This window comes from Thermobacillus xylanilyticus, assembly GCF_907165215.1.
Taxonomy (GTDB): domain Bacteria; phylum Bacillota; class Bacilli; order Paenibacillales; family Paenibacillaceae; genus Thermobacillus; species Thermobacillus xylanilyticus.
In genome coordinates this window covers 806-42,793 of record NZ_CAJRAY010000005.1, presented here as the reverse complement: position 1 = coordinate 42,793, position 41,988 = coordinate 806, and the positions used below count along the sequence as shown (strand labels likewise).

The 41,988-nt window shown below is 62.8% G+C and carries 41 protein-coding genes; 5 read left to right on the top strand and 36 right to left on the bottom strand.

Annotated features, from left to right (window positions below; translation table 11 throughout):
- Positions 1–327 precede the first annotated feature (327 nt).
- The 12 genes from KJQ12_RS01145 to KJQ12_RS01090 form a co-directional block, all read right to left on the bottom strand.
- Complete coding sequence (locus KJQ12_RS01145) at positions 328–1,155, bottom strand: uroporphyrinogen-III synthase (RefSeq protein ID WP_213483133.1); 828 nt, start codon at positions 1,153–1,155, stop codon at positions 328–330.
- A gap of 19 nt (positions 1,156–1,174) precedes the next feature.
- The gene (locus KJQ12_RS01140; RefSeq protein WP_213483132.1) at positions 1,175–2,095 is read right to left on the bottom strand and encodes a LysR family transcriptional regulator; all 921 of its coding nucleotides are present in this window, start codon (positions 2,093–2,095) and stop codon (positions 1,175–1,177) included.
- A 31-nt stretch (positions 2,096–2,126) separates the two neighbouring features.
- Entirely contained in the window at positions 2,127–3,035 is a 909-nt protein-coding gene (locus KJQ12_RS01135; protein ID WP_015255767.1) for a LysR family transcriptional regulator, read from the bottom strand.
- 9 nt (positions 3,036–3,044) lie between these two features.
- On the bottom strand, positions 3,045–3,377 hold the full coding sequence (gene nirD / locus KJQ12_RS01130) for a nitrite reductase small subunit NirD (RefSeq protein WP_015255768.1): 333 nt from the start codon (positions 3,375–3,377) through the stop codon (positions 3,045–3,047).
- Between the two features lie 24 nt (positions 3,378–3,401).
- On the bottom strand, positions 3,402–5,819 hold the full coding sequence (gene nirB / locus KJQ12_RS01125; protein WP_213483131.1) for a nitrite reductase large subunit NirB: 2,418 nt from the start codon (positions 5,817–5,819) through the stop codon (positions 3,402–3,404).
- Positions 5,820–5,851: 32 nt separating this feature from the next.
- Positions 5,852–6,664, bottom strand: a complete 813-nt coding sequence (gene cobA / locus KJQ12_RS01120) for a uroporphyrinogen-III C-methyltransferase (protein WP_213483130.1) — start codon at positions 6,662–6,664, stop codon at positions 5,852–5,854.
- Entirely contained in the window at positions 6,661–7,518 is an 858-nt protein-coding gene (locus KJQ12_RS01115) for a formate/nitrite transporter family protein (protein ID WP_213483129.1), read from the bottom strand. Before KJQ12_RS01115 ends, cobA begins: the two co-directional genes overlap by 4 nt.
- Before the next feature lie 518 nt (positions 7,519–8,036).
- Entirely contained in the window at positions 8,037–8,594 is a 558-nt protein-coding gene (locus KJQ12_RS01110; RefSeq protein ID WP_213483128.1) for an HXXEE domain-containing protein, read from the bottom strand.
- Entirely contained in the window at positions 8,591–9,199 is a 609-nt protein-coding gene (locus KJQ12_RS01105) for a TetR/AcrR family transcriptional regulator (RefSeq protein ID WP_213483127.1), read from the bottom strand. Before KJQ12_RS01105 ends, KJQ12_RS01110 begins: the two co-directional genes overlap by 4 nt.
- 121 nt (positions 9,200–9,320) lie before the next feature.
- A complete protein-coding gene (locus KJQ12_RS01100; protein WP_244860340.1) occupies positions 9,321–9,860 on the bottom strand; it encodes a DinB family protein in 540 nt (179 codons plus the stop codon).
- A 30-nt stretch (positions 9,861–9,890) separates the two neighbouring features.
- The gene (locus KJQ12_RS01095; protein ID WP_213483126.1) at positions 9,891–10,895 is read right to left on the bottom strand and encodes a helix-turn-helix transcriptional regulator; all 1,005 of its coding nucleotides are present in this window, start codon (positions 10,893–10,895) and stop codon (positions 9,891–9,893) included.
- Positions 10,896–10,915: 20 nt separating this feature from the next.
- Positions 10,916–11,386 carry a DUF3995 domain-containing protein gene (locus KJQ12_RS01090; RefSeq protein ID WP_213483125.1) on the bottom strand — a complete coding sequence of 157 codons (471 nt, stop codon included), beginning with the start codon at positions 11,384–11,386 and terminating at the stop codon, positions 10,916–10,918.
- A gap of 198 nt (positions 11,387–11,584) precedes the next feature.
- Here KJQ12_RS01090 and KJQ12_RS01085 point away from each other — a divergent pair, with 198 nt between their 5' ends.
- Entirely contained in the window at positions 11,585–12,196 is a 612-nt protein-coding gene (locus KJQ12_RS01085) for a GNAT family N-acetyltransferase (protein ID WP_213483124.1), read from the top strand.
- Between the two features lie 59 nt (positions 12,197–12,255).
- Positions 12,256–13,524, top strand: coding sequence for an MFS transporter (locus tag KJQ12_RS01080; RefSeq protein WP_213483123.1), 1,269 nt, complete (start codon positions 12,256–12,258; stop codon positions 13,522–13,524).
- 77 nt (positions 13,525–13,601) lie between these two features.
- On the opposite strand, the gene speE is transcribed toward KJQ12_RS01080, so the two are convergent.
- The 11 genes from speE to KJQ12_RS01025 form a co-directional block, all read right to left on the bottom strand.
- Positions 13,602–14,438 (bottom strand): polyamine aminopropyltransferase, encoded by an 837-nt coding sequence (gene speE, locus KJQ12_RS01075; RefSeq protein WP_213483177.1) that lies wholly within the window; start codon positions 14,436–14,438, stop codon positions 13,602–13,604.
- Positions 14,439–14,625: 187 nt separating this feature from the next.
- Positions 14,626–15,513, bottom strand: a complete 888-nt coding sequence (locus KJQ12_RS01070; protein WP_213483122.1) for a metal ABC transporter permease — start codon at positions 15,511–15,513, stop codon at positions 14,626–14,628.
- A complete protein-coding gene (locus KJQ12_RS01065) occupies positions 15,510–16,433 on the bottom strand; it encodes a metal ABC transporter permease (RefSeq protein WP_213483121.1) in 924 nt (307 codons plus the stop codon). Before KJQ12_RS01065 ends, KJQ12_RS01070 begins: the two co-directional genes overlap by 4 nt.
- On the bottom strand, positions 16,430–17,167 hold the full coding sequence (locus KJQ12_RS01060) for a metal ABC transporter ATP-binding protein (RefSeq protein ID WP_213483120.1): 738 nt from the start codon (positions 17,165–17,167) through the stop codon (positions 16,430–16,432). The genes KJQ12_RS01065 and KJQ12_RS01060 overlap by 4 nt, the downstream gene beginning before the upstream one ends.
- A 6-nt stretch (positions 17,168–17,173) precedes the next feature.
- The gene (locus tag KJQ12_RS01055) at positions 17,174–18,160 is read right to left on the bottom strand and encodes a metal ABC transporter solute-binding protein, Zn/Mn family (RefSeq protein ID WP_213483119.1); all 987 of its coding nucleotides are present in this window, start codon (positions 18,158–18,160) and stop codon (positions 17,174–17,176) included.
- 226 nt (positions 18,161–18,386) lie between these two features.
- Positions 18,387–19,196: an ammonia-dependent NAD(+) synthetase gene (nadE, locus tag KJQ12_RS01050; protein ID WP_015255785.1), complete on the bottom strand. Its 810-nt coding sequence runs from the start codon at positions 19,194–19,196 to the stop codon at positions 18,387–18,389.
- A gap of 22 nt (positions 19,197–19,218) precedes the next feature.
- Complete coding sequence (locus KJQ12_RS01045; RefSeq protein WP_015255786.1) at positions 19,219–19,653, bottom strand: BrxA/BrxB family bacilliredoxin; 435 nt, start codon at positions 19,651–19,653, stop codon at positions 19,219–19,221.
- A 103-nt stretch (positions 19,654–19,756) separates the two neighbouring features.
- Positions 19,757–20,209, bottom strand: a complete 453-nt coding sequence (locus tag KJQ12_RS01040) for a DUF3905 domain-containing protein (protein WP_015255787.1) — start codon at positions 20,207–20,209, stop codon at positions 19,757–19,759.
- Positions 20,210–20,224: 15 nt separating this feature from the next.
- The gene (locus tag KJQ12_RS01035; protein ID WP_015255788.1) at positions 20,225–20,377 is read right to left on the bottom strand and encodes a hypothetical protein; all 153 of its coding nucleotides are present in this window, start codon (positions 20,375–20,377) and stop codon (positions 20,225–20,227) included.
- 46 nt (positions 20,378–20,423) lie between these two features.
- Positions 20,424–21,113 carry a hypothetical protein gene (locus KJQ12_RS01030; RefSeq protein ID WP_213483118.1) on the bottom strand — a complete coding sequence of 230 codons (690 nt, stop codon included), beginning with the start codon at positions 21,111–21,113 and terminating at the stop codon, positions 20,424–20,426.
- A 300-nt stretch (positions 21,114–21,413) separates the two neighbouring features.
- Positions 21,414–22,268, bottom strand: a complete 855-nt coding sequence (locus KJQ12_RS01025) for an alpha/beta hydrolase (RefSeq protein WP_213483117.1) — start codon at positions 22,266–22,268, stop codon at positions 21,414–21,416.
- A gap of 142 nt (positions 22,269–22,410) precedes the next feature.
- Here KJQ12_RS01025 and KJQ12_RS01020 point away from each other — a divergent pair, with 142 nt between their 5' ends.
- A complete protein-coding gene (locus tag KJQ12_RS01020; RefSeq protein WP_213483116.1) occupies positions 22,411–23,691 on the top strand; it encodes a BaiN/RdsA family NAD(P)/FAD-dependent oxidoreductase in 1,281 nt (426 codons plus the stop codon).
- A gap of 47 nt (positions 23,692–23,738) precedes the next feature.
- Here KJQ12_RS01020 and rhaS read toward each other — a convergent pair whose 3' ends face one another.
- From rhaS to KJQ12_RS00970, 10 genes are all read right to left on the bottom strand, one after another.
- Positions 23,739–24,830: a rhamnose ABC transporter substrate-binding protein gene (gene rhaS, locus KJQ12_RS01015; protein WP_213483115.1), complete on the bottom strand. Its 1,092-nt coding sequence runs from the start codon at positions 24,828–24,830 to the stop codon at positions 23,739–23,741.
- Positions 24,831–24,932: 102 nt separating this feature from the next.
- Positions 24,933–25,910 (bottom strand): ABC transporter permease, encoded by a 978-nt coding sequence (locus tag KJQ12_RS01010; RefSeq protein WP_015255793.1) that lies wholly within the window; start codon positions 25,908–25,910, stop codon positions 24,933–24,935.
- Positions 25,911–26,960 carry an ABC transporter permease gene (locus tag KJQ12_RS01005; RefSeq protein WP_015255794.1) on the bottom strand — a complete coding sequence of 350 codons (1,050 nt, stop codon included), beginning with the start codon at positions 26,958–26,960 and terminating at the stop codon, positions 25,911–25,913.
- A gap of 22 nt (positions 26,961–26,982) precedes the next feature.
- Entirely contained in the window at positions 26,983–28,500 is a 1,518-nt protein-coding gene (locus KJQ12_RS01000; protein WP_213483114.1) for a sugar ABC transporter ATP-binding protein, read from the bottom strand.
- 176 nt (positions 28,501–28,676) lie between these two features.
- Positions 28,677–30,317, bottom strand: a complete 1,641-nt coding sequence (locus tag KJQ12_RS00995; protein ID WP_213483113.1) for a helix-turn-helix domain-containing protein — start codon at positions 30,315–30,317, stop codon at positions 28,677–28,679.
- On the bottom strand, positions 30,286–32,157 hold the full coding sequence (locus KJQ12_RS00990; RefSeq protein WP_213483112.1) for a sensor histidine kinase: 1,872 nt from the start codon (positions 32,155–32,157) through the stop codon (positions 30,286–30,288). The genes KJQ12_RS00995 and KJQ12_RS00990 overlap by 32 nt, the downstream gene beginning before the upstream one ends.
- Complete coding sequence (locus tag KJQ12_RS00985) at positions 32,147–33,181, bottom strand: autoinducer 2 ABC transporter substrate-binding protein (RefSeq protein ID WP_015255798.1); 1,035 nt, start codon at positions 33,179–33,181, stop codon at positions 32,147–32,149. The genes KJQ12_RS00990 and KJQ12_RS00985 overlap by 11 nt, the downstream gene beginning before the upstream one ends.
- Positions 33,182–33,436: 255 nt before the next feature.
- Complete coding sequence (locus tag KJQ12_RS00980) at positions 33,437–33,727, bottom strand: hypothetical protein (protein ID WP_213483111.1); 291 nt, start codon at positions 33,725–33,727, stop codon at positions 33,437–33,439.
- Between the two features lie 127 nt (positions 33,728–33,854).
- Positions 33,855–35,147, bottom strand: a complete 1,293-nt coding sequence (locus tag KJQ12_RS00975) for an ABC transporter permease (protein ID WP_157373582.1) — start codon at positions 35,145–35,147, stop codon at positions 33,855–33,857.
- Between the two features lie 8 nt (positions 35,148–35,155).
- Complete coding sequence (locus tag KJQ12_RS00970) at positions 35,156–35,992, bottom strand: ABC transporter ATP-binding protein (protein WP_213483110.1); 837 nt, start codon at positions 35,990–35,992, stop codon at positions 35,156–35,158.
- Positions 35,993–36,147: 155 nt separating this feature from the next.
- On the opposite strand from KJQ12_RS00970, the gene KJQ12_RS00965 reads away from it, so the two are divergent.
- Positions 36,148–37,017, top strand: a complete 870-nt coding sequence (locus KJQ12_RS00965) for an SPFH domain-containing protein (protein WP_015255802.1) — start codon at positions 36,148–36,150, stop codon at positions 37,015–37,017.
- A gap of 9 nt (positions 37,018–37,026) precedes the next feature.
- Positions 37,027–37,233: a type II toxin-antitoxin system antitoxin gene (locus KJQ12_RS00960; RefSeq protein ID WP_015255803.1), complete on the top strand. Its 207-nt coding sequence runs from the start codon at positions 37,027–37,029 to the stop codon at positions 37,231–37,233.
- Positions 37,234–37,300: 67 nt separating this feature from the next.
- Here KJQ12_RS00960 and KJQ12_RS00955 read toward each other — a convergent pair whose 3' ends face one another.
- From KJQ12_RS00955 to KJQ12_RS00945, 3 genes are all read right to left on the bottom strand, one after another.
- A complete protein-coding gene (locus KJQ12_RS00955) occupies positions 37,301–38,593 on the bottom strand; it encodes an MFS transporter (protein WP_213483109.1) in 1,293 nt (430 codons plus the stop codon).
- A 613-nt stretch (positions 38,594–39,206) separates the two neighbouring features.
- Positions 39,207–40,754 carry a 2-isopropylmalate synthase gene (locus KJQ12_RS00950; RefSeq protein ID WP_041853934.1) on the bottom strand — a complete coding sequence of 516 codons (1,548 nt, stop codon included), beginning with the start codon at positions 40,752–40,754 and terminating at the stop codon, positions 39,207–39,209.
- 638 nt (positions 40,755–41,392) lie between these two features.
- On the bottom strand, positions 41,393–41,548 hold the full coding sequence (locus KJQ12_RS00945) for a hypothetical protein (protein ID WP_213483108.1): 156 nt from the start codon (positions 41,546–41,548) through the stop codon (positions 41,393–41,395).
- Positions 41,549–41,988 lie beyond the last annotated feature (440 nt).

The window sequence follows — 41,988 nt, the reverse complement described above, 5'->3', positions numbered from 1 at the left end:
CCCCGATCTGGTGCATTTGTGCACCAGATTCGCCCATACGCGCGCCAACCGCCCCGATATGGTGCATATGTGCACCAGATTCGCCCATACGCGCACCAACCACCCCGATCTGGTGCATTTGTGCACCAGATCCGCCCATTACGCGAGCCAACCGCCCCGATCTGGTGCATTTGTGCACCAGATCCGCCCATACGCGCACCAACCGCCCCGATATGGTGCATTTGTGCACCAGATCCGCCCATACGCGCACCAACCGCCCCGATCTGGTGCATTTGTGCACCAAAAAAAGGGAACCCGGCTATTCCAGGTCCCCTTGACGCTTCATGCCTATTGCGACTCATCGAAACTTCCGGTTTGAAAATACCGCGCCAGCTTGACGACGAGCGAGCCGATCCGCTGGTCGGAAGGCTGAAGCACCGGCGCCACCCCTTCCTCTTCCAGCGCCTCCGCCGTTACCTTCCCGACGGCGGCCGCCAGCACGTCTCCCGACAGCCGGCTGCGCAGCATCTCCTTCATCCCGAACCGGCCGGCCATCTCGAACAGATAGCGCACCTGCAGCGCGCTCGTGAACGCCACGGCGTCGAATTTCCGCTCCTGCAGTTCTTCCAGGAACGACCGGATGTCGGATTCCGGAGGAGGCACGTGGATATAGGGCATGAGTGTCTCCACGACCGCTCCGTTGTCCTCCAGCCATCGCAGCAGCCGCTCGGGCCGCTCCCCGTGAAGCTGCACGACGACCTTCCGTCCGTCCAGCTGCGGCGCTTCGCCGAACGCGCGCATCAGACCGGCGGATGTGCCGTCATCGTCGGATACGGCCGGCGAAATCGCCCATTCCTTGAGAAACTTGCGCGTCTTGTAGCCGCGGGCGGCCACCCGGGCCGCCCGGAGCAGGCGGAGCCAGTCCCACAGCATGTCGGATTGCCGCGCCACATCCAGCAGCCGCTGCGCCCCCTGACCGGTGGTGAAGATCACCCAGTCCGCTCCTTCGGCAATCACCCGCCGCATCGCCGGTCCAATCTCCTCCTCGTCGGTCAGAATCGTCCCCTGGGCGGGCCGGATGTGCGCCACGCCGCCGAAATTGGCCACCAGCTGTTTCACCTCGTCCTGCTTGCGGGCGCCGGTAACCGCGATCTGTTTTCCCTCAAGGCTGAGCATCTCTCTCCCCCCTTTCACGTCAGCCGAGACCCAGCAGCCGCCGGACTTCGAGCGGCAGTGGGTCCGCCCGGAACGACTTGAGGCTGTACACCGCGAATGCGCGGGTGACCGGGTTCAACGACCGGTCGGGCACCGCGAGCGAGATTCGCTGCATCAGGGGGGAGCCGTCGAGCTCGAGCTTCTTCACCTTGCGGCTCCTGAGCTCTTCGCGGACGGCGGATTCCGGAAGGAACGCCGCCCCCATGCCGGCCAGCAGCATCTGCTTCATTCCGCTGACGTGATCCATCTCCATCACATGCGCCGGCCGGAACGCCTCCTGCCGGAACCGGCTCTCGATCAGATCGCGCGTGTCGTCGTCGCGCCTGCCGACGATGAACGTCTCGTCCCGCAGATCGTGGAGCGATACCACTTCCCGGGACGCGAGCGGATGCAGCCGGTGCACGAACAGGTGAAGCTCCTCGCTGTAGAGCGGCACCAGCCGGACATGCGGCATTGCGGCCGTGCCGTGCACAAACCCCAGGTCCGCCACCTGATCCTGCAGCCATTCAAGGATCGCCGGCGTCGAGCCGGTCAGCACCTGGATATGCACCCCGTTCTCCTGCCGGTCGAAGCGGGCCAGCAGATCCGGCAATGCGCAGGTGTTGAACATCGAGGTTCCGGCAATCTTCAGGGAACGTTCGAACGACTCGTGCTGCAGCCGGGTCAGTCCGGCCGCCAGCACCTGGAGCGCCCGTTCCGCATAGGAGCGGAACACTTCGCCCGCAGGGGTCAGCACGGCTTCGTGTCCGGCACGGATGATCAGATGCTCGCCCAGTTCCTCTTCGAGCTGCTGCATGCGGGCGGTCACCGTCGGCTGGGAAACGCCCAGCTTGCGGGACGCCCCGACGAGGCTCCGTTCCGACGACACCGCCATAAACGTGGTCAGTTGCTGCAAGTCCACTTTCCTTCTCCTCCCCGCCGATTCCCGCCGTTCACGAAGCGAACGCTTCCTGCAGCAAGTAATCCCTGAATTGCGCCGCCACCCGGCGCATCGGGAGGCTCCGGTGGCTGACCATGTAGGCGTCCCGATGGATCGGGAGCGCCGGCCTCAAGGCAGCCGTCCGGAGCCGGCCGGACTTCACGTCCTCTTGAACGGCAAGCAGCGGGCTGAAAGTGTAGCCGATGTCCCGGTACACGAACTGCTTCATGGTCTCCGGATGATCGGCGGTCACCGCCTGAGGAAACGCCGTCTTCTGCCGGGCGAACCACTGGCGGATCCGCCCCCATTCATCCGAAGGCTGGCCGGGGGCGATGAGCCGGTGCTCCGTCAGATCCCGGGCCGTGAGCACCCCCTTGTCCGCGAGCGGGTGCCGGGGAGAGAAAACCGGGATCACGGGCGATGAACAGATCTTCATCGCCTTGACCCCCTTGTGGACGACCGGCCCCTGAATCAGGCCGATGTCCACCTTGCCGTTCATGACCCAATCGATGATGATCGAACTGTCCGTAAGCATCACGTTGGTGTGGACGTCCGGATATTTTTCCCGGTACAGCGCCATCACCTGCGGCAGGAACCAGGTGCCGATCTCCGCGTCCGCCGCAATCAGCGCGGGCTGCTCCCGCGACTTCAGACGCTTCACCTCGGCCGCGCCTTCCTCCAGCAGGTCGAGCGACCGCATCAGGTAGCCGAGCAGCAGCTCGCCCTTGGGCGTAAGGGCGACTCCTTTCCCGGAGCGCTCCACCAGATTCGCGTCCAGCTCCTTGCCGAGCGCCCGGATCCGGCTGTTCACGGTCGACGGGCTGACCCCCATCGCCTCGGCCGCCCTCGAAATGCTGCCATGTTCCGCCACACACACGAACGTCCGGATCTGATCAACATCGATCTTCAAATTCGACAACATGCGCGCCGTTCATCCCGCTTCTGTCCAGTTTGCTTCATCGAGTAGAATATAGATCTTGCCGCCTTCGATTTCAACATCATAAGTCCGTACGCAGCCGCGGTCCGGCGCCTGCACCCGGCCGTCCGTCACGTCGATTTTCCAGTCATGCAGCGGACAGAAGACGTACTTGCCGCTGACGATGCCTTCCGACAGCGGACCGCCCTTGTGGGGGCAGCGGTTCTCGATCGCATGGAACGACCCGTCCGACAGATGGAACACCGCGAACTGGCGTCCGTTCAGAAACACCGACCTGGCGCCGCATCTCGGAATGTCCTCCGCGTTTCCGATCCAGTATCTGGGCATGGCCCTCTCTCCTTTCGCTCCGCCTCAGCCGATCGTGATCGGTTCGAACTGCTTTCTGAGCTCGGGGTTTGCCACCCGTTCCTTCCACGGATCCTTCGTCACGGACAGCGCGACGTCCAGCCGTTCGTTCAGCTCCCGGCGCGTCTCCGGATCGGCCAGCACATCCTGCACGTGCTTCAGACCGACGCGCTCGATCCAGTGCGAAGTCCGTTCCAGGTACTGCGCGTTCTCCCGGTAATATTGGAGAAAAGCCCCCGACCATTCGAGCACTTCCTCCGGCGACTTGACCGTCACGAGCAGTTCCGCCGCCCGCAGCTCCACGCCGCCGTTGCCGCCCACGTAGATCTCCCAGCCGCCTTCGATGGCGACCACGCCAATATCCTTGATGCCGGACTCGGCGCAGTTCCGCGGGCAGCCGGAGACCGCCATCTTCACCTTGTGCGGCGTGTACAGCCGCTCGAACTTCCGCTCCATGTCGATGCCCATCTGGATGGAGTCCTGCGTGCCGAACCGGCAGAACGTCGAACCGACGCACGTCTTGACCGTCCGGATCGCCTTGCCGTAGGCGTAGCCCGACGGCATGTCGAGTTCTTCCCAGATTTTCGGAAGATCTTCTTTCTTGACGCCGAGCAGGTCGATCCGCTGGCCGCCGGTCACCTTGACCATGCGCACGTTGTATTTCTCCGCCACGTCCGCGATCTTGCGCAGCTGTTCCGGACTCGTCACGCCGCCGTACATCCGCGGCACGACCGAGAACGTGCCGTCGTTCTGGATGTTGGCGTGAACCCGCTCGTTGATGAAGCGGGAATCCGATTCGTCCTCGTAATCTTCCGGGAACAGCATCCCGAGGTAGTAGTTGAGCGCCGGACGGCATTTCGAGCAGCCTTCCGGATTGCTCCAGCCGAGCACGTGCATCACTTCGCGGGTCGAGCGCAGCCCTTTCGCCCGAATTTCCCGGCGAACCTCGTCATGCGACAGTGTCGTGCATCCGCACATGCCCGCCTTGACCGGCGCCGCTGCCGCGGACTCGCCGAGCTCGCTGAGCATATGCTGCAGAATCTCCGCCACCTGGCCCTTGCATCGGCCGCAGGAACGGGACGCGTTGGTGCAGCCTTTGATCTGCTCCACCGTCGTGCAGCCCCGGTTCCGGATCGCGTCCACGATCACGCCCTTGGACACGCCGTTGCAGCCGCAGATCATCTCGTCGTCGGGCACGGACGCCCAATCCGTGCCGGCCGCCGCTTCATCGGCGCCGCCGAACAGGCTGAGCTTGCCGAACGCGCTGATGTCCGCCCGCTTGCGGATCAGGGAGAAAAGCTTCTGCCCGTCCGATGTGTCCCCGAACAGCACCGCGCCGGCCACCCGATTGCCCCGGACGAGAATTTTCTTGTATATGCCCTGGGCCTCGTCATGGATGCGGATGGCGCGCGTATTGCCTCCGTCCCGGAACTCGCCCGCCGAATAGACATCCACGCCGGACACCTTGAGCGAGGTAAACGTGACCGATCCGGTGTACGGGTCGGTCGGCACGCCGGCGAGATGTTTCGCCAGCACCTGCCCCTGCTCGTACAGCGGCGCCACCAGCCCGTACACGATCTCCCGGTGCTCCGCGCATTCGCCCACCGCGTAGATGTCCGGATCGCTCGTCTGCATGTAGTCGTTCACGACGATCCCGCGGTTCACCTCTAGGCCGCTTCGCTTGGCCATCTCCACATTGGGCCGGATGCCGACCGCCATGACGACGAGATCCGCCTTCTCGGTCGAGCCGTCCGCGAACATGACGCCCGTCACCCGCTTGGGGCCCATAATTTTCGTCGTCTGCTTCGACAGCAGGAAACGCATGCCCTGCTTCTCCAGTTCCGCCTGCAGCATGATCGCCGCCGTCTCGTCCAGCTGCCGCTCCATCAAGTGGTGGAAAATGTGCACGACCGTAACGTCCATTTTCAGGTTGAGCAGCCCTCTCGCCGCCTCGAGCCCGAGCAGACCGCCGCCGATGACGACCGCCTTCCGGTAATGGCGGGCCGTCTCCATCATCGTCTCGCAATCCTTGATGTCGCGGAACGCGATGACGCCTTCCTTGTCCGCACCCGGCAGCGGCAGCATGAACGGCAGCGACCCCGTGGCGACGATCAGCTTGTCGTAAGGGATTTCCCGACCCTTGTCGGTCAGCACCCGTTTCCGCTGCCGGTCGATCAGCGTCGCTTCCTCGCCGGTGTGCAGCGTGATGCCGTTCCGGCTGTACCATTCATAGGTGTTCAGGAAAATGTCATCGATCTTCTTGTCGCCCTGCAGCACCGAGGACAGTTGGATGCGGTTGTAGTTCGGATACGGCTCCTTGCCGATGATCGTGATCTCGTACAGGCTCGGATCAGCTCTGAGCAGCTCTTCCACCGTACGGACTCCCGCCATGCCGTTGCCGATCAGAACCAGCTTTTTTCTCATAAGAAATGCCTCCCGTTATCATTGAAATGGCTTCAGCCGATCCGGTACACCGGTTCATCCGCGCGGACGTCCCGGGAGTAGAGCACGGTTGCGCCCGACCAGTGAATCTGTTCGAGCAGGTCGACGACGCGGCCGATCACCACGAGCGAAGGAGCCTTGAAGCCTCCCAGGGGGGCATCCTCCGCTGCATGTCCGAGCGTCGTCACGAGCGTCCGCTGTCCGGGCATCGTGCAATTCTCGATAATGGCTGTCGGCGTGTCCGCTTGTCGGCCGCCTTCCATCAGAAGGTCGCAGATGAGCGCGAGGTTTTTCATGCCCATATAGATGACGAGCGTGTCCGCCGTCGCCTGGCTCTTGAGCCGGTCCGGGTCGACCGCCGGCTCGCCGCATTGCCGATGCCCGGTGTTCAGGGCGACCGACGCCGCCCCCGCCGTCCGGTCGGTCAGCGGAATGCCGGCCCAGGCTGCGGCCGCGGCGGCCGCCGTCACGCCCGGCACCACTTCGATCGGCACGCCGTGCTTCCGGCAGTACGCCGCTTCTTCGCCTCCCCGGCCGAAAATGAACGGGTCACCGCCCTTCAGCCGGACGACGCGTTTCCCGCTCCCGGCCTTCTCCACCAGCAGCGCGTTGATCTCGTCCTGCTTCATCACGTGGCCGTGCGGCGATTTTCCGCAGTAGATCCGCTCGGCCCGGGGCCGCGCTTCCTTCAGCAGATCGGGACCCGCCAGCCGGTCGTACACGATGCAGTCCGCCTCCCGGATCAGCTCCAGCCCGCGGACGGTGATCAGCTTCTCGTGCCCCGGTCCGGCGCCGACCAAATAGACCTTGCCCGGCCCGCCGCTCATTTCGCTTCTACCGCCTGACCCGCTGCGGGCAGCACGGCGGCGGTTCCCTGCGGTCTTGCGGCCGGCGCTTCGCCCTTCGAGCGATGGGCGGCATAGATCGCCATGCCGGTGAACAGGAACCCGCCGAGCACGTTGCCCAGCAGCACCGGGATCTGGTTCCACAGCCACCAATCCGCCGCGCTCACATCCGCCCCCAGCATCATGCCGGCCGGAATGACGAACATGTTCACAACCGCGTGTTCAAAACCTTGCGCGAAGAACGTCAGAATCGGCAGCCACATGGCGACGATCTTGCCGGACGTCGAGCTGGACGTCATGCCCATCACCACGCCCATCGTCACCATCCAGTTGCACAGGATCGCCTTCACGAACACGATCCCCCATCCGGACGCCCCGAGCACCTCGTAAGCGATCGTCTTCGCTTCCGCCGCCTGGATGAGCCGCTGGGCCATGGCCGCGTCCATGTTGCTGCCCATCGCCGTTACCGCAATGCCGTACAGACAGGCGTACACCGCGCACCCCAGCAGGTGGCCGACCGACACCCACGCCCAGTTGGCCAGCATGCTGCCGGCCGTCGCTTTCCGTTCCTTGACCGCCAGCGGGATCAGTGCGAAGTTTCCTGTCACAAGTTCCATTCCCAGCAGTACGATCATGACAAAGCCGACCGGAAAGAGCAGCGCACCGACAATCGGCGTCGTCTCGAGCGCCACCTGGAACGCAAGCGTGGTGGCGAAAGCCAGCAATGCGCCGCCCAGAAAACCGCGCAGCACCAATTGGCGCGCCGGCAGCGCCGCCTTCCTGGCCCCGGCCTCCACCATCTGCTGCACGATCAGATCCGGCCTCACATACGTCATGTTCTCTCTCACTCCTATCCCTTATTGTGTTATATTTGTTTACACATGATTATAAGATCTGTTGTCGTGATTTTCAATACGCATATCAGAAAATTCGCTTTTTATTTTGTTTATGGGGTATAATGGGTGTCTGTTTCTGGTGTCAACCTGCTTTGTTGGCCCGATAAGCCGTGATTCAATTCTATTGTGTAATGTTTTATTACATAAATGTTGCCGGGAAGCACGGCGGCATCATGCTTTCCATGGATGGAATACAACCGGAGATCGGCTGAAAATAACGTAAAATACTTCACAATAACTACTCCCGCCGACAACGAAAAACCGGGCGCGCGGATGATCCCGCACGCCCGGTCTTCGGGAGATGAATGACCTTACGTCAAACACAGCTCCAGCGGTTTGTCGGCGGACGTCTCAACTTCCTCGGCGACTTCAAAGATGATCGTGCCGGTTTTGCTGAACAGCGGGTTCAAGCTCTCCATGAAATTTGTCCGGAACCGCTTCCATCATTTCACCGCGAATCAAGCACGGTTAACGGTCCGGCGCCTGCCCTCCAGCACCAGCCAGGCCAAGAGCGGCAGACACAGCACCGCGAGCGCCAAGCCGCGCAAAGCGTCATCCCACCCGATAACCCCGCCGCTCAACAGCCGGTAGTAGGCGTACAGCGAGTAAGGCAGGGCAATCAGCACCGCCGTCGTCACCCCTGGCGTGTACATGCGAAGCACCACCGCTTGGCCGAGATGCGTGAAGACATGCAGGAAATAGACGGCCAACACTGCGAGGTACGGGAGGTAGATGCCGAAAAATACCGCCATCGCCGTAACGCCGAAGATGACCGTATAAATCCACAGCACATCTTCCGCAAACCGTTTCGTATTCATCCGCAATGTATCCTGAAGGAAATGCCGGAAACGGACGGGCACCATACCGAGTACCGCCTCTCCCCGCCGGCACAGCCAGTTTTCGACCTTCAGGATCTCTTCGAAATCATGAAACACGAACGTCAGCGGCAGCAGCCACAGCACGCTCGCCAGGTCGATCCGACCGTCAATCGCTGCCAGCAGATCCGTGACGCTCATGCCTGCCGCGCTCCTTCCTTGCCCCTGGGTCCGCCGCCTGGCAGCAACCCGTTCAGGAACAGATGCGCCGCATGCCGGCCGAGCTCCTCCGCCGTCTGTTCCCCCGTTACTGTATAGCGAAAGACGAGCCGTTCGACGGATGCGACGATCGCTTCGGCGGCAATCACCGGCTCAATCCCGGAATCGACGATGCCGAGCGACTGATTGCGCCGCATGTTGCGCGCGATCTGTTCGACGATCCGGTCCCGATAACGCTCCCCCGCCTCCGTATCCTGCAGGACGATTCGGGTGAGATTGGCGTTTTTGCCAAGCAACTCGAACAATCCGACGAATACGGCCGCAATTCGCTCCTCCAGTTCGTCCGGCGGATATTGGTCGACCAGCCTGCCCGCGTCCGTATATTGATCCAGCATCTCGCCGAACCGGTTCACCAACGCCTCCACCATGTCTTCCTTGCTCTTGAAATACAAATAGAACGCCGCCTGTGTGAGTCCGGCCTCCGCCACGATTGCGCTGACCGTTGTCCCCTTCACGCCCCGCTCGGCAAACAACCGTTCCGCGGCGGCAAGCAGCCGGCTGCGGCTGGCCTCACCTTTTCTCGCCATACCGGGCACTCCCTTATAACTAACTAATTAGTTAGTTATAAATTAACGTTGTCTTGATCCATTGTCAACGGCATACGGCAAAGCCCGGCTCCCCGAGATCCCGGGTGCCGGGCCGCGCTTGTCATTCGGCCGCTGCCGCCGTGTCCGCGCCGTTGCTTTTCTCCATCAGATAGAACACATAGTCGGTCGCCGTTCCCGGATAGCCCAGTTGGCGGATCATCGCCGCGATGTTGCCGCGATGGTACGTGCCGTGATTCACCACATGTTCGACGATGTCCGCATAGCGCGTCTCGAGCCGGCCGTATTGGGGGTGCTCGATCGCAAGCGGCCGTTCCAGATCGCGTTGTTCCCGCAGCCAGCTCCGGAAATCGCCGGCAACCGCCGCGAACAAACCGCGCATCTCCTCCAGGCTGCGGCCTTGCGCTTCCTCCTGCCACACGGGAATCTTCGGAAAAATCTCCGCATTCGGAACGCCTTCGAGCACGGCCAGCCAGAGCCGGTCGAACCGATAGATGTGGGCAAAACAGCCGGATATGGAAGGGAACACACTCCGGATTTCGGCATGCCATATGTCTTCCGGAAGCTCCGCCAGACGATTGAACAGCCGGGTGTTCGCCCAGACGTGGTAATCGTATCGCTGCCGGACGGTTGCGTCGCTCACCAGAACCCTCTCCTTCGCGTTAATGGATGTTCATTTCCATTCTAATGGTCTCTCCTGACAACCGCTGTCAGTCAAGTCCGCATGGAATTCCATGATGCGCCGCGCCCGCTCCGTGACCTGCCGCTTCAGCCGCTCCGGACGGACAACGCGGAGCCTCGTGCCGAAGGTCATGAGGTAAACCGGCATATACTTGTCCATCGTCGGCTCGTCCATTTCCAGGCACACCTCGCCGTCGCCGCGGTCGGTCACCATGTGCTGCAAATGCCAGTGGCGGCAGACGGCGTCCAGACTCTCCGCGTCGCCTTCCAGGCAGATCCGGACGATCGGTCCGTCCGCTTCCCTTCGCTCGTCCGTCTGCACCCGGAAAAACTCGGCGGCGGAAAACCGCTCCGGTCTGGCGAACCGTTCTTCCGTCTCCCGCAGGTCCGTCATCCGGTCCACGCGGAACGTCCGCAGCTCTCCCGCCTGGTGGCAGTATGCGACCGCATACCAGTGATGATTGCGGTATGCCAGGCCGTGCGGATCCAGCTTGCGCTCGCTGACTTCCCCCGATTCTTTCTGATAGGTGACCCGCACCGTGCATCCGGCCTGAGCCGCCTCTTCCAAGCGGCGCAGCCGGTCGGCCAGGGACGGGCCTTGCGCGGGAGCGATCACTTCCAGACTGCCCGTCAAGCGCTGCAGCTCACCGCGCTGCGCTTCGTTCATCCGCTGCCGGATCTTGCCGAGCGCCCGCTGCAAATCCGCCGTATGCGGGTAACCCGCGCCTTCCGCGAATTTCGCCGCCTCCACGATCGCTTTCAGTTCGGACGCGGAAAGCAGCAGCGGCACGTCCGCGTTGAAATGCTCCGGCAGCCGGAAACCGCCGTCATGCCCGGCATCGGAGATAATCGGCACCCCGCAGGCGCAGAGCGCGTCCATGTAGCGGTACACGGTGCGCACGCTGATTTCCAGCGCATCCGCGATTTCCGCCGCCGTCATTTTGCGGCGCGACCTGAGCATCCACAGAATGGCCAGCATGTTGTCCCATTTGGCCAAGGCGGCCCACCTCCGACGGTTCAATCAATCGGCTTCACCCCTGCAATGCGTTTTCTGCCCGCCGCAAAATAAAGCCATCCGCCAGCCATCCAGAACGGCTCCCAGAAGACCAGCCGCCAGACCATCGCATGACGGCTCAGGTCGAAATCCAGCACGTTCAACCCGGCCAGCGAGATCGTCACGAAGTTGGCGAGTCCGTACAGAAAAATCAGCACCCCGGCGACCATGCAGATCCACGCGAGCAGCCGCCGGAAAGACCCGCGGCGGCCGAGCAGAAGCAGCAGCAGCACCGCGCCGGCCAGCTTGACGAATCCGGTCGCCCACACGATGGCGGCAAATTCCGGATCCCGTTCCAGCGCCTTCTCGTAGACCGCTCCGCCGAGCGATTCCACGCCGATCATGCCGCCCGCCGCCCAATAGAAGCTCATCACGGCGAACAGCACCGTCCATCCGATGCCGGCATAGACAACGCCTTTCCCTCTTCTGTCCATGTCCGCCTCCTTGACCGCCCGCCATCCTGACGTTACATCTCGGCCGGGCGGTACCTGTCCGTCTCCAACTCCAGGATGATTCCATTATACATCCATGGCAGGTGGTCATCACCGGACCGCATCCTTTATGTTGAGAACAAAGCCGTCGGGACGGCGTTACGGCAGCGGTCCGTCCCGCCCTGCAAAGGAGGATGCCGCATGAATGCTGATGTCATGGAGATCCGGCCGATGAGCGGCTGCGGCGAGTCCGTCCGCCGCGAAGCGGCGCTCGTGTTCGTTGACGGGTTCTACCGGGAGCTGTCCTTCCTGTCGCCCGACCGGGACAGACTCGCGGACGCGTTCGCGCCGATGATCAATCCGGATGCCTTCTGGCTGGCCGTCCGGAACGGCGCCGTCGTCGGCATACTCGCCTGCTCGGATCGTACGAAGCAGGCGATCCGTCTGGACCGGGAACGGATGAGGAAATCGTTCGGCTTACTGAAGAGCAGCATTGCATACCGGGTCATGAAAGGCGAATTTGTGAAAGGGAAATGGTACCCCGAAGGCACGGGATACATCGAATGTGTAGCCACGTCCTCCGCCGCGCGCCGGCAAGGAGTGGCGTCCGCGCTGCTGCGCTTCGTCCTGCAGCATGCGCCTTATCGCCGGTATGCCCTCGACCTGATGGATACGAACACGGAAGCCCGGCGGCTGTACGACAAAATGGGGTTCGTCGAGTCGAAGCGGGTGCGGGAACCGTTCGGCCGGATCAAAGGATTCAAGGAGCGCGTTTTCATGGAATGGCCCGGCGGGAAATCCGACTGGAAATGAACGGCTTTCTTGTGTCATACTGTATGAAGTAAACGACGAAGACCGGCTGAGGCCATGGAGTGGATGAGCCGTTGACCAACACGCTGACCGCGCAATCGAACTGGAAGAAGAACACCGCGCTGTTCCTGAGCAGCCAGGCCGTCTCACTGTTCGGGTCCATGCTGGTGCAATACGCCATTCTGTGGCACATTACACTGTCCACGGAATCCGGCGTCATGATGATGATCTCGATCATCTGCGGTTTCCTGCCGACCTTCCTCCTCTCGCCGTTCGCCGGGGTATGGGCCGACCGGTACAATCGAAAACTGCTGATCGCGCTCGCCGATGCCGGCATCGCCGCCGCGACCCTCGTCCTGGTCCTGCTGTTCTGGGCCGGATATCAAGCGCTGTGGCTGCTCTTCGCCATATCGGCGGTCCGCGCCGCGGGATCCGGCATTCAGACGCCCGCGGTCGGCGCGCTGCTGCCCCAGATCGTGCCGGAAGAGAAGCTCACCACGGTGAACGGCACGTTCGGGAGCATGAACGCCTTCATGATGCTGGTTGCGCCGATCGTCAGCGCCGCGCTGCTCTCGTTCGCGTCGATCGAGATCATTTTCCTCATCGATGTCGTCACCGCGGCCGCCGCCATCGCCATTCTGCTGACCTGGGTAGCCGTCCCCGATCATCGCGTGGAAGCCGGCAAGGAACCGGGCGGCTATTTCGAGGAAATGAAGCAGGGCCTGCGCTTTATCCAAAACCATGTCTTCCTGAAGCAATACTTCGCGTTCTTCGCCCTGGCTTTCCTGCTCATGGCGCCCGCCGCGTTTCTGACGCCGCTGCAGGTGACGCGCACGTTCGGCGGCGACTACTGGCGGCTGACGGCCATCGAGATCGTGTTCTCGATCGGCATGATGGCGGGAGGCGCGCTGATCGCCTCATGGGGCGGCTTCCGGAACCGGACGCATACGCTCCTGCTCGCGTGCGTGTTGTTCGGCCTCTGCACGGTCGGCCTGGGCGTCGTGCCCTCGTTCTGGGTTTACCTCGCGATCATGGGGCTCGCGGGCGTCTCGGCGCCGCTAATCAACACGCCGGCCCAGGTCATATTGCAGGAGAAAGTGGACAGCGCGTACATGGGGCGGGTATTCGGCGTGTTCAGCATGATCTCCACGTCCATGCTGCCGATCGGCATGCTGATCTTCGGCCCGGCCGCAGACATCGTGCCGGTCGAATGGCTGCTTGTCGGAAGCGGCGCCCTGTTCAGCCTCATGGCGTTGTGGCTGGCCGGCAGCCGGGCGCTGCGCGAGGCGGGGAAACCGTTGGAACCCTCCGGCCAGGAAGCCGCGGAGTAATCCGGTCCGCGCTGCTCCCCGCAGCAAAGAAGCCTTGTCCGCAACAAAGTTGCAGACAAGGCTTCTGTTCTTGCCGGTCATTGCGCGGAACGATCCGCGACCAGCTTCTCCAGAAACGCGGGCAGCGCGAACGATGCCCGCAGCACGTTCTCGTTCACATAGCGCGCTTCTTTATCGAAACGGATATCTTCCGGCGCCGGAAGCGGCCGCTTGGAGCCGAGCGTGAAGCTCCACAGCCCGCCCGGATACGTCGGAACGACGGCCGTAAACATTCGGATGTAAGGGAACAGCTTGCCGATCCGCTCCCAGGAGCGCATCATGACGTCTTTGTGGAAGATCGGCGACTGGCTTTGGCAGACCATCAGGCCGCCTTCGTTCAGCGCGCTGTGCAGATCCCGGTAGAATTCGGTGCTGAACAGCTGCTCGGCGGGCCCGACCGGGTCGGATGAATCGACGATGATGACATCGTATGCGCCCTGCTTGTTCTTGACGAACGCGACGCCGTCCGTGTAATGATGGCGGATGCGCGGGTCCGGATGCTCCCCGCCGGACACGTCCGGCATGTACCGCCTGCAGGCCCGGACGACGGCCTCGTCGATCTCCACGAGATCGATCGTCTCGACGGCGTCGTACTTGGCCGCTTCCTTCGCGACGCCGCAGTCGCCGCCCCCGATGATGAGCACGCGGCGCGGCGCGGGATGCACCGACAGCGGCATGTGCGCGAGCATTTCATTGTAGATGTAGCCGTCGGCCGACGTCGTCTGCACGACGCCGTCCAGCACCAGCATCGGCCCGAAATCGTACGAATCGAGCACCATGACGTGCTGGAACGGACTTTGCTCCTCGAACAGCACATCCCGGATCCGGTAGCTGATCTTCAGATTGTCCTGCTCGTCCTCGGTAAGCCACAACATGTCCTGCGAACGCTGAAGATAAAGATGCTGTTTGTTCAATGTCAACCTCCCGAAGCAAACCCGTATTCGTATCCATTATACATGAAAATCGCGCCCGTGCCCCCCATTTCGGCCATATTGCGGGACGAACCCGCGGAGACGGCCTGCGGAAGGAGACGAGCGCGAGCGGGATTGCCAGGTTATTGCCTCAGCTTTTCAACCGGCCGGCCGCCGCATGCGCGCGCAGCCGCCTCGCAGCCAGGCCGTGCCGCGGCGAGATGAGAAAACTGATCAGGAACAGCACGCCCGTCGCGAACGCCATCGATCCCGAGATCGACGTGTCGAGCACCCAGGCGGCGGCGTAGCCGGCGAAGGCGGCCAGTACGCCGAACAGGCCGCTGAGCAGCAGCATCACGGACAGCCGGTCCGTCCACAGATAGGCAGCTGCGGCGGGCGTGATCAGCATCGCGATCACCATGACCGCGCCGACCGCGTCGAAGGCGGCCACCGCCGTCACGGAGATCATCGTCATGAACAGGTAATGCATGAACGCAACCGGGATGCCGAGCGCCGCCGCCAGTGCCGGGTCGAACGAGGTGATTTTCCACGCCTTGTAGAACGCGGCGATCAGCCCGCCGACGACGAGCAGCACGATGAGCAGGGTCAGCACCGACTCGGGAATCTCGCCGAGCCCCGGAACGCGCGTCGTCTCCCACGGGATGAACGTAATCTCGCCCATCAGCGCGTGCTGCACGTCGAGGTGCGCGTTGCCGACCTGCGTCGCGATCAGCACGACGCCGATCGCGAACAGCGTCGTGAACACGATGCCGATCGACGCTTCCTGCTGCACGCCGCGCGCATGCAGCCATTGCACGAGCACCGCCGTGAGCAGGCCGGCCGCCGCCGCGCCGAGCAGCATGTGCGCGCCGGACAGCTCCCGCGTGACGAGATACGCAATGACGATGCCGAGCAGCACGGAGTGGCTGATCGCGTCTGCCATCATCGCCATGCGCCGCAGAATGAGCAGCGCGCCGACCAGGCCGCAGACGAGGCCGACAAGTGACGCGGTCAACAGAATCCATCCGTCGTAGCTCATGGCAGCGCCTCTCCTTCCGCCAGCGGATCTCGCCGGACAGCTTGCGGCTTAAGGCGCCGCATCTGCGCACGCCGCTGCATCGCCTTCACGAACAGCCCTTTTCGCGTGCCGAAGACAAGCGACAGGAGAAAAATTCCCGCGGCCGCGATCACAATGAACGGACCGGTCGGCCAGCCGTCGCCGAGCGTGCTGACATACGTTCCGGCCACGCCCGCACCGCCGCCGAACAGCGCCGACAGCGCGAGCATCGTCCCGAACGCGTTCGTCCAATAGCGCGCGCTGACGGCCGGGATAATGAGCAGCGCGGCCATCAGGATGACGCCGACCGCCTGGATGCCGATGACGATGATGACGACGAGCAGCGTCAGGTACGCCGCTTCCATCAGCCGGCCGGACAGCCCGATTCCGCGGGCGAACGCCGGATCGAACAGATACAGCTTCCACTCCTTGAACGAGATCAGAACGACGAGCAGCACGACGGCCGCGACCGCCGTCATCGTCCGCATATCCTGCCGCACCATCGCCGCCGCCTGCCCGAAAATGAACCCGTCCAGTCCGCTCTGTCCGCCGCCCGGCATCCGGTTCACCATCGTGAGCAGCATGATGCCGAGTCCGAAGAAAACGGACAGGATGATGCCCATCGCGGTGTCTTCCTTGACCCGGCTGTGCGCCCGGATCGCCGTGACCGCCCATGCGCCGAGCAGCGCGCTCGCCGCCGCGCCGAGCAGCATGACGGGCAGGCTCTTGAACCCGAGAATCGCGAAGCCGATGACGACGCCCGGCAGCGCCGCGTGCGCGAGCGCGTCGCTCATCAGGCTCTGCCGCTTCCAGTAGGCGAAGCAGCCGGCCAGGCCGGCCGCCGTGCCGAGCATCAGCATGCTGGCGAGCACCCACAGCGCGTTGTGCGATAGTCCCATCATCCCGTCACCCGCTCCTTCCGCCTCAGCCAGCCGCCGTACGTGCGGGCGATCGTGTCCTGCGTGAAGATCTCCGTGGTCGGGCCGTGGGCGATGACGGTCCGATTCAACATCAGCACGTGGTCGAAATCGTCTTCCACCGTCTGCAGATCGTGGTGGACGACCATCACTGTCTTGCCGGCGGCGCGCAGCGTTCTCAGCATCTCCATGATCGCCCGTTCCGTCGCGGCGTCCACGCCCGCCAGCGGCTCGTCAAGGAGGTAAAGATCGGCGTCCTGCACGAGCGCGCGGGCGAGGAAAACCCGCTGCTGCTGGCCGCCGGACAGCTCGCTGATCTGGCGCTTCGCGAAGTCGGCCATGCCCATCTTGTCCAGCGCCTCAAGCGCCAGCTCCCGGTGCCGGCGTCCCGGCCGCCTGAACCAGCCGATCCGCCCGTACAGCCCCATCAGTACGACATCGAGCGCGTCGGTCGGGAAGTCCCAGTCCACCGAGCCCCGCTGCGGCACATACCCGACTTTGAGTTTCGCGTTCCGGTAGGCCGTGCCGAAGAAGCGGACCTCGCCGCCCAGCCGGGGATGCAGGTCGAGCATCGTCTTCAGCAGCGTCGATTTGCCGGCGCCGTTCGGCCCGATGATCGCCGTCAGCGTGCCGGGCATCACGTCGAATGTCACATGATCCAGCACCTTGGTCCTGCGGTATGCGGCATGGAGCCCTCTCACTTGCAGCACCGGTTCCATCACCGATCACTCCTCCCCGGTCAGCGCCTCATAGATCGTGTCCACATTGTGCCGGAACATGCCGAGATACGTCCCTTCCTCCGTGCCGGCGCCGCCCATCGCGTCGGAGAACAGCTCGCCGCCCAGCCGGACGTTCAGCCCCCGCTCCTTCGCGCCTTCGATGACAGCCTCGATCGATTTCGGGTTGATGCTGCTCTCGACGAACACCGCCGGCACCCGGCGCTCGACGAGCAGGCCGATCGTGCGCTCGATGTCGCTCAGCCCGATCTCGTCCTCCGTGCTCAGCCCCTGCAGACCGACCACTTCCAGGCCCAGCATCCGCCCGAAGTAACCAAACGCGTCATGCGCCGTCACCAGCACCCGCCGCTTTTCCGGCACGGACGCCATTTTCCGCACCGCCTCTTCCTTCAGCTCATCCATCTTCGCAAAATAGTCCCGCTTGTTCGCCTCGAAAAATTCCGCGTCGTCCGGAGACAGCTTCTTGAGCTCCTCCACCGCCGCACCGAGCGCTTCCTTCCACAGATCGATGTCGAACCAGACGTGGGGATCGACCGCTCCGGTCTCGTCGGTGAGCAGCCGGTCCTCCGCAATGGCTTCGCCGACGGCCAGCACCGGCCGGCTCTTGCCGATCTCCTCGAACGCGCGCAGCATGTTCGCCTCGAGGTGCAGCCCGTTGCAGAAAATGATGTCCGCGCTCCCCAGCTTCCGGATGTCGCTCTGCGACGCCTGGTACAGATGCGGATCGACGCCCGGTCCCATCAGGCTCGTCACCTGAACCCTGCCGCCGCCGATGACCGAGATCGGCTCGGCGATCTGGGCGATCGTCGTCACGACGCGGATGGCGCCGTCCGCCCCGCTCCCGTCTGCGCCGGCCGATCCGGCTCCGCCTTCGGCGCCTCCGCCCGCTCCCGATCCGCATGCCGCAAGCATCAGCATGGCCGCCAGAAGCGCGAACGCCCGTCCCGTGGATTTGCTTATTCTCTGCTTGAACATGGCTTCGTCCACCCCTCCATTTTATGTACATGCGCAACTAAGGTGTATTTGGACAAATATTTTTGTCTTGAGCAAACTTTTTTGTTAACTAAAAAATAATGGCTGGACACCAAATTGTCAAGTATAGAAAAACGGCTGGCCCGCCGATTTAAGCGGGCGCATCCGTTTTGCGGAACAGATAGAAAAACGGCCCCTCCGATGAGGGACCGTTTATCGATTGGTATCTTCAGATGCCGGGAATCGGCCGGCGTTTGTGCTCGGTGGCCCGATACCGCCGCTCGAGCTCCGCCGCGGCCTTCGGGTCGATCGCCTTGCCTTCGAGATAGTCGCTGTTGTCTTCGTACGAAATGCCGAGCTCGCCTTCGTCGGTCTGCCCTTCCCAGAGCCCGGCGGTCGGCGCCTTGTCCACGACCCGGTCGGGGACGCCGAGCGCCCGGGCGAGCTGCCGCACCTGGCGCTTGTTCAGCGTGCTGAGCGGCGTCAGATCGACCGCGCCGTCGCCCCATTTCGTGTAGAAGCCGGTGATCGCTTCGGACGCGTGGTCTGTGCCGACAACGAGCAGGTTCAGGTCGAACGCCAGCGCGTACTGGACGACCATGCGCGTCCGCGCTTTCGCGTTCCCTTTCGCTTCCTTGCTCAGATGCCGCGGCCGGCCGATCGCCTTGAACGCATGCTCGACCTCCAGCGCGATCTCGTCCACCGCGTCGCCGATCTGCGTCTCGACCGTGTACTTCAGGCCGAGCGCCTTCGCCACCGCGTAGCTGTCCTCGATGTCCTCCTGCTTGTGGTAGGGCTGGAACACGCCGAGCGTCATGTACTCCCGGCCCGTCTCCGCCGTCAGCTCGTCCGTCGCCCGCTTGCACAGGGCGGCCGCCGTCGCGCTGTCGACGCCGCCGCTGATCGCGATCAGCAGGCCGGTCGCGCCGGCATCCTTCACATACTGCTTCAGGAAATCAACGCGTCTGCGGATCTCCTGTTCGACGTCGATCTGGGGCTTCACGCCGAGCTTGGCGATGATCTCCTGCTGCATGCTCATCCCGTTCGCCTCCGGCGCGCCGTCAGCGGCAGTATTGGTCGAACGCCGCGATGAGGTCCGCCGCGATCTCTTCGGCCGAACGGTTCTCGATCTGGTGACGCTCGATGAAATGGACGAGTTCGCCGTCTTTCATCAGCGCGATCGACGGCGAGGACGGCGGATACGGCGCGAAATATTCGCGGGCTTTCGCCGTCGCTTCCTTGTCCTGGCCGGCGAACACGGTGAACAGATGGTCCGGCTTCACCTCATGCTGCAGCGCCAGCCTTGCGCCCGGACGGGCCAGGCCTGCCGCGCAACCGCACACCGAGTTCACGAAGACCAGCGTCGTCCCTTTCGCGTTCGGCAGATGCGCCTCCACTTCCTCCGGCGTCCGAAGTTCCTTGAAGCCGATGCTGGTCAATTCGTCGCGCATCGGCTGGATCATGTCCAGCATATATCGTTCAAACGACATCGACATGATTGCGCTCACTCCTCCAACGGGATTTGGAAACTATTATACCCCCGACCGGCCGCAAAAGAAAAGCAACCGGACCGTTCGCCGGTCCGGCCTGGACCGCCTGTCAGTCCGATTGCCCCGTATCTTCTCCCATCGAGCCTTCGTGCGGAGCGTCCGTCCGATGCGCCTTATACGCGACATCCTTGTCGGGATGCATGAAAATGCCGCTTTGGGGCGGGATCCCTTCTTCGAACAGCCGCCGGTTCTCCGCCGTGCGGAAGCCGATGTCCTTGAACGGATGCACCCACTGGTCGCCGCTCATCACGGACGGATCCGTGTCGGTCGACCAGTTCTCGAGCGGCGAGTTCGGCGAAGCATAGTCATGGTCGCCGATGACGACGCCGAACTCGTTCACGAACGGCCCGCGCGGTCCGCGCCCTTCCCGGAATTCGGGCAGAAATTCGATCTCGAACGGATCGAGCTCCGGATCGCCCGTCCCGTTCAGGTCCGCCTTCCTGGCGGCGGGTTTGCGCGGCCGGGATTGGCGCTCGGGCCGCTCATCCGGTTTCCGATTCATGGCGCTCACCCCGCTTCAGACGGAAGGCCGGTTCGGCCCGTCGTTTTTCTTGTCGTAGCCCGCGCCGGCCGGGTCCGCCGCCGACCGGTCCTGCTTTCTCCGGCCGCCGGCGCTCGGCCCTTCGTACGTCTCGTTCTTGCGCTCGCGCCGGTCTTGTTGTTCGGCCATATGCGAGAGCCTCCTTCCGAGGCTAGTATGCCCCCGCCGGCCGACGTTATCCTGTTCTGTCCTTGTATGCGTCCAGCACCGCCGCCGCGAGGCCGGCGGCGATGAAGAGCAGCTGCGTGCTCGTCAGCCCGGCCAGCATGGGCGGCCGCACCCACGGCGGCGGAACGGCGAACAGGCTGACGGTCAGGCAGCCTGCGCCGAGCACATAGCCGGCCAGCACGGCCGCGCTGCCGGGCGTCTCTCCCGCTGCCTGTCCCGCGGCCGGCGCCGGCCTTCCGATCAAGATCGCGAGCAGCGCCGCACATACGGCGGCATATCCCCACCGGTACTCAAATGCCGACAGCAGATTCCAGACGAGCAGCCCGCCGGCCGCCGTCACCGCCATCGCATCAAGCGCCGGCAGGAAACCGACGCCTTTCCGGCGCGCCTGCCAGATCCAATACACGCCGGCGGCAGCCAATCCCGCGGCCGCCTCCGTTCCCGAACCGATGATGACGAGCAGAAGGCGCGGCTGTTCCCACAGCAGCGAAGGTTCGCGGAACAGCACGCCGAATTTCCAGATGATAATGGCGATCACCGCTGCGCCGGCCGTCAGGTCGCCCCAGGGACCGGACCGGCTTGCGCGCGCCCGCGCCGTCCACAGCCGCAGCGCCCCGTATCCGGCGAGCGCCGCGATCAGCGCGGTCAGCAGCATGCCGTTCAGCGCAAGACCGCCGATTTCAATGACTTCCGGCAAAGGCGTTCTCCCTCTCCCGATTTCAAAACATGATTTCGTGCCCGGGAATGCCCTGTAACGCGGTATCCACGCTGCAGCATCCTCGCAAGCCCATCTCAACCCGCTGTAACGCGGTATCCACGCTACAGCATCCCCGCGAGCCCGTCTCAACCCGCTGTAACGTGCTATCCACGCTGCAGCATCCCCGTGAACCCATCTCAACCCGCTGTAACGTGCTATCCACGCTACAGCATCCCCGCGAGCCCGTCTCAACTCGCTGTAGCGTGCTATCCACGTTACATCATTCCGCCCACGCCGTTTTCACTCGCTGCACGCCTGGATCCGGCCATTGATCCAGCCGATGATCCGATCCAGCACTTCCTTGCGGTCCACATCGTTATGCAGCTCATGCCAACCGCCTTCCCACGCCACGAACTCGCATTGCCCGCGCAGCGTCTCCGCCAATTCCCTGCTGGCGGCGAACGACGTTACCGTATCTTCCGTGCCGTGCAGCAGCAGCACCGGCACCCGAAGCTGCCGCCGCGCTTCCCGCAGCGAACGCTCCCCCTCATCGCGTATGGAGAAAAACATTGCCGCCGAAATCCGGTTGTGCAGGAGCGGATCCCGGCTGTCCAATTCGCTCTGCAGCGGATTGTTGCGGTACAGCACGCGCCCCAGGCCGGTGGACAACGTGAGCCTCGGCCAGACCGCCGCGGCGACGCGGCCGATGCGCAGCTTACCCTGCGGCGGATCAAAAGCGAGCCGCAGCCATGGACTGGTCAGGATAAGCCCCGCGATCGGAGGCCGGCAGCGGATCGCACAGCTGAGCGCCACATTGCCGCCCATGCTGTGGCCGTACAGGAAAAGCGGCAACCCCGGGTGCCGTGCTCCGGCCATGCCGACGAAGCGGGCGGCGTCCAGCGCGAGCCGTTCGGCGGACGGCGCATGTCCCCGTACGCCGGGGGTCAGCCCGTGGCCGCGCTGATCGACGGCGTAGACCGCCAGCCCGGCGCGGACCATCTCCGACGCCACATCGGCGTATCGCCCTCCGTGCTCGCCCATGCCGTGCACGATGCAGACGACGCCGCGCACGGCATCGGGCGGCAACCAGGCGCTCACATGAAGGTGAACGCCGTCCTCCGTCGGCAGCGTGAGCGTTTCGGTCACGATGTCCATTCCGATGACCTCCTGTTCGAGAAAATGGGACGGCTGGCGGAAATCCTTTTTGCATTCGGGACGAATTTCCTCTATTATCATTATCGCTTTCATTCCGTACTGCTGGCAAGCCCGGCCGGAACCCTGAAGGAGGCAAGACAATATGGATGCGGATGTACTGGTCATCGGCGGCGGGCCGTCCGGCCTCATGGCCTCGATCGCCGCGGCGGAACGGGGCGCCCGGGTCGTGCTGCTCGACAAGGGGGACAAGCTCGGGCGCAAGCTGGCCATCTCGGGCGGCGGACGCTGCAACGTCACCAACGCGAAACCGCTGGACGAGCTGATCCGCCACATTCCGGGCGGCGGGCGGTTCCTGTACAGCGCGTTTTCGGTGTTCTCGAACCGGGACATCATCGCCTTTTTCGAGAAGCTCGGCATCAAGCTGAAAGAAGAGAACGACGGCCGGATGTTCCCCGTGACGGACAGCGCGCAGACGGTCGTCCGGGCGCTCATCGGCCGGGCGCGGGAGCTGGGTGTCGACCTTCGGACGAATCGGCCGGTGGCGGACGTGCTCTATGAAGACGGCGCGGCGGCCGGCGTCAAGCTCAAGGACGGCAGCGTGCTGCGGGCCCGGGCCGTCATCGTCGCCACGGGCGGCAAGTCGGTCCCCCATACCGGCTCGACCGGCGACGGCTATCCCTGGGCGGAAAAAGCCGGCCACACGATCACCGAACTGTATCCGACCGAAGTGCCGCTCACCTCGAACGAACCGTGGATCAAGAGCCGCGAGCTGCAGGGCGTCTCGCTGCGCGGCGTCGCCCTGTCCGTATGGGACGCGCGGGGACGGACGATCGTCCGGCATGAAGGCGACATGATTTTCACCCATTTCGGGCTGTCCGGTCCGATCGCCCTCCGCTGCAGCCAGTTCGTCGTGAAGGAGCGGAAGAAGAACGGCGGCGCCCCCGTCAAACTGACGCTCGACCTGAAACCGGAGCAGACGGAGGAGGACGTGTACGGCGAACTCAACGCGCTCGCCGCCGCCGAACCGAAGCGGGCGGTCAAGAACGCGCTGCGCCCGCTCATGCCGGAGCGGCTCCTGCTGCTGATGCTCCGGCTGGCCGGCATCGCCGCCGACACCGCGTGCGCGAACATCTCCCGCCAGGCGCTGCGGTCGCTCGCCCGGCTGATCAAGGCGATGCCGATCCTGGTGAACGGCACGCTCCCGCTCGAGCAGGCGTTCATCACCGGCGGCGGCGTCTCGCTGAAGGAAGTCGATCCGCGCACGATGCAGTCGAAGCTGATGCCGGGGCTCTTCTTCTGCGGGGAAATTCTCGACGTGCACGGCTACACCGGCGGCTACAACATCACGGCGGCGTTCGCGACCGGCTATTCGGCCGGCAAGAGCGCCGCGGAGCTTGCGGCCGGCCCGGGGAGCGAAAACTGAAAAAACTCCCCGAACCGCCGCATGGGCGGAATCGGGGAGTTGCGGGATTAATACACGTTTTTCCATTCCGCGATGTTGCTTTGGTCGAATCGGAACGGATCGCCGAGCATGATCTGGGTGCCGTCCTCCCCGTCCCGGACGATGCTCTTCTCGCCCAGCCGGCCGGCTTTGAACGTTTCGCCGACGGCGCCGGTGATGTCCCCCTTGACGAGGGCATCCGCCGCATACGCTGCCAGATAGCCGACATCGATCGGGTTCCACAGATACATCCATTGGCAGACGCCGCTTTCAATGTACTCCGCCATTTCGCTCGGCAGACCCAGACCGGTCAACTGCACCTGGCCTTTCAACCCTTTGTCGGTCAGCACCTTTCCGGCGGCGGCGATCCCCACCGTGGTCGGCGCGATGATGCCTTTCAGATCGGGATACGACTTGAGCAGCCCTTCGGTTTCCGACACGCTCTTGTCGCGCAGGTCGTCCCCATAGGCCACCTTGACCAGCTCGATATTGGCGTATACCGGATTTTCGAGTTCCTTCTTCATCCATTCGATCCAGATGTTCTGGTTCGTCGCCTGGCTCGTCGCGCTCAGAATCGCGATTTGCCCTTCACCGCCGATCATTTCGTGGATCGCCTGAATCAGCGTGCGGCCGATGCGCTCGGGATCCGCCTGGTTCACATGCACCAGCCGGCTGTTGGCGTTGACCGCGGAGTCCAGCGAGAGCACCTTGATGCCCCGATCCATCGCCTTCTTGAGCGCCGGCTCCAACGCGTCGCTGTCATTGGCGGCAATGGCGATGGAATCCACCTTCTGCGCGATCAGCTCCTCGATGATCTGGATTTGCGCTTCGGCCGTCGGTTGGTCCGGCGCCTTCGCAATCACCTCGTGGCCCAATTCGGCCATCGCTTCCCGGAAGCCTTCGATCATCTTTTCCCCGTAGGGGTTCCCGGCATTTTTGAAGATGATGGCATGCTTCTTCGGCGTGTCGTCCTTCGCTTCAGCCTGTCCGGACGAGTTTCCTTCCGTGCCGGACGCGCCGGAATTGCCGGTATTGCCGGAGTTGTTGTTCCCGCCGCATGCAGCCGCCAGCAGCGAGATGGACAGAAGGAACATCAGCATCAGGATGAGTCTTCTTTTCATTTTTTAATCCTCCCTTTTCCTGCTATTCTCTATACCAAAGCGGCAGGCCGCCCGGTATCCCGCTCACGCTTGCCCGGCCGGCGAATCCGCGCCGGGCGCCCGTCACGCTTTGTTGCGCCGCAGGTTCGAAACGGCAACGGCCGCAATCAGCAGCGATCCGATAATGATCAGTTGCGTCTGCGCATTCACGTTGATGAGGCCGAGCCCGTACCGCAGCAGCCCGATCAGGAAAACGGCCAGAATTGCGCCGATCATGCGCCCTTTGCCGCCCGCCGTGCTGATGCCGCCGAGCACGGCCATGGCGATCACTTCCAGTTCGTACATGTTGGCGATGTTCGGCCTCGTGCTTCCCATCCTGGAGGTCAGAAACAGCGCGGTGACAGCCGCCATGAATCCCGTCAGCGTGAACACGATCATCCGGACCCGGTCAACGGGAACCCCTGAAAAACGGCTTGCCGTCGGGTTGTTGCCGATCGCGTAGACGTGCCTTCCGAATGTGGTCTTGTGCAGCAGCAGACCGAACAGCACCGCGAAAATGACAAAGACGATCAGAATAAATGGAACGCCGGCCACGTAACCCCATCCGAGAAAACCGAACCACTCCGGAAAATGGCCTGCTGCCTGATCCTCCAGAATGACATAGGCGATGCCCCGGTACACAATCATCGTGATCAACGTGACGATGACGGCCGACAGTTCCCGGTAGCGCACGATGAGCCATCCGTTGAGGAGGCCGCACAGCGTTCCGGTGAGCAGACAGATGACGATCGCCAGCTCCATCGGCACCCCCCGGTTGTACAGATCCGCCATGACGACGGAGGACAGCGCGACGGTGGAGGCGACGGAAATGTCAATGTCCGCCAGGATGATGACGAGCACCATCGGCAGCACGATGAACGCTTTGTCGAGGAATGCCATCGTCGCATCCCGCAGGTTGGCGAAATCCAGGTAATACGGGGAAATCTGCGCGTTCATCACGTTGACGGCGACAAGCAGCAGGAGGAGCATCCATTCCCATTGCAAAAAGAACCGTTTGGCGTCAAACGCTTTTCTGTCCGACAAAACGCGCGGCTCCATCATCTAGATCCTCCTCCTCAACAGGTGGTTGCGGTCGACGCTCCGCTTCACCCATACGTTGGCAAGCACGGCCAGCAGGATGATCCCGCCCTGGATGGCCGTCTGCCAGAAAGGCGACACGTTGAGCAGCGGCAGCGCGTTGTTCAGCATGCCGATGAGCAGCGATCCCACCAGCACGCCCGACACTTTCCCGACTCCGCCGGCAATGCTGACGCCGCCGAGCACGCACGCCGCGATGACCGTAAGCTCGTAGCCCATGGCCGTGTCGCCCTGGGCGGAGGCGAACTTGGCGACCCACAGCACGCCGCACAATCCCGAGAGCGCGCCCATGATCGCGTAGACGAGCCACAGCAGCCGCTCCTTCGGAATGCCGCTGATGACGGCGGCTTCCGGATTGCTGCCGACCGCATAGATTTGCCTGCCGGTTCGCGTATGATTGACGAAGTAGTGGAACACCGCGTATGCCACAATCGCGATGAAAATCAGCGTATTGATGCCCAGGATGCTGCCGGTGGCGATGCCGGTGAAGGAATCCGGCATCTGGTGGGCGCTGACCCATTTGCCGCCGCTGATCGTAAACGTCAGTCCGCGGAACACGTTCATCATGCCCAGCGTCGCGATGATCGGCAGAATGCCGAGCCTCGCGACGAACCATCCGAGCAGCGAGCCGCATGCGAGCCCGATCGCCGTTCCGAGAAGAAGCGCCGCCATCGGGTGCATTCCCGGGTTGGCGCTGACCGTCAGCGCGGTGATCATGCCGGACAGGGCCAGCGTCGCCCCGATGGACAAGTCGATCCCCCTCGTGACGATGACCAGCATCATGCCGAGGGCCAGAATGCTCAGGATCGCGGCATTTCGCAGCAAATCGTTGATGTTCTCCAGCGTCAGAAAACTCGGATTCCGCCATTGCACAAGCAGGGCGAGCAAGACAACGAAGCCCAGCAGGCCCAATTCCCGGAACCGCATGATGTGGACGCTGAGCGAAGCGCGCCGCACCGCCCCGCCCGACGGAACGGCCTGCGCCGCCTGCTGCGCCATCGGTTTATCCGCCATCGTGTTTCTCAACTCCTCCGGATCAGGCTGATGCGCCCGTTTCACGGGTGCTGTCGTCCATCGCCGCTTCCAGGATGGTTTCCTGCGTCGCTTCCGACCGGTCCAATATCGCGGTAATCCGGCCTTCCCGCATGACCACGATCCGGTCGCTGAGGCCGATCACCTCCGGCATTTCGGAGGAAACGAGCAGGATGCCGTATCCTTGCGCCGCGAGCTCCCCGATGATTTCGTAAATGGCCGATTTGGCCCCGACGTCGACGCCTTTGGTCGGCTCGTCCAGGATCAATACTTTCAGCTCCGACGTCAGCAATTTGGCCACGACCACCTTCTGCTGGTTGCCGCCGGAGAGGGAGCCGACGAGGTCGAATATTCCGGTCGCCTTCACGCCGAGTTTTTCCGCCAGCATCTTGGCGACGGACCATTCCGCTTTCCTCCGGATCCAGCCCATCCGGGCCAGCCGCCGCAGGGCGGGGAGCGTGATATTGCCGGCGATTTCCCAGTTCAGGATCAGCCCCTGCTTCTGGCGGTCTTCCGGCAAATATCCGATTCCGAGCGCCATGGCGTCCGCCGGACGGCGTATCGACGCCTCGCGGCCTTCGACGTAGATTTTGCCGCGGTCCCGCGGGCCGATCCCGAAGATCGCCTGGCACACCTCGCTCCGTCCGGATCCGACCAATCCCGTCAGCCCGACGATTTCGCCCCTGCGGACGCTGAAGTTGATGTCGGCGAAGTACCCGGTCGCCCCGAGCCCTTCCACCCGCAGCACTTCATCCCCGATCTGCGTCTCCTTCTTCGGAAAAAGCTGCGTCACCTCGCGGCCCACCATGGCCACGATCAAATCTTTGTTGGAGATGTCGTGCACGCCCCACGTCCCGATGTATTTCCCGTCCCGGAACACCGTCACGTTGTCGGCGAGGCGGTACATGTCCTCGAAGCGGTGGGAAATGAAGATAATGGACGCGCCCCCCGCCCTGAGCCGTTCCGTGATGGCGTACAGCTGCTCGCATTCCCTGACGGTGAGCGCCGCCGTCGGCTCGTCCATGATAATGATCTTGGCGTTGGCGGACAGCGCCTTGGCGATTTCCACAATCTGTTGCTGCGCAACGCTGAGCGCCCCCATCGTCATTCGCGAATGGAAATCGGCTCCGAGCTCGTCGAGCAGGCGCTGCGCCTCTTCGTGCATCTCCTTCCAGAGCAGCCTTCGCGTTCCTTTTTCGACCCGTTCATGGCCCATGAAGATGTTCTCGGTCACCGTCAAATCCGGATAGCAGGTCACATGCTGGTAGATCGCCGCGATGCCGAGTTCGGCCGCGTGCCTCGGCCCCTTGAGCTCCACCTTGCGTCCGTTCACGAGCATGTCGCCCTCGTCCGGACGGTACACCCCGGTGATGATTTTGATGAACGTCGACTTGCCCGCTCCGTTCTCGCCCATGAGCGCGTGGATTTCGCCGGGCTTCAGCCGGAAATGGACATTGTCCAGCGCCTTGACGCCGGGAAAGGTTTTCGTGATCCCGTTAAGTTCGAGCACAAATTCCGCCATCCCGATCCCCCGTTTCCGCTCGTACTCGCGTTCCTCCCACAACATACCGCAGGGCCGGTCGAGGCGACAGGAGACAACCTTCGCCTTCCGGGGACGATCTTCGCCTTTTCGGAAAATGCAAAGCGGCCAGGGCGAAATCGCCCTGGCCGCACGTTGGCCCTGTGAATTTGTCCCGTTCACGTCTCCAGCCGCAGCCGCTCGCGGTATTGCGAAGGCGACAGGCCGTGCCACTGTTTGAACAGCCTGCTGAAATATTTGGCGTCCTGATAGCCGACCCGCCGGCTGACGTCCTGCAGGTTCAGACTCCGGTCCCGCAAAATGTCCTTCGCCTTTTCCATCCGCATTCGCGTGACGTAATCCAGCACCGTTTCGCCCGTCTGCGTCTTGAAGCATTTGCAGAAATAGGTCGGATTCAGATAAACGTGATCCGCCACCTTCTTGACCGTGATCTCCTCGTCCAGATGTTCCAGAATCCAGGCTTTTGCGAGTTCCACCGGCTTGGCCGCGTCTTCCCGGCGGTGCTGCCGGATGGCGTCCGTCGTCCGCAGCACGAGCCGTTTCACTTCCTGCTTGATCTGGCCGAGGCCTGCCGCCAGTTTGATCCGGTTCAATTCCTCCTCCGGCGAATCCGCCGCTCCGATGTCTTCCGCATGCTCCATCCACACGGCATGAATCTGGATCGTCAAATACTGGAGCAGCCACTGGATCAGCCGCGGCGACTCCAGTCTGGCGAGGTCATCGAAGAACCGGTTCAACAGGGCGGCGGCCTGCCCGTCGTCCGCCTGCCGGACCGCCTGCACGATCCGCTTGACCGTCCGGTAGCAGCCCGGATCGACGGCATCCAGCGAATAGGCGCCGGTCTGCCCGACGAGGCGGGAGGTGAACACCTGGTTGCCGCCGAACACGAGGCGATAGTTGAGCAGGCCGATCGTGCTCTGCCCCGCTTCGCGGAGCAGGTACAGGTCTTCCACCATGTCGCTTACGGCGACGGACACGGTGAACGGGGTGTAGGTCCGCACCGCCCGGCAGTACTGCTCGGCAGCGGCGAAGGCTTCTGACGCGACAAAGCCGGGATCGGCGGATCGGCCCGCATGGAGCAGCACCCAGTGATCGGCGTTCCCCCTCCACCACCAGCCGCCGGCAAACGGAGCTTTCTGCGCGGTTCTCGTAATTTCGTCTATGATGTTCTCCAAGGCGTACGAGTAAGCCTTCCAGTCCTTGTCGGTATAATGCCTCGCCTTGGCCGGCAGCGCATCCAGCGCGATGTTCAGGAGCACATAGCGGCCATCCGGAAATTCCTCCACCCAATAGCCAAGGCGGGACAAATCCGCTTCCGTCGACATGACATCCTTCAGAAGCTGCGTCTGTCTCGCTGATTTCAGCCGTTCGGCTTTCTTCTCCATGTCGGCCAGCCGGTAGCGGCTTTCGCGCGCCTCGGCGATCCGCTTGCGGATTTCCGCCATGCGGATGCGGAACCGGTCCCGGTCGATCGGCTTCAGGAAGTAATCCACCGAGCCGTGCAGCATGGCGGCGTGCACATATTCGAAATCGTCGTACCCGCTGATGAAGAGCGGGAAGAAATCGTAATGCTTTCTGGCTTCCCGGATGAAGGCCACCCCGTCCATCTCCGGCATTTTCACGTCGGTGATGACCAGATCGACGGCGCCGTTCACTTCATGCAGGTAATTCAGGGCGTCCCTGCCGTTGTCGAAACCGGAGAGGATCTCGAACGGTTCGCCGCAGGACCGCACCAGACGCTCGATGCCCCGGCGAATGAACGCCTCGTCATCCACCACGATCGTTCGGATTGATTGCATGGTGCCGCTCACTTCCCTGGTTAAGTTCTTGGGCGCTTTCCGCCGACTCGATGACGGGAATCCGGATGATGACCTCCGTTCCGCCGCCGTGGATGCTGTCCACCTGCAGCCCGTATTCGCCGCCGAACATCATGACGATGCGGGCGTGCACATTTTTCAGCCCGACACCCGACTTCCCGTGGACCAGGCTGTTGGAACGGATCGTCGCCAGGAGCCCGGCCAGTCTGTCCGGCGCGATGCCCGGCCCGTTGTCCCGGATGCGGAACACGATATCTTGTTTTCCGCTGGCGGCGCCGAACTCCCGGTTGACCGCGACGGCAATCCGCACGCCTTGGACGGACTCCAGCCCGTATTTGATGCTGTTCTCCACAACCGGCTGCAGGATGAACTTCGGCGTGTGCAGCCGGGATCCGTCCACATTCAGGGCGATGTCGAAATCGACGCGGCTGCCGAAACGGTACTTCTGCATGACAAGATAATCCCGGACATGCTGCACCTCGTCTTCGATCCGCACCAGCCGGGAATCGTTGCCGAGCGAATAACGAAGCATCCTCCCCATCACCGTCACCATATGCACGACCTGTTCGGTTTCCTCTTCTTCCACCGCCATGCCGATCGTCTCCAGCGTGTTGTAGATGAAATGGGGATTGATCTGCGTCTGCAAGGCGTACAGCTCCGCTTCCTTCTGCCGGATTTCGATGTAGTAGTTCTGCTGGATCAGTTCGCGGATCTTCGCGATCATGGAATTGAAGCTGCGGGCCAGCAGCCCGATTTCGTCCCGGGAATTCGCTTTCAGATCGACCGAGAAATTGCCCAGCTCCACATGCTTCATCAGGCTGCTCAGCCGCTTGATCGGGCGCGAGACATTCAGGGCCAGAATCACTGAGAGCACGGACGTGATGATGGCAAAAACGATGAACACGACAATGGTGACATTCCGGTAAAAATCCGTCCGCTCCGTCAAGGCGGCGGAAGAGATGCTGTGGGCGATCACCCACTGGTAGCGGTCCGATTGGTTCACACTGACGACCCGGGGTTCATTTCCCGTGAACGATTTGAAGCTGCCGTTCAGAACCGGATATTCGCCCAACCGGGGATCGGTGCCGCCGATTTTCGTCTGATCCGTATGGTAGATGATCGCGCCTTCACGGTCCATGACCCACATTTCGGCGGCTTCCGGATTCTCCAGTTCGCCCAGCACGCTCTCGATGAAATCGAGCCGGATCGCCAGGAACATCGTGCCGAGGCTTCTCCGGTTGTCGAAATCGGTCATCTGTTTCATCAACAGCAGGTAGGGACGCCCGTTCTCGAAACGCAAATCGAGTTCGTTCGGGAACAGCAGTTTGGCGTTGCCGTTTTCGTCCAGCGGGTGGCCGAGATCAAAGTGCCGCTGCCCCGGCTCGGTGCCCGCATAATTCATCCGCGTGCTCGCGAACAGCCGGTCGGGCGTCGCCATAAACACGCCGATAATGTCGGGATTGTTCCCGTTGATGTAAGTCCGGGTCAGATAGTTGTTCACGATGAATTCGTCCTGCAGCTTTTCGGATTGGTTGCCGTAGTCCTCTTTGCGCAGAATCGAAATGATCTCGCTGGAACTGTAGATCAGATCGGGCAGACTCGCGAATTCGTCCATCCGCTTTTCAATGGCCATGTTGGCCAGCTGCAAGGTTCTCGGCATGTGCTCGCCGAATTGCTGTTCGATCGATTTCCTGTACTGATAATAGGAAATGGCGCCGAGAATGGAGATCGGGACAACGGTGAGCAGGAGATACGTGATCATCAGCTTGGTGCTGAGCCGGAAACTGCGGAATCGCAGCCGGCGGATGCGTTCAAAAATCATACTGGTCCACATTATCCTTCGTGAAATCAAGCGGCTCTCCCATGATCACCATGTCCCCCTTGACCCGGACGTTGCCGACCTTGTTGACAAATTGGCCGTCATACGGCAGCGTGCCGTCCAGCAGGTTTTTGCCGAGGGCGACGGTCAGATAGCCCAATCGCTTCGGGCTCCACAGGGTAATGACCTGCACGGTGCCGTCATGCAGGGCGTCGCGCATGAGATTCGGGGTCGACAGGCCGACCACCTTCACCTCGCCCTGCTTCCCCGCCTCCTTGACCGCTTTCGCCGCCGACGGCGGGCCGACCGACGAGTTGCCGATGATGCCCGCAAGATCGGGATGGCTTTCCAGCAGCCGGACCGCCGACGCATACGCCTCCTCGTAACTGTCGTTGTTGGCCGCAATTTCGACCAATTCCATGTTCGGGTAGTATTCCTGTTGCTGCACCTTGATCCAGTGCATCCACTCGTTCAGATTTGCGGCAGAGAGCGATCCGGTCATGATCGCGAACTTCCCCCGCTCCCCGGTACTCCAGGCCAGCGTATCCATCAGGTGGCGCCCAAGCGTTTCGGGATCCACCATGTTGATGAAGAAGGCCCGGCCCTCCTCGTCGGTGTCGGAATCCCAGGTGATGACGGCGATGTTGTTGTCCGATGCCCGCTTCAGGACGGGCAGCAGCTTCTTCGGATCGTTCGACGATACGGCCAACAGATCGATGTCCTGTTCGATCAACTCCTCGATGACCCGGATCTGGGCGTCCGCATCCGCGGTCTCCGGCCCCCTGAACAAAACGTTGACCCCCAGCTCCTTGGCCGCCTCGAACGCGCCGTCCTTCGCCGCCTCGAAATAATCGAGGCCTTCCCGTTTCGGCACCACCGCAATCGTATACTGACGGTCCGGATGCCGCTCCTTCGCGGATCGTTCTTCGTCCTGATCGTAGAGAATCTGATAATCCCCTGTCGGACTGCAAGCGCTTGCCAAAGTGAGAAGAACAACAAACACAGCCGCCAACCAAACCCTTGCCATCCGGTCTCCTCCGTGCGCCCGTTCGATTTGATCTATTTTATCCCAATCCCGCTCTTTTTCAAAGGCGATGGCTTTCACCCTTGGGGGACAGTTTTCGCCTGTTTGCAAACGCATCCACCGAAAAAAACAATAAAGCCATGATCCGCTCTCCCGACCGGAATGCGTTCCCCATTCATCATCTGCAGCGGGAGAGACTGCCATGGCCCTGTAACGGATGAACCGTGAATTTCACTGCCTGCGCATCACACTCAACCATCACGCATCCGGCCAATCCGGATCGACCACATGCGCCGGAATCGGAATTTCGTCGATGCCGTAGGCCGAGGTGAGCGATTCTTCCGCGTTCGTTCCCGCCGCTCCGGCCAGCTCGCCGCCGTGCGCCGAAGCGATCTCGATCGCCGAGACCAGGTCGTTGCCGTCCAGGCGGATGTTTACCCCGCGTCCGTTCCGCTCCGGTTCGTATCCGAGCTCCTGCAACAGGGAGAACGCGAGGGCCGCCTGATGCTCATCGGGAAAGTCGAATCGGACTCCATTGCCGCGCGCCACGTTCAAGCTCCTTCCCGTCGTGGATTTGATGGCGGCTATACCATTCCCCGATCCTGCGCAAAACATACCCGCCCCAAGCCCGCGCCATTCTTCTTCACCCGCGCCGTCCTGCCATGTGCGGTCTAACTCAACTTTCCGGCGTTTCCCGGACCTCCGCATCCCCGGTTTCCCCGGCGCCGCTCCGGCGCTTCGTGACGGCGAGATCCATCATTGCCGCGTTGATCAGCGCCCACAGCCCGACGCCCGCCGGAACGGCCGGGAGCAGCCCCGCCCAGCCGGCGAACTGCCAGCCGGCGACGGCCGCGAACCATGCGGCCGCCGGCAGCACGAGCCAGAACCGCGACAGCGATGCGCCGCGCCGGATCGCCGCCTCCTCCCAGCGGAACTGCGCGATGAACGGTTCGTCCATCCATTCCCGCCACTCCCGCTGCATCCAGGAGCCGAGAAACATCATCAGCAGCGCCGCCAGGATGAGCGACAGCCACCCCGGCACGGAAACAAGCGCAAAAGTCGAGATCGCGAGGAGCCGGAAAACTTGCCCCAAATGCCGAAATTGCCTTGCGAACGACTTGATCCGCATCTCGGCCAGCATGGCGCCGGGATCGGAAGAACGCAGGATGCGCCCCGAACGCGGAAACAGCGCCGGCCGTTTCCACTTCGGCACCGGCTTCTTCTCCACGACGGCGGAGAGCAGAAAATCTGCCGAAGCCGCCCGGGCCTGCCGCTCCGCCGCCAGATCCGCCTCGTACCCGCTGCGCCTTCGCAGCACACAGGCGATGGCAGCCGCCCACATGGCGAACGCAATCGCCGTACAGCAGCCCATCACCGCAAGGCTGCCGTCCGCCGTCAGCACGGGCGTCACGTAGAACGCGATCAACGCGCAAGCAAGGGCGGTGTCCGCCGTCCACAGCTTCCATCCGCGCAGCCGCGAGGCGGCCAGCCGGACGACCGCGGCCGTAAGCAATCGGCAGGCCAGCGTGAAGACGGCCCACAGCACGAGGCCTCCCGCATCGAAGGCGTCGTGCAGCCTGAGCCACGGCAGCAGCAGCGTGAACAGCAGGGCGGTCGTGACCGCCTGAACGGCCAGCGTGTAGACGGCGCCGCCCAGCCTGAGCGTCCGGATCCAGCTCGGCCGCTGCAGCAGGATCAAGACATCCGCCTCTTCCAGAAACGTGCGCAGCCGCCCCGCGAACATCAGGAGCACGAAGAGCACCAGCGCGAGTTCGGGCGGCAGCGCCTTAAGCCACGCCGGAGGCTCGCGCAGCATCTCGAGCCACAGCCCGCCCAGAATCCATCCCCCGGGCACCACGATGTACAGCAGGACCGTCCAGTCCCCCACCGTCTTCCAGATCCGGAGCTGCTCCCGCCAGAAACGGATGATCCGCGCAAGGAGCAGCCGGCCAGGCGTCCAACGTTTCATGTCCGTTGTCATCTTTTCGTCAGCTCCAGGAAGCAGTCGAACAGCGGCGCCTCCTTGCCCAGCCCGGCCTGCTTCCGCACTTCGTCCAGCCCGCCCTGCGCGACGACCGTGCCGCCGTCCATCAGCACGAAGCTGTCCGCGATCCGCTCGGCCGTATCCAGCACGTGCGTCGACATGAGAATGCCGGCGCCGCGCCGCCGCTCCTCCTCGAGCATGTCGAGCAGATCCCGCACGGCATGCGGGTCCAGCCCGATGAACGGCTCGTCGACGATGTACAGGTCCGGTTCGAGCATGAGGCCGATGGCGAGCATCATTTTCTGCTGCATGCCCTTCGAGAACTTCGCCGGCAGTTCATGCCGGTGGTCCAGCAGCCGGAACCGCTCCAGCAGCCGTTCGGCCCGGGGCGCGAACACCTCTTCCGCGAGGCCGAACGCAGACGCGGCCAGCCGCAGATGTTCCCACAGCGTGAAATACTCGTAGAAAACCGGCTGCTCGGGCACATAGGCGTACCGCCCCGTCCCGGACCGGCTCGTCCCGCCGGACTGCCCTGACGCTCCGGAATGCGCGGACTCGCCGGGCTGTGCGGACGCTCCGGACCGCCCCGTTTCCCCGCCGAAGCGGATGTCGCCGTCCACCCAGGCGAGCAGGCCGAGCACCGACTTGATCGTCGTGCTTTTGCCCGCGCCGTTCGGGCCGATCAGCCCGACCAGCTTCCCGGCTTCCACCGCGAACCGCACGTCGCGGATGACGGTCTTGCCGGCTTCATAGCCGGCGGAGCGGATATCGACCGCAAGCCGGATTTCCCGGTCAGCACCGTCCGTCGCGGAACTTGACCAATCCTTCATCAAGGCGCCCCCTTCTCCGGAATGATCCAACAATCGGCTTCTGACCTGAAATACGAAACAACCGCCGTAAGGTTTCGTAATGGTTGCCATTCATTTCAAAAAGTGATATCATATAAATATCAAAACCATATCGCATCCGAGAAGGAGGCCACGCCATGAAAGAGAGAAAGGCATGGAAACTGAACGGTTTTGTCGCGCTGCTCCTTGCGGTCGTCCTTGTGGTCGGGGGCTTGTTCGTCCTGGCCTCAAGCGGTTCGGACGCCCCGCACCCGGCAGCCATTTTGGCCGCCGTTGTCATGATGTTCGCCGCCTTCATTATTGTCACTTCGCTCGTCATCGTCCATCCGAACGAAGCGAAAGTACTCACCTTCTTCGGCCGGTACGTCGGCACGCTTCTCGAAAGCGGATTCTGGATGACCGTCCCGTTCTCGAGCCGCAAGAAAATCTCCCTCCGCGTCCGCAACTTCAACAGCCAGCGGCTCAAAGTAAACGATGCGGAAGGCAATCCGATCGAGATCGGCGCCGTCGTCGTCTTCCGGGTCGTCGATACGGCCAAGGCGTCGTTCGACGTGGACAACTACGAAGAATTCGTCGAAATCCAGAGCGAAACGGCCATTCGCCATATCGCGACCCAGTACGCCTACGACTCGTTCTCCGAGGAAACGGCCGTCTCGCTGCGAAGCAACACGGACGAAATCGCGGAGCAATTGTTGCGTGAGCTGCAGGCGCGGCTGGATGTCGCCGGCGTGCAAATCCTTGAAACCCGGCTCAGCCACCTCGCCTACGCGCCGGAGATCGCGAGCGCGATGCTGCAGCGGCAGCAGGCGATGGCCATCGTCGCCTCGCGGCAGAAAGTCGTCGAAGGCGCCGTCGGCATGGTGGAGATGGCGCTGCGCAAGCTGATCGAGAACGGGATCGAGCTGGACGACGAGCGCCGCGCCGCCATGGTCAACAATCTGATGGTCGCCATCGTCTCCGACCGTTCCGCGACTCCGGTCATCAACACCGGAACGCTCTACTCGTAACCATCCGTCATGGCCAGTACGAAAAAAGCGTTCCCGCTGCGGCTCGATCCCGACGTCTACCGCGCGATCGAGCAGTGGGCGAACGACGAATTCCGCAGCGTGAACGCGCACATCGAATATTTGCTCCGCGAAGCCTTGTACCGGTCCGGCCGGCTGAAGCGCCGGCCGCCCGGCACGCTGCCCGATGGCACAGACGGCGAGCCGCCGACCTCGTGAACCTCTTCGCAGCATGACGAAAGCCCGCATCCTATGGATGCGGGCTCTCTTGTCTTGCAACCGGGGATCAATGCGAAGGCATGCCTTGCACCGCCTGGGCGGTTGCCTGTTCCGGCGGCTGATGCTTGAAGATCGTCGCCAGCGCCGCCGTTCCGAGCACCATGGCGAGCGCGGAGGCCGCATACAGCACCTCGATCGGGAACCACGCCTTCAGGCTTCCGCCCGTGGCGATCATGACGACCATCATGCCCATGAACATCGGGTTGAGGACGCCGTTCACGCGCCCGACGATCGACTCGTCGGACCAGCGGAGAATCATGGTGCTGATTCCGATATGAATGGCCGGGAACGAAAGTCCCCCGATAAACTGCAAGGCCAGCGTCAGCCAGATCTGTTCGGACAGACCGATCCCGAGCGTGGTGACGGCGCCGACGAACATGCCGAGCGCGAGCAGCTTCTGCGGCAGGATGCGGCGCGACAGCGCGGCCATCAGCCCGCCGCCGATCAGCATGGCGACCCCGTTCACCATCATCAGGAACTGCAGAAATTCCTTCGTTTTCCCGAGCTTCTCCGTTACGACAAATACGCCGAGCGGCTGCACCATGCCGACCCCGATGCCGGCAAGCGCGAACGTGAGGCCCAGCGTGCGGAGCACCGGGCTGCGCCAGACATACCGAAAACCTTCGGCCAGTTCCTTCCAGAAACTTCCCGCTTGCTGCGGCGCTCCGGGAACCGCCGCCTCTCCGCCGGTTTCCCGGCCTGACGGCGTCTCCGGCAGCCGGATCAGCACCGCGGCGGACAGCAGGAATGCGACGCCCATCACCGCGATCGAATCGTTGATGCCGAACTCGTGGTACATCCAGATGCCGAGCGACGGACCGCCGACCATGAAAATGGCGACCATCGACTGGAAGAACGCCATCGCCTGCTGCAGCTGATCCGGACGCAGATGAATCTTGAACATGCGCATCGCGGAAGGCTGCGAGAACTGCGACAGAATGGACGACACCAGCGTCGCGAAGAAAATCATCTGCCACACGCCCGCGGCGAGCGTCGCCAGCACGACGAAGACGGATAAAGCCGACAGGAAATCGCTCCAGATCATCGTCCGCTTCGGCCGCCACCGGTCCGCGAACGTCCCGCCGATGAACGAGAACAGGAAGATCGGAAGGAATTCCGCCACATAAATCAGTGCGATCGCGACCGGGTCCGAATTCGTCATATCGGTCACATACATCAATATGGCAAAGTTGCGAACCCAGATTCCGATTTGCAGCAAGACGTTCGACAACAGGATGGTCTGGAAAAACCGGTTGCCGAACAATCCGCCCGGTTTCGCTCCGGTTGCTGCGGAAGACATGAGGAATACGCTCCTTTCCTACCACCGTTGATTCTGTTGATGCTGCGGGAAGCGACGGCTTCGGGACCACATCCGTCCCGAGCATCAGATTTCTGATTCTACACCTCTTGATCGGCGGCGTCAAGGCATTTAAATGGTAAAAAATGATTTGCAGTCGAACTCGACCGTCTCGCAAGCAGAGGAGCCCTGACGGACGACCCGACGGTTCGACAACCCGCTCTCACGTTTCATTTCCACATTGCGGAAAACCCCGTTATCCACAAATTCATCCACACTATCCCCTGAATTGTGCATCAATTCACGCGATACTGACGGTTTTCCGGTCTTAGAACGGCACGGTTTTCATCATTTTCATACCGCAGCCGGCCGAAAGAGGCGAATTTCACCCACATTGTCCACATTATCCACAATTCGCTTGTGAAAAACTTGTCCCCGTTTGCAAAACGACGGCATTCGACACCCCGCCTGCATTGGCGGCGTTTACACACATTTTTCAGTGGATATGTGGATAACTTTGTGCACACTCGGAATCATGGACGGGCAAACCCGGATGCGCAAGAGGCGGAAATTCCGTTCCGGACGCAAAAAAGACGGGCGGCCAGCCCGTCGCTGATCAGCCCGTCTGTTCCTCCGCTTCGCTGTCGCGGATGCCCGTCCGGATGACGGCCTGGTTGCACGCGCCGACGAACGCCTGCGCCACCGCGAGAATGATATCCTTGTGGATCGCCGTGCCGCGATAGCGCCGGCCGCCGTGAAGCACCGTCACGACCGCTTCGCCGTGCGCGTCCTCGCCCGAAGACAGCGAGTGGAGCTCAAGATCCTCGAACTCTGCCGCCGCCGGAATGACCTGCTTGATGCAGTTGATGACCGCTTCGATCGGTCCGGCGCCCATGGCGGAGCAGGTGCGCTCTTTGCCGGTGCCGCCTTCGCGGATCGTCACGGATGCGATGCGGGCGCGCTGCGTGCCGGACAGCACCTGCAGGTCGACCAGCGTGTACGGATCTTCGTGGCGGTCCGTCGACTCGCCGATGATGCGCAGGAGCTGATCGTCGGTTACGATTTTCTGCGCGTCGGCGACTTTCTTGAACGCGGCGTACACTTCGTCGAGCTGCTCGCCCTTGAGCTCGATGCCGTACTCCGCCGCGCGATGCTTGATCGCATGGCGGCCGGAATGTTTGCCGAGCACGATCATGCTGCGCGGAATGCCCATCGCTTCGGGATCCATGATCTCGTACGTGGCGCGGTTCTTAAGCAGGCCGTCCTGATGGATGCCGGATTCGTGCTGGAACGCGTTGCGGCCGACGATCGGCTTGTTGAACGCGACCGGGAAATGCATCATCCGGCTGACGAGCCGCGACGTGTTGTAAATTTCGGCGATGTCGATGCCCGTCTCGGCCTTCAAAGCGTCCTTGCGCGTCTCGATCGCCATGACGAGCTCCTCGAGCGAACAGTTGCCCGCCCGTTCGCCGATGCCGTTCACCGTCACCTCGATCTGCGTCGCGCCGCCGCGGATCGCCGCGAGGCTGTTCGCGACCGCCAGCCCCAGATCGTTGTGGCAGTGCGCGCTGTAGCGGACGCGGTCCCCGCCCCTCGCCTGCGCGCGCACGGTGCGGAACAGCGCTTCATACTCGTCCGGCATCGCGTAGCCCATCGTGTCGGGCAGGTTGATGATCGTCGCCCCTTCGGCGATGACCGCCTCGACCATTTCAATGACGAACTCGATCCCCGCCCGGGTCGAATCCATCGGCGAGAACTCGATCTCGTCGACGAACTGCTTCGCGTACGCGACCATCTCGCGCGCGATCGAGAGCACCTGCTCGCGCGTCTTGCGCAGCTGGAAGTCGAGGTGGATGTCCGACGACGAAATGAACAGGTGCAGCCGGCGGCGCGCCGCGTCCTGCGTCGCCTTCACCGCGGCGTCGATGTCGCCGCGCACGGCCCGGGCGAACCCGACGATCTCCGTGCCCTGCAGCTCGCGGGAAATCTGCTGCACGGCGGCGAACTCGCCCGGGCTGGAGACCGGGAACCCCGGCTCGATCGCGTCGACGCCGAGCTTCGCCAGCTGGCGTGCGATAATGATTTTCTGTTCCGGCTCGATCGCGGCGCCGGGCGACTGCTCGCCGTCACGCAGCGTCGTGTCGAAGATCGTGATGCGCTTCATTTCACTCGGGTTAACGGATTTGGTCATGGTGAACCCCTCCTGAATGTTTTTTTGGCGGAATCAAAAAAAGCCCGCCGTCTCCGAACGTTCGTTCAAGAGACGACAGGCCGTTGGTCGGCATGCCGCGGTACCACTCTTGTTGACGCGCCCCTTGCGGGCCGCGTCCCCTCCGCGCCGGCGGCGCGCAGCCCGGGTCTGCTGCAGTCAGACCGGGCGTGCCGCTCTCGCCGCCGGCAACCGTGTAACGGCGGTCAACCCGTGCCGGACCTATCCCCGCGCGGCCGTACGCTCCGCGCCGGTGTCGATCCGCCCGCTCCCGGGCGAGTTCGAGCGATGCCTTCGGCTGCGTCGCACCGACCCGCAGCTCTCTGCGCCCGCCTTCCGCCTTGCGGCGGCCGGCGGCTGTTCCGTCACCGCTCTACTGCTCCCGTTCATCGCGTTTCATTGAGATTCGCTTGTTATGTTCCGCGCGGCGAGGCCTCAACATCAAGAAAGCCTGCCGTCTCCGATTGCTCAAGAGACGACAGGCTTCGTGCCCGCGCGGTACCACTCTTGTTGGCGCCCGTGCCGGAACGGCCGGCGCGCCCACCTCACGCATGCCGCGCCATCCGGCGACAGCATGCACCCGATTACGGGGGTCAGCCGTAACGGCGTAGTTGGCGGCCTTGCGCGCCGTCCGTTCCGCCGCTCCGCTCCCAGGCGAGTTTCAGGTTCACCTTCGGCTGCGTCGCACCGACCCGCAGCTCTCTGACCGGCCCGCGGCTTGCATCGCCCGGCCGGCATCCCGGCAGCACCCTACTGCTCCTGTTCATCGCGTTTGGTATGTGTGCAGTGGATATTGCTGTTCATTATATTCCCGCTTCGGCGATTTGTCAATTCGAAACTTTCAGTTTTTTTTGTGCGCGGGGGCCGCCGTCGGCTTGTCGCCGGCTCGGTCGCATCATTCTGGTGCATTTATGCACCATATTCAGCCGATTCAGCCCTCGGCCGGCTATCCTGGTGCATTTATGCACCATATTCCCCCGATCCAGTCCTCGGCCCGTCATCCTGGTGCACATTTGCACCATATTCAGCCGATTCAGCCCTCGGCCGGCTATCCTGGTGCATTTATGCACCATATTCAGCCGATTCAGCCCTCGGCCCGTCATCCTAGTGCACATTTGCACCATATTTCCCCGATCCAGCCCTCGGCCCGTCATCCTGGTGCACATTTGCACCATATTCGTCCAATCCG

Coding starts and splice junctions, on each gene's coding strand:
- KJQ12_RS01145 (WP_213483133.1), bottom strand. CDS start 1,155: ATGCTCAGCCTTGAGGGAAAACAGATCGCGGTTACCGGCGCCCGCAAG.
- KJQ12_RS01135 (WP_015255767.1), bottom strand. CDS start 3,035: ATGTTGTCGAATTTGAAGATCGATGTTGATCAGATCCGGACGTTCGTG.
- nirD (WP_015255768.1), bottom strand. CDS start 3,377: ATGCCCAGATACTGGATCGGAAACGCGGAGGACATTCCGAGATGCGGC.
- nirB (WP_213483131.1), bottom strand. CDS start 5,819: ATGAGAAAAAAGCTGGTTCTGATCGGCAACGGCATGGCGGGAGTCCGT.
- cobA (WP_213483130.1), bottom strand. CDS start 6,664: ATGAGCGGCGGGCCGGGCAAGGTCTATTTGGTCGGCGCCGGACCGGGG.
- KJQ12_RS01115 (WP_213483129.1), bottom strand. CDS start 7,518: ATGACGTATGTGAGGCCGGATCTGATCGTGCAGCAGATGGTGGAGGCC.
- KJQ12_RS01110 (WP_213483128.1), bottom strand. CDS start 8,594: ATGAGCGTCACGGATCTGCTGGCAGCGATTGACGGTCGGATCGACCTG.
- KJQ12_RS01105 (WP_213483127.1), bottom strand. CDS start 9,199: ATGGCGAGAAAAGGTGAGGCCAGCCGCAGCCGGCTGCTTGCCGCCGCG.
- KJQ12_RS01090 (WP_213483125.1), bottom strand. CDS start 11,386: ATGGACAGAAGAGGGAAAGGCGTTGTCTATGCCGGCATCGGATGGACG.
- KJQ12_RS01085 (WP_213483124.1), top strand. CDS start 11,585: ATGAATGCTGATGTCATGGAGATCCGGCCGATGAGCGGCTGCGGCGAG.
- speE (WP_213483177.1), bottom strand. CDS start 14,438: ATGTTGTGGCTTACCGAGGACGAGCAGGACAATCTGAAGATCAGCTAC.
- KJQ12_RS01070 (WP_213483122.1), bottom strand. CDS start 15,513: ATGAGCTACGACGGATGGATTCTGTTGACCGCGTCACTTGTCGGCCTC.
- KJQ12_RS01065 (WP_213483121.1), bottom strand. CDS start 16,433: ATGATGGGACTATCGCACAACGCGCTGTGGGTGCTCGCCAGCATGCTG.
- KJQ12_RS01060 (WP_213483120.1), bottom strand. CDS start 17,167: ATGGAACCGGTGCTGCAAGTGAGAGGGCTCCATGCCGCATACCGCAGG.
- KJQ12_RS01055 (WP_213483119.1), bottom strand. CDS start 18,160: ATGTTCAAGCAGAGAATAAGCAAATCCACGGGACGGGCGTTCGCGCTT.
- nadE (WP_015255785.1), bottom strand. CDS start 19,196: ATGAGCATGCAGCAGGAGATCATCGCCAAGCTCGGCGTGAAGCCCCAG.
- KJQ12_RS01045 (WP_015255786.1), bottom strand. CDS start 19,653: ATGTCGATGTCGTTTGAACGATATATGCTGGACATGATCCAGCCGATG.
- KJQ12_RS01040 (WP_015255787.1), bottom strand. CDS start 20,209: ATGAATCGGAAACCGGATGAGCGGCCCGAGCGCCAATCCCGGCCGCGC.
- KJQ12_RS01035 (WP_015255788.1), bottom strand. CDS start 20,377: ATGGCCGAACAACAAGACCGGCGCGAGCGCAAGAACGAGACGTACGAA.
- KJQ12_RS01025 (WP_213483117.1), bottom strand. CDS start 22,268: ATGGACATCGTGACCGAAACGCTCACGCTGCCGACGGAGGACGGCGTT.
- KJQ12_RS01020 (WP_213483116.1), top strand. CDS start 22,411: ATGGATGCGGATGTACTGGTCATCGGCGGCGGGCCGTCCGGCCTCATG.
- rhaS (WP_213483115.1), bottom strand. CDS start 24,830: ATGAAAAGAAGACTCATCCTGATGCTGATGTTCCTTCTGTCCATCTCG.
- KJQ12_RS01010 (WP_015255793.1), bottom strand. CDS start 25,910: ATGATGGAGCCGCGCGTTTTGTCGGACAGAAAAGCGTTTGACGCCAAA.
- KJQ12_RS01005 (WP_015255794.1), bottom strand. CDS start 26,960: ATGGCGGATAAACCGATGGCGCAGCAGGCGGCGCAGGCCGTTCCGTCG.
- KJQ12_RS01000 (WP_213483114.1), bottom strand. CDS start 28,500: ATGGCGGAATTTGTGCTCGAACTTAACGGGATCACGAAAACCTTTCCC.
- KJQ12_RS00995 (WP_213483113.1), bottom strand. CDS start 30,317: ATGCAATCAATCCGAACGATCGTGGTGGATGACGAGGCGTTCATTCGC.
- KJQ12_RS00990 (WP_213483112.1), bottom strand. CDS start 32,157: ATGATTTTTGAACGCATCCGCCGGCTGCGATTCCGCAGTTTCCGGCTC.
- KJQ12_RS00985 (WP_015255798.1), bottom strand. CDS start 33,181: ATGGCAAGGGTTTGGTTGGCGGCTGTGTTTGTTGTTCTTCTCACTTTG.
- KJQ12_RS00975 (WP_157373582.1), bottom strand. CDS start 35,147: ATGAAACGTTGGACGCCTGGCCGGCTGCTCCTTGCGCGGATCATCCGT.
- KJQ12_RS00970 (WP_213483110.1), bottom strand. CDS start 35,992: ATGAAGGATTGGTCAAGTTCCGCGACGGACGGTGCTGACCGGGAAATC.
- KJQ12_RS00965 (WP_015255802.1), top strand. CDS start 36,148: ATGAAAGAGAGAAAGGCATGGAAACTGAACGGTTTTGTCGCGCTGCTC.
- KJQ12_RS00960 (WP_015255803.1), top strand. CDS start 37,027: ATGGCCAGTACGAAAAAAGCGTTCCCGCTGCGGCTCGATCCCGACGTC.
- KJQ12_RS00955 (WP_213483109.1), bottom strand. CDS start 38,593: ATGTCTTCCGCAGCAACCGGAGCGAAACCGGGCGGATTGTTCGGCAAC.
- KJQ12_RS00950 (WP_041853934.1), bottom strand. CDS start 40,754: ATGAAGCGCATCACGATCTTCGACACGACGCTGCGTGACGGCGAGCAG.